Source organism: Collinsella aerofaciens (assembly GCF_902501475.1).
Taxonomy (GTDB): domain Bacteria; phylum Actinomycetota; class Coriobacteriia; order Coriobacteriales; family Coriobacteriaceae; genus Collinsella; species Collinsella aerofaciens_AL.
Genome location: NZ_CABWIF010000033.1, coordinates 1 through 56,335, shown reverse-complemented (window position 1 = coordinate 56,335; position 56,335 = coordinate 1). Strand labels below are relative to the sequence as shown.

Genomic DNA, 56,335 nt, shown 5'->3' with positions numbered 1-56,335 from the left:
ACCTGGGTGCCTACGATGGCAAGAGCGCGACCGACGAGCACGTCGAAATCGATGAGCTGCTCGAGGCCATCATGGAGCGCACGTCTATTCCGCATGTGCGCATTTCCTCGGTCGAGCCCATGGATATTTCTGAGCGCCTGCTTAAGGTTATGGCGCGCTACCCGCAGCGTATCGCCCCGTTTTTGCACCTGCCCGTGCAGTCCGGCTGCACGGCGACCCTGCATCGCATGGGCCGTCCCTATAGCGCCGAGGCCTTTGAGGACACGGTGCGTATGATTCGCGCCAACTTGCCCCAGGCGTCCCTTTCGTGCGATGTCATCGTCGGTTTTCCTGGCGAGACTGACGAGGAGTTCGAGGAGTCGCTGGCGCTGTGCCGCCGTGTGGGTTTCTCGCGTATGCACGTGTTCCGCTACAGCAAGCGTCCCGGTACCCTTGCTGCCGACATGCCCGACCAGGTGCCACCCGAGGTTATGGCCGAGCGCGGCCGCCGTATGCGGGCCGCCGCACAGGAGCTCGCTATTGCCGACGCTCGCCGTCGCGTGGGCACGGTCGAGCGTGCCGTGCTCGAGTATGGCGACAACCTGACGCTCGGCTCGTTCCATCATGCCCGTCTTGACGATACCTGTGGACTTACAGCCCCGTGCCTGCTCGATGTTGCTATCATCGGAGTCGATGATTCCGGCTTGGTCCATGCACGCAGGGAGGTTCATGGAAGCCTCGAAGATTAGACTTACCGTTCCCGAGGGAATTGCTCCCTCGCGCGTTTTGGGCGTCGGCGACGGCGTTCTTCGTGCGCTTGAGAGTTTGGTTCGCGCTCACGTGGTCGCCCGTGGCGATAGCATCGCCGTGAGCGGTGACCCGGATGAGGTCGAACTCGTGGCGCGCTTTTTCGACCATGCTTTTCGCGAGGCGGCCGCCGGGCGCACGCTGTCTGTCGACGATGTCTCTCGCTGCCTGGCCGTCTTGCGCGACGGTGAGCACGAGGCTACGTCGCTTCGCGATGACGTGCTGCTTTCGTATCGCGGCCGCGTCATTCGCCCCAAGACGCTCGGGCAAAAGCGCTATGTGGATGCCATCCGCTCGCATACCATCACGTTTGGCTTGGGTCCTGCCGGTACCGGTAAGACCTATCTGGCTATGGCGCTCGCCGTTGCCGCGCTCAAGCGTCACGAGGTGGGCCGTCTGATCTTGACGCGTCCGGTTGTCGAGGCGGGGGAGAACCTGGGCTTTTTGCCCGGTACCCTCGAGGAAAAGATCGATCCCTACATGCGTCCGCTTTACGACGCCCTTTTTGACATGATGGATCGCGAGCGCACCGATGAGCTTATGGAGCGCGGCGTGATCGAGATCGCCCCGCTTGCCTACATGCGCGGCCGCACGCTGAGTGATGACTTCGTGGTGCTCGACGAGGCGCAAAATACCACGCCCGAGCAGATGAAGATGTTCCTGACGCGCCTGGGATTCAACTCCAAGTTCGTGATTACCGGCGACCTGAGCCAGCGTGACCTGGTGGGTCGTCGTGGTGGCTTGGCGGATGTCGAGAAGATTTTGGGCCGTGTCGATGATGTCGCATTTTCGCACCTCGAGCGTGCCGACGTGGTGCGCCATGCCCTGGTGGGTCGTATCGTCGAGGCATACGATACTTATGATGATGTGCGCGAGCAGCGCGTACGTGACCGAAAGGAGTCCCGTTGAGTGTATTGATCAGCAACGATGCCGAGCTCGATACGCTGCTCGACGCGCAGGAGGTGGAGCACATCTGCGAGGTCGTGCTTGCCGCCGAGGACGTTGAGCGTGAAGTCGAGATTTCCCTTTCGTATGTCGACGAGGACGAGATGCACGAGCTCAACCACGAGTGGCGCGGTATCGACCGCACCACCGATGTGCTCTCGTTTGAGTGCGACTCTGCCTTTGACGAGGACATTCCCGCCGACGAGACGATCGAGCTCGGCGATATTATCTTGGCGCCGCAGGTTATCGCTCGCCAGGCTCCCGGTTTTGGTAACAGTCCCGCCGACGAGTGCCGGCTGATGCTTGTGCACGGTATGCTGCACCTGCTGGGCTATGACCACATCGAGGACGACGAGGCCGAGGTCATGGAGGCCCGTGAGGATGCCATCCTGCGCGATCTGGCGCTCGAGCGCGGCGAGGACCCCAAGTTGGTCCACGTCGGTCCCATCACCAACCATGCCCACGACTAGGAGCCGTCTATGATTCCCGGATCGAACAAGGACCATCCGTCCTTTTTAAAGTCGTTCTCCTACGCCATGGAGGGCTTTGTCACCGCCGTTAAAACCGAGCGTAACATCAAGGTCATGCTCGTGGCGGGCGTGTGTACCGTCATTGCCGGCTGCATCGTCGGCCTCGACATTGCCGAGTGGGCCACGGTTATCATCTGCTGTGGCCTGGTGATTCATGGCGAGCTGTGCAATACCGCCATGGAGGCGATCGTCGACCTGGCGACCCAGGAACTTCATCCGTTGGCGAAGCGCGCCAAGGATATTGCCGCCGCCTCTGTATACATTCTTTCCATCACCGCCGCAATCGTGGGCCTGCTGGTCTTTGCCCACGCGCTTGGCTTTATTTAGAAAGGGATTTCCATGTCCGACAATATGCAGCCTACCGATGAGGTTCTGGACGACGAGGTTCTGGAAGAGGTCGAGGATGCCGATTCGCTTGACGAGGTCGAGGAAATCGACCCGTTTGAGGGTATGAGCGACGAGGAGCTCGATGCCCTATGTGACGAGGACGAGACGGCTCTGGGCTTTGGCGATGTGGAGCCCGGTTTCCGCAGCGGCTTTGTGGCCCTGGTCGGTCGTCCCAACGCCGGTAAGTCCACGCTGCTCAACGCCTGCTATGGCAAAAAGGTCGCCATTACCTCGCCGGTGGCCCAGACGACTCGCCGCCGCATGCGCGCCGTGGTTAACCGTCCCGGCTACCAGCTGGTCTTTGTCGATACCCCGGGTATTCATAAGCCCAAGGACGGTCTGGGCTCCGAGCTCAACAAAAGTGCCCTGTTCGAGCTCAACGACGTTGACGTCGTCGCGTTTTTGATTGATGCCACCAAGCCGATCGGCAGGGGAGACGCCTGGGTTGCCGAGCGCGTCAGATGCGCCCGCTGCAAGAAGGTCTTGGTGCTCACCAAGGCCGACGAGGCCGACCCCGCGCAGGTCATGGAGCAGCTCAAGGCAGCGCATGAGCTTATGGAATACGACGACGAGATCGTGACTTCGTCGGTCAAGAACTTCAACGTCGACGCCTTCATCGAGACCGTTGCGCACTTTTTGCCCGAGGGCCCGCGTTGGTTCCCCGAGGACATGGGTACCGATGCTTCCGACGAGACGCTTGTCGCCGAGTTTGTGCGCGAGAAGGTCTTGCGCCGCACCCGCGACGAGATCCCTCACTCCGTTGGCGTGATCTGCGATGCGCTCGAGCAGACCAAGAAGGTGCTGCGCGTGCACGCCACCATTTACGTCGAGCGTGAGGGTCAAAAGGGCATCATCATCGGCAAGGGCGGCGAAATGATCAAGCATATCGGTATCGACGCCCGTCGCGATCTTGAGCGTATTTTTGGCACGCAGGTCTTTTTGGAGCTGGACGTGAAGGTCAAGGCCGGCTGGCGTGACGACGAGGCCCAGATTCGCCGCTTTGGCTACAACGCCGAGGACTAAGGACGCGCGGCGCGCATGGCAGGCTCCCGGACATATCGCACGAAGGTGCTCGTCCTCGATAAGACGAAGCTCAAAGAGACGGACCTGATCCTGACGATGCTTGACGAGCGGGGTCGGCAGGTTCGTGCCGTGGCAAAGGGCGCCCGCAAACCCGGTGGGCGCCTGGCTGCGCGCTGCGAGCTGTTCTGCACCGTTGATATGCTGCTTGCGCATGGACGGTCGCTCGACGTGGTTTCCCAGGCCGAGCTTATGGAGGCTCCGCTCGGCGCTGCGCCCGATTACGAGACGACCTGCGCTGCAAGCGCGATCGCCGAGGTCGCGCGCGTATGCTCGTTCGAGGACGCCGAGGACCCGTTTACCTTTGCCATAACGCAGCGAGCACTTGCCCTGGTGGGCAGCGGGATCGACACGGCGCATATGGATCTACTTGTGGCGGCATATGTCTTTAAGCTGCTGTCGCATGTTGGCTATCGACCCGATTTTTCGGCCTGCGTGCTGTGCGGAGACCCCATGTTGTCGTATTTTTCACCCCAGGCGGGCGGTCTCATGTGCGGGTCGTGCGCGTCGAGCGTTCCGGGTGCCGAACTGGTGTCGACCGGTGAGGTCGCGTGGCTGCGCGCCCTCATATCCATGACCTTCGATGCACTCATGGTCGAGCGAATCGACCCGCATACGGCGGCGTTCTTGCTCGGGCTTTCGCATGTGTGGGCGGCGACGCACACCGATCAGCGCCTCCGTGCGATGGAATTCATGTTGGGTCGGTGATGATGCGCAGGCGCGGGCTGCTTGTGGTAACATACCGACCTGTTGGTACCTCGACCTTGGATGCTCGCTCCACCGGCGGCTTCCCAGTCCGAGGCGAATCGAGTCGCCCGCGGGCGACGTAAAACGAAAGGTGAAACAATGACTGTTTCCAAAGAGCGCAAGGCGGAGCTGACTGCCCAGTTCGGTAACACCCCGGTCGACACCGGCAACCCCAAGGTTCAGGTCGCTATCCTGACTGAGCGCATCAAGGAGCTGACCGAGCACATGAAGTCCCACCAGAAGGACTTCCACACCCGTCGTGGCCTGCTCATGCTCGTCGGCCGTCGTCGTCGTCTTCTCTCCTACATCAAGAAGAACGACATCGTCGAGTACCGTGAGCTCATCAAGGCTCTGGGCATCCGCGACAACATCCAGTAAGGATTTGTACATGCTAAGAGCGTCCTGCGCAGCGGGGCGCTCTTTTTGTGTAAGGGCGTGAACAATCACGCTCTGAAGCGTGGCGGGGGCAGGGGGCCCGCGTCACATGAGAAGCCCGCAGGCAAGGGGCCTGTGGGGTAAAGGAGAACAATGACACTCGTATCCAAGACCTTTGAGCTGTACGGCAAGACCTACACCTTTGAGTCCGGCGAGCTTGCCAAGCAGGCCACCGGTGCCTGTCTGGTCAAGCAGGGCGACACCACGATGCTCGATACCGTGGTCGTCTCCAAGGAGCGTAAGAACTACGACTTCTTCCCGCTGACCGTCGACTTCAACGAGAAGATGTACGCCGCCGGCCGCATCCCTGGTGGCTACCTCAAGCGTGAGGGCCGTCCCAGCGAGAAGGCCACGCTCACCGCGCGCATGATCGACCGTCCGATTCGCCCGAGCTTCCCGGACGGCTTCCGCAACGAGGTGCACATCGTCGCCACCTCGCTCGTCGCCGACCAGGTCAACCCCTTCGACGTCATCAACGTCATGGGTGCTTCCCTGGCCATGACGCTCGGCGGCGTGCCCTTCGAGGGCCCGCTTGCCTGCGTGCGCATCGGCCGTAACGTGGAGACCGGCGAGTTTATCGTCAACCCCACCTATGAGGAGCGCGAGAACTCCGATCTGGACCTGGAGCTGGGCGGCTCTGCCGACTTCATCTCGATGGTCGAGGCCGGTGCCGTTGAGATCTCCGAGGACGACATGCTTGCCGCCATGAAGTTTGGCCAGGAGGCCCTTGCTGCTTTCTGCCAGGCTCAGGACGAGTTCGTCGCCGAGTGGGAGCAGGTCAACGGCCCCATCGTCAAGAAGGAGTACCCGCTCGATCAGCCCGTCGAGGAGGTCCAGGAGCGCATCTTCGCCCACTACGACGAGATGGCAGCCGCCCTGCGCGACGCCGACAAGCTTTCCCGTATCGGCAAAGTCGAGGCTCTGAAGGAGTCCATCCGTGCCGAGTTCACCGAGGAGGAGCAGGCCGCTTGGGAGCGCGAGATCCCCGTGGCGCTCAAGAAGCTCGAGAAGAAGGCCATGCGCACCATGGTCGTCGAGACCGGCGAGCGCGTCGACGGCCGTGCCGCCGACGAGATCCGTCCCATCATGGTGAAGGACAACTACCTGCCGCTCGTTCACGGCTCCGGTCTGTTCCAGCGTGGCCAGACCCAGGTGCTTTCCGTCCTGTCGCTCGGCATGCTCAACGAGGGCCAGCGTCTGGATACCATCGAGCCCACCGAGGGCAAGCGCTACATGCACCACTACAACTTCCCGCCTTTCTGCACCGGCGAGACCGGCCGCATGGGTAGCCCCAAGCGCCGCGAGATCGGTCACGGCAACCTGGCTGAGCGCGCTCTGCTTCCGGTGCTTCCCGACGAGAACGAGTTCCCCTACGCCATCCGCGTCGTCTCCGAGGTCATGGAGTCCAACGGCTCCTCTTCGATGGCTTCGACCTGCGGCTCCACGCTCGCCCTTATGGACGGCGGCGTGCCCATTAAGCGCCCGGTCTCCGGTATCGCCATGGGCCTGATCCAGGAGGAGGGCAAGACCGTGGTCCTGTCCGACATCCAGGGTCTCGAGGACTTCCTGGGCGACATGGACTTTAAGGTCACCGGCACCACCGAGGGCATCACCGCCCTGCAGATGGACAACAAGGCCACCGGCCTCACCTTCGATATCCTGGCCCGCGCTCTGCAGCAGGCCAAGGAGGGTCGCGCCTTCATCCTGCAGAAGATGCTCGATGTTATCCCCGAGCCGCGCCACACCACGCGCAGCACCGCTCCGCGTATCGTCTCCATCCAGGTTCCGACCGACAAGATCCGCGACGTCATCGGTTCCGGCGGTAAGGTCATTCGCGGCATCCAGGACGAGACCGGCGCTTCGGTTGACATCCAGGAGGACGGCACCGTCTTCGTCGGCGGCACCGGCGAGTCCGTGGACCAGGCTGTCGAGCGCATCAAGCTCATCATCAAGGTTCCCGAGCCGGGCGAGGAGTACACCGGTCGCGTGGTCTCCATCCAGCCCTTCGGCGCCTTCGTCAACCTGCTGCCCGGCAAGGACGGCCTGCTGCACATCTCCCGCGTCGCCAAGGGCCGCGTGGAGAAGGTCGAGGACGTCCTCAACGTCGGCGACGAGGTCAAGGTCGTCGTCATCGAGGTCGACGATCGCGGCAAGATCTCGCTCGATCGTCTTGACAAGCCCGAGGCCCCGGCTCGCGCCGAGGGTGCCTCCGAAGGCGACGGCGAGCACTTCCAGCGCCGTGAGCGTCCGCGTCGCGAGCGCTCCGAGCGCAGCGACCGTCCGCGCCGTCCCGGCGACAACGGAGGCCGCAAGCCCCGCCGCCACCACGACGCCGAGTAACAGCTAAACATAAGCAGCTCAACAAGGGCGACTCCGTACAGGGGTCGCCCTTTTGCTATTCCCGGCGGGGTCCGCGGACAAAGTTTCCTGCTCTACAGTCCTGCTCACGACGGAGGCCACATTAAGTGGCCTCCTGTTCGTGCGGAACTCGCGATAAACTTTATCCGCGGACCCCGCCGGGAATAGCAAAAGGGCTGGTTGGTGCGGGTTTCGATTTTGTCAGACAGTCTATTCAGTTATCTGAATTTAGATCTTTAGATAAACGCATGTGCGGCATTTTCCCAGATAAAACCGACCAAAATAAACCTGTCCCTATTTGTCAGGTCTGGGCCCATCGGGGGCCGGGGCGGGTTAAGTTTGTCGCGAGTTCCGCACGCAAAGGAAAGCACTTAATGTGCTTTCCGTCTTGCGCAGGACTGTAGAGCAGCAAACTTAACCCGCCCCGGCCCCCGATGGGCCCAGACCGGCGGGATGGACCAGTTCAGATGGGGCTTTGATGCATGGGTGGTCTGTTGGTGGGCAAATGGGTATCATACTGTGGTTACTGCGTCGACTCTGTGATGCATGTTGTACGTTCCCGGCGGTCGGTTTGCCAGAAGCGCCCCGCCGGTTGTTCCAGACCCGTTTCGAAGAAAGGAAACCACACTAACCTATGGCAGCTAAAAAATCATCTCCCTTGAAGATCATTCCGCTCGGCGGCCTTGACGGCATCGGCAAGAACATGACGGTCTTCGAGTGCGGCGACGACATGGTGCTCGTCGATGCCGGTCTCATGTTCCCGGATGACTCCCAGCCCGGTATCGACCTGGTGCTTCCTGACTACACCTATGTCCTGGAGAACGAGGAGAAGCTCCGCGGTATCGTCGTCACCCACGGCCACGAGGACCACACTGGTTCGCTTCCGTATCTGCTACAGGACCTCAACAATAAGGTGCCCATCTTCTCGAGCAAGCTGACGCTTGGCTTTATCGAGGGCAAGCTTTCTGAGTTCCGCATCCGCGCACCCAAGTTCCGCGAGGTCAAGGGCGGAAGCCATGTCAACCTCGGCGGCATCTCGCTCGACTTCTTCTCGATGACGCACTCCATCCCCGGCGCTCTGGGCGTGTTCATCCGCACCAACCAGGGCACCGTTATGCACACCGGCGACTTTAAGCTCGACCAGACGCCCATCGACGGCGTCACGCCCGACTATGCCGCTATCAGCCGCTTTGCCAAGCAGGGCATCGACCTGCTGCTTTCCGACTCCACCAATGCCACGGTTCCCGGCTTTACCAAGTCCGAGGCCGAGGTTGGTCCCAACCTGCTGCATGCCATCAAGAACGCCCCGGGTCGCGTGTTCGTCGCTTCGTTCTCGAGCCATATCCATCGTTTGCAGCAGATCTGCGATGCCGCCCGCAAGTGCGGCCGTAAGGTCGTTGTGACCGGTCGCTCCATGCTCACCAACACCCGCGTCGCGCGCGAGCTGGGCTACCTCAACATCGACGATGCCGATATCATCGATGCCTTCGATATCGATAACCTGCCCGACGACAAGATCGTCGTCATGTGCACCGGTTCGCAGGGCGAGCCGCTGTCGGCCCTGTCCCGCATGGCCAATGGCGAGCACAAGACGCTCTCTATCCACGAGGGCGATACCGTCATCCTCTCGGCAACTCCCGTTCCCGGCAACGAGAAAGCCGTCCAGCAGGTCGTCAACAGCCTGGCCAAGCTCGGCTGCGACGTGTGGGATAAGAACCGCGCTCTTGTTCACGTCTCGGGCCACGGCAGCCAGGAGGAGCTTAAGCTCCTGATGGCCATGGCCAAGCCCACGTACTTTATGCCGGTTCACGGTGAGGCCGTGCATCTGCGCGCTCATGCCCAGCTGGCCCGCAAGATGGGCATCAAGGACGATCATATCTTTATCCTCGATAACGGCGACACGCTCGAGATGCGCGGTGGTATCGTCAAGCGTGGTACGCCCGTCGAGTCCGGCGTCGTCTACGTCGACGGCCTGCGTATCGGCGATACCGACCCCATCGTCCTGCGCGATCGTCAGAAGCTCGCCAATGACGGTATGGTTACCGCTGTTGCCATCGTCTCGCTCAAGCACAAGAAGATCGAGGCCATCGAGTTCTCGGGCCGCGGCGTCTCGTTTGCCATCGACGACCAGTTCTCTGAGGATGCCTCCGCGTCCATCATGAAGACGATCGAGAAGGGCAAGTTCAGCTTTACGAGCAGCGGCTCCGATGCCATTCGCAAGGCCGTGCGCGACTCGCTCTCTAACTTTATCTGGAGTCGTACGCGCACCCGTCCGATGATCATCCCGGTCGTCATGGAGGTTTAGTTTGGCGCGCGGATCTGCACAAAACGCCAAAGGTAATAAGGCCAATAACCAACCGGCATCTGCTAAGGGTGCCGGTTCCCATCTTCGTGCCAATAAGGGCCACGAGGCCGACTTCGACGATTTTGAGCCCCTGGTCGAGCCCTCGGCCAACCGCGATATTGCCGGCGTGGTCATCGCCGTTTTGGCGATTGCGTCCTTCATTGCCGTGATTTCTCCGGCGACCGCACCCGTTACGGCTGCGGTTGCCGGTTTCTACCACCTGGGCTTTGGTCTGGGCGCCTACGTGCTGCCGATCGTCATTTTGCTGTTTGCCGCCACGCTCTTTTTAGGCGAGGACTCGCCGCTCAACATTCGCTCGGTCGCGGGCGGAGCCGTGGTCTTTATCGCCGTTGTCTCCATTCTTTCTCTGATGGTGCCGGGTACGAGCGACTCGTGTGACCTTATGTTCACGCCGCAAAATCTGTCCGCCTCGGGTGGCTACATCGGTGCGTTTATTGCGAGTGCGCTACAGAATGCCCTGGGTAAGCCTATCGCGATGGTGGTCCTGTTGGGTCTGGCCGTCGTTGGTTTTGTCATCATCGGCTTTTCGGTGGGTGGCGTGCTGCGCTCTGCTCGCGACCGCGCGGCCGATTTTGCCGAGCGCCGTCGTGCCGATGTTAACGCGAGCCCGTGGGGTGACGACGAAGCCCTGTCGGTGCCCGGCGTTGCCCGTCCGCACCTGAGCATTCTTCGTCAAAAGGGCTCCGATGCTGCCGTGACCACGGTTATGGGCAACGATGTGGACCCGGTTTTGGACGATGACGACGAGGACGAGAATCCGTTTGTCGACGTGTCCGATGCCGTGGAGGCCGAGCGCGCTAAGACGACGCTGCTGCCGCGCCGTCATGTCAAGAAGGGCAAGGCCACACCCAAGTTGAATACAAGCGAGCCCGACCCGTCTTGGTCCGATAGCGAGATTGAGCTCACTGAGGGCGATGACGAGGACGACGAGGCTCCGATTGAGACCGCAAAGACAACTTTGCTGCCGCGTCGCCATGCAAAGCGCGACCAGGTAACCGGTCAGCTTTCGATGGAAGACGACCCCGATAACATTGACGAGTCCGAGCCGCCGTTTGCCGTGAATCCTGTCTCGGCAGCACCTCAGATTCCCGACTTCTTGAAGCATCCCAAGGTTGCCGATACGGCTGTCGCGGGCGCTGCCGAGGCGCCTACTTCTAGCGATGGGGGAGCGGTCAATGCCCCCGCGGATAACGAGGGTGAAGAAGAGGATGGCCTTAAGTTTCCGCCGCTCGAGATCCTGCGCGCCAACCCGCAGTCGGCGTCCTCCGCGTCTTCTGACAAGGAGCTGGAACAGACTGCCGAGTCGCTTCAGTCCACGTTGCTTGAGTTTGGCCGCAGTGCCCGCGTGGTCGGCTGGATCGCCGGCCCCACGGTGACGACCTTTAAACTGCAACCTGGCGAGGGCGAGCGCGTGAGCAAGATCTCGAGCCTCGAGGACGATATCGCGCTTTCGCTCGCTGCCCAGTCGGTGCGTATCTTTGCCCCGATCCCCGGCACCTCGCTCGTGGGCATCGAGATTCCCAATCGCAAGCGCCAAAACGTCAATTTGGGCGACGTGCTGCCCTATGTGAAGGGCGGTCCGCTCGAGCTGGCCATCGGCCGCGATGCCGAGGGCACGCCGGTTGTCGCCGACCTCGCCAAGATGCCCCACCTGCTTATTGCCGGTACGACCGGTTCTGGTAAGTCGGTGATGATAAATTCCATCATCACGACCCTGCTCATGCGCGCCCTTCCCGAGGATGTTCGCCTGATCATGGTCGACCCCAAGCGCGTCGAGCTTGCGGGCTATAACGGTCTGCCGCATCTTTACGTGCCTGTAGTGACCGAGCCCAAGCAGGCCGCGAGCGCTCTGCAATGGGCCGTGTCCGAGATGGAGCGTCGCCTGAAGGTCTTCGAGCGTCTTAACGTGCGTAAGATCTCGACCTACAACGAAAAGCAGGCCGCCGGCGAGTTTGAGCATTACGACAATCCGCCGCAAAAGATGCCCTACCTGGTCATCATCATTGACGAGCTCTCGGACCTGATGATGGTCGCCGGTAAGGATGTCGAGGCCTCGATCGTACGTATCGCCCAGCTGGGCCGTGCCGCCGGTATTCATCTTATCGTGGCCACGCAGCGCCCCAGTTCCAATGTGGTGACGGGCCTTATCAAGGCCAACATCACCAACCGCATCGCCTTTAACGTCGCCACGGGCATCGACTCGCGCGTCATCATCGACCAGATGGGTGCCGAAAAGCTCACCGGTTTGGGCGACATGCTGTTCTCCAAGGTCGACTGGGGCAAGCCCCGCCGTATTCAGGGCTGCTTTGTCTCGGATGACGAAATCAACGAGATTGTCGAGTTCGTCAAGTCGCAGAGCGAGCCCGACTACCACGAGGAGATCCTGTCTGCCGTGGCGCCCGCTTCCATGTCCATGGCGGGTGGCGGCGGCATTGTCCGTACCGGAGTCGCCGAGCCGCAAGACGATGATCCGCTCATCTGGGAAGCCGCCCATATTGTGGTGGATTCGCAGCTTGGCTCCACATCTGGCCTGCAACGCCGCCTGAAGGTTGGCTATGCGCGTGCCGGGCGTATTATGGACATGCTGGAAGAAAAGGGTGTCGTCGGCCCGCCCGACGGTTCCAAGCCGCGCGAGGTCCTGTTGGACGAGGAGGGGCTTGCCGCGCTGGAATCTGTCGACGCCGAGATGGCACGTGAAGATCGTGAGTTTGGAGGATTCTGATGGCTGCACGCTTTGGTGACATGCTGCTCGAGCAGCGTCGCCGAATGGGCCTTTCCATTCAGCAGGTCGCCAACACCATCAAAATCAGGCCGCAGATCATCGAGTTTTTCGAGACCGGTAACTTTGCTTCGATGCCGCCGCGCGGCTATGCGCAGGGCATGATTTCGAGCTATGCTCGCTTTTTGGGCCTCAATCCGCGCGAGGTCGTCAATGCCTACTTTGACGACCTGATGGCATACGAACGCGAGACGTCGCAGCAGGGCGGTCGTTTTCAGGACGCCGCCGGCTACGTCAATTCGCGTTCCTCGGTCGACAACGGGCGCTTCCTGATGGTTCAGGGCGGTCGTTCGACCCGCTATGGACAGCGTCCTCAGCAGGCCGGTTATATTACCGAGACGGGTTCGGGTGAGGAGATTCGCTCACAGCGTGACCGGTTCCGCAGTACGCCGATGCCCGAGGACCGTGCACTTCCCGCTGCCCGCGGCGTGGCGCGTGACCCTCGTGCCGGCTACGGCGACGGCGGCTATTCCGATCGCGGTTACCGTGGTGCCTCCACCGGACGCTCTCGCGGTGGCTATGCGGATGCCGATACCACGCAGGTGACGCCGCGTCTTCGCTCTCAATCACAGCCGTATGGCCAGCGCTCTTCGGCTCCGCGTTCGGGCCAGCGTGGCTATCAAGGCCGCGGTGAACTTGCGCCCCGCTCGGGTCAGCGCAGCCTTCAGGGCCAGGGTGGCTATCGCGGCCGTTCCGATAGCAATCGTGGTCGTATGCCTCAGGGAGGCGGCCGCAGCAGTTCCAGTCGTGGACGCGGCGGATCACGTACTCCTCAAAACAACGGGCTCGATCCGCGTATCGTCTACGCCGGCATCGGTGCCGTTGCGCTGCTGTTGATTGTGCTCATCGTGGTGCTTCTGCGTGGCTGCGCATCTTCGGCGCCCGAGAACACGCCCGAGACGCCCACTGCTACCAAGATGCCGACCAAGAAGTCTTCTAAGAAGACCGAAACGGTCGACGAGGACGATGACACCGATGAGGCGACGGATGAGTCGACTGATTCGGACGCTACCAAGACGACGGCCAAGAAGGAAGAGAACGAGGTCACGAAGGTCAAAGTCTCCGTTGCCAAGGGAAAGACCGCGTGGATTGAGGTCAAGGTTGACGGCAAGTCGGTCTATGGCGCCCAGGCGACTGGCCCCTTTGAGCAGGAGTACACGCCCGAGTCTTCGATCGAGATCACCACGTCCAAGCCTTCCGATGTCACCGTTATCAAGAACGGTGAAAAGGTTCGTTACGATACCAAGACCTCGGGCGTGGCGCGTGTGACGATCACCGTTCCCAAGAAGGAGACGTCTGATTCCGAGAATGGTGAAAGTTCTGATGGTACCGACACCACCGATGGTACCGATACCACCGACGGTACCGATGCCCAGTCCACGGATGGCGCCGATACCGCAACTGACGGTCAGACACCCACCGATTCTACCGACAATTCGTACGATAGCTACTAGGCCGCTCGTACGCGAAAGGAAACATCATGGCTAAAGATTCCAGCTTCGACGTCGTGTCCGAGGTCAACATGCAAGAGGTCGACAACGCCTTCCAGCAGACCACGCGCGAGATTTCCCAGCGCTATGACCTTAAGGATTCCGGCGCCACGATCGAGCTTTCGAAGGGCGACAAGCTCTTTACGATCAACGCCCCGGCCGACTTTGTCTCCAAGCAGATTGTCGACGTGCTGAGCTCCAAGCTCATCAAGCGCGGCATCGACCTCAAGGCTGTCTCGTGGGATGCTCCGCAGGCGGCATCGGGCGGCACCGTGCGCGTGCTCGGCCATATCGTCGAGGGTATCGACCAGGCGACCGCCAAGAAGATCAACAAGGACATCAAGGATCAAAAGCTCAAGGTCAAGGTGACCATCGAGGCCGACAAGCTGCGTGTTTCCTCTGCTTCGAAGGACGCGTTGCAGACCGTGATCCAGTTCCTGCGCGACCAGGACTACGGCCAGCCGCTGCAGTTCACCAACTACCGCTAATATCAATCGAAAGGACTGCTCTCCAACATGGATACACCGTTGGGCTCCGTGCTCTACATCACCCTCGGGTGCGCTAAGAACGAGGTTGACACCGACCGCATGCGTTCTCTTTTGACCGCCGCGGGCTACGAGGAGGCATTCGACCCGCAGGATGCCGATATCGCCATCGTCAATACTTGCTCGTTCCTCGCCTCCGCAACGTCCGAGAGCATCGAGACCACGCTCGAGCTCGCCAACGAGGTTCAGGACGGCGTTCGTTCTTGCCCCATCGTCATGTGCGGCTGTGTGCCGTCGCGCTATGGCGATGACCTGCCTGACGAGCTGCCCGAGGTCGCTGCCTTTGTGAAGGCCGACAAGGAAGACGGCATCGTGGCGGTCATCGATGGCGTGCTGGGTGTCGAGCGTGAGATTGCAGCCTATATCCCGCAGGTCAAACGTACCGTCGAGGGTGCTGTCGCCTACGTCAAGATTTCCGATGGCTGCAACCGCTTCTGCAGCTTCTGCATGATTCCCTACATCCGCGGTCGCTATCATTCGCGCAATGCCGAGAGCATCATCTCCGAGGTGCGCGACCTGGTTGCCGGCGGTGTGCGCGAGATCGTGCTGATCGGCCAGGACACGGGCATCTGGGGTACCGACTTTGCCGACGAGGACGTCGCCGATGGCTCGCCGCGTAATCTGGCGCAGCTGCTGCGTGCCGTCGCCGAGGCCGTGCGCCCGCACAACGTCTGGGTCCGCGTGCTCTATCTGCAGCCCGAGGGCATGACTGACGAACTCATCGAGACGATTCGCGATACGCCCGAGGTGCTGCCCTATATCGATATCCCCGTGCAGCACTGCGACGCGCGCATTCTCAAGGCCATGCGTCGCTCCGGTTCGCGCCAGGAGCTCGAGGATCTGTTCCGCGACCTTCGCGAGCGCATCCCCGGCATCGTGATTCGTTCCACGGCCATGGTCGGCTTCCCGACCGAGACCGACGACGAGTTCCGCGATCTTATCGACTTTATGGACACCGTCGGCTTTGACTACACGAGTGTCTTTGCCTACTCGCAGGAGGAGGGCAGCCTGGCCGCTAAGATGGAGGGTCAGGTCGACGAAGAGGTCAAGCTCGAGCGCGCCCAGGAGGCCATGGACCTGGCCGAGTCGCTCGGTTTTGCCGCCACCGCCGCCCATGTGGGCGAGCGAGCCCAGGTAATCGTCGACGGTATCGAAGAGACCGAGGATGGCGCCGAGCTGATCGGCCATGCCTGGTTCCAGGCGCCCGATTCCGATGGCGCGGTGCATCTGGACGCCAGCGAGGCGTCCGTGGGCGATATTCTGACCGTCGAGTTTACCGATAGCTTCTGCTATGAGCTTATCGGTCATGTTGTGGAGTAGGAGAGCGTCGTGGCTAACGAGAGCAATAAGGAACTGACGAGTGTCTGGACGCCCGCCAACATCGTGACGTGCGTTCGCATCGTCTTTATCCCGGTGTTCATGATCGTCTCGGCCCTGTCTCACACGAGTGTTGCCGGTACGGATTGGAGCACCTTCGACGGCCCGCTCGCCGCCGCTGCCTTCATTCTGTATGTGATCCTGTCGTGCACCGATAAGGTCGACGGTTATCTGGCGCGCTCCCGCAACGAGATCACTGATTTCGGTAAGTTCTTGGACCCCATCGCCGATAAGCTGCTGGTGTTCTCGGCCCTGCTGCTGTTCTTGGATTTTGGCGCGGTGACCGTGTGGTCCGTGTTCATTATCCTGTTCCGCGAGCTGCTGGTGAGCGCCCTACGCATGGTTGCGAGTGCGGCCGGCGTGGTCGTTGCGGCCGATAAGCTCGGCAAGTACAAGACGGCAACCACGATGGTCTCCATCTGCGGTTACCTGTGCGTTTTTGCGATGGCCGGCTTGCACCTTGGCCCGGTGGCGCTGACGCTCGGCATCTACTCGGTGTCGCGTTTCCTGTACGCCGTTGCCGTTGTCCTGACCGTTATCTCGGGCGCCCAGTACTTCTGGAACTGCCGCAAGATCGTCTTTTCGGTCTAGGTCCTGGTGGGTATGACGGACTCTTTTGAGCAGATTTCCGCACACAACGAGGAGCTGGCGCGCGATATTGTCGAGCGCGCGAGCGCTCGGGGCGTGACGGTTTCGACGGCTGAGTCGCTGACGGCGGGTATGATCGCCTCGACGATTGCCGATATCCCGGGCGCCTCGGCGGTGCTGCGTGGCGGTGCGGTGACCTACTGCGATGAGATCAAGCATCGCGTTCTGGGTGTTGAGCGGGAGACGCTCGACCGCTATACCGCGGTGTCGCATCAGACCGCGCGCGAGATGGCGGTGGGTTCGCTGGAGCTGTACCAGAGCGATATTGCAGTGAGCGCAACGGGTTATGCCGGCCCCGGCGGTGGCACTGAGGACGATCCGGCGGGCACTTTCTATATTGCCTGGGCGCATCGTTCCGCCGATGGGGGCGTGCCGGTCGTGGACTCTGTGCGCTGCCACTATGAGGGTGACCGTTCGTGTGTTCGTGCCCATGCGGTCACGGAGGCATTGGGTCGCATTGCCCTTGTGCTCAACTCTATGGAATAGACGTGTTTTAAGGGGCCTCCGAGCCCCTTAATTGTGGAGATAGGGACCTTAGGCTCATTTGGCGTTTGTGCTGGTTGTAGATGTATTTTTGTCTGCCTTGTTCATATTTGGTCCTTTGTGGTCAAGCATTTGGTCAGTGTTTGGTCGGCGTTTGGTTGGGTTTTGGAAAGACCGCCTGCATATGATTGGCCTGAACGGTTGACCACGAACAGCCGTTCGTTTATTATCGATGCAGGTTGTTAAGAGGAGGGCTATTCATGGCCAAGAATTCAGGTCCCGTACGTACCGTTCATGCTCGCACGACGGGTAAAGAGCGCGATGAGATGATCGCCACCACCAAGGCCGAGATCGAGAAGAAATTCGGCCAGGGTTCCATCATGAGGTACGGCGACGGTGGTCCCGAGCTCGAGGTCGAGGCCATTCCCACGGGCGCCCTGGCCCTCGATGCCGCGCTGGGTATCGGCGGCGTGCCGCGCGGCCGTATCGTCGAGATTTACGGTCCTGAGTCCTCCGGTAAGACGACGCTTTCGCTCGAGATCCTGGCCGAGGCCCAGGCAATGGGTGGCGTTGTGGCATTTATCGATGCCGAGCACGCGCTTGATCCCACGTATGCCGCGCGCATCGGCGTGGATATCGACGAGGTGCTCATTTCCCAGCCCGATACGGGCGAGCAGGCGCTCGAGATTGTTGACATGCTCGTGCGTTCCGGCGCCATCGATGCCATCGTCGTCGACTCCGTCGCCGCGCTGACCCCGCGTGCCGAGATCGAGGGAGAAATCGGCGATACTACGGTCGGTCTTCAGGCTCGCCTGATGAGCCAGGCGCTCCGCAAGCTCGCCGGCTCGCTGTCCAAGTCCAACACGACGTGCATCTTCATTAACCAGCTGCGTGAGAAGATCGGCGTCATGTTCGGCAACCCCGAGACTACGACGGGCGGCCGCGCCCTTAAGTTCTTCTCTTCGGTGCGTATCGACATTCGCCGTATCGACAGCATTAAGCTTAAGGACGAGGTTATCGGTAACCGCGTGCGCGCCAAGGTCGTTAAGAACAAGGTGGCAGCTCCGTTCCGTTCTGCTGAGTTCGACATCATGTACGGTACGGGCATCTCTAAGGAGGGCTCGATTCTGGACATGGCTGTCGAGTGCGGCATCTGCAAGAAGATGGGCTCCTGGTTTGCCTATGGCGAGGACAAGCTCGGCAACGGTCGCGAGGCCGCCAAGGCGTTCCTGCGCGAACACCCCGATTGCGCTGACGAGATTGAGCATAAGGTCCGCCTTGCCTGCGGACTTGAGTTTGATGACGATGCTCCGTCCGAGGTCGAGCTGACCGATCAGCCTGCGCCTGAGGAGTTTGACGAGCTTTACGCCATCGATGGTTCCGCCATGCTCGATGATGACGACGAGTAGCGGTTACGCTCATGTCGTATACGGTGACCGAGGCCACGGTCATCTTTCCCGATAAGAAGGCGGCCTCCTCGTTCTCGAGCGGGAATGCGTCCAAAAAGCCTTGCGCACATATCGATTGTGAGCTTGAGGGCGGTTTTGAGCGGTCCATTTGGATTCCCGTGCGGGTCGCGCGCCTGTATGTCAAAAATCGCCCCGATCTGCCCTGCGATTGGGATAACTTTCGTGAGGCGGTGCAGCTCATCGAGCGTAAATGTGCGCTTACCATGGTGACCGAGATGTTATCGCGCCGCGACCATGCGACGGGTGAGGTCCGTGACAAGCTGGCTCGCTACGGCTTTCACCAGCCCGCGATCGATTTCGCCGTCGAGCGCGCCACCGAGTATCACTTTTTAGACGAGAACCGCTTTTGCTCGTACTTTATCGAGGAGCGCAAGCGGCGCGGTTGGGGACAGCGCAAAATCGAGACCGAGCTCAAGCGCCGTCATGTCGTGCTCGATGACATTCCCGGTTATCCCGAGGATTATTTTGCCGTCGAAGACGATTTGGCGCGTGCGTCAGCCCTGCTCGCCAAGCGGCGTGTTCCAGAGACGCGCGGATTCGAAAAACTGGTTCGGTTTTTGATGGGCAAGGGCTTCTCGTATCACATCGCCGCCGATGCCGTTAAGGCACGTCTCGATGTCGAACGCGAGGAATGTGCGGTTTAGGCGTATGCGTTTTGTGGCCCTGCCGTTCACCGCGTTTTAGCCGCCGTGCCGGGGCCATATATTTGACAGTTGTTGTGGTTCAACGTACGATAAACACTGTCATTTGCTTTGTGATATGTGCTCATCTGTGATGAGTTTGTTTATATGTTTATCTGTATCCGACCCGCATAAGCTGCGCCCATATTACTCAAATGTCGCGAGCCGTTCGTAAGGACGGTTCGCTTTGTTGTGTAACGAATCCATAAAAAGGAGTGAGCATGCCTATCATCGCAGCGCTCGTTGGCATCGTTTTGGGTGCCATCGCCGCCATTGCCTACATGCGCACCGCCAAGCAGGGTAGTCTTCACGAGGCCGACGAAAAGATCCAGTCGGCACACGCACAGGCTGAGTCCCTGATCGGTGATGCTAAGCGTCAGGCCGAGACCCTCAAAAAAGAGGCTCTGCTCGAGGCTAAAGAGGAGATCATCAAGAACAAGCAGGCCGCCGAGGCCGAGGACAAGCAGCGTAAGAGCGAGATTCGTACGCTCGAGAACCGTGTGATGCAGCGCGAGGAATCCCTTGATCGCCGCAACGACGCTCTCGACAAGCGTGAGCACCAGCTGTCCAGCCAGGCCGGTCAGGTCGAGAAGCGCTCCCGCGAGCTCGAGGAGCTCTGCGCAAAGCAGACCTCCGAGCTCGAGCGTATCGCCGACCTTACCCGCGAGGACGCCCACAAGGAGCTCCTCGATAAGGTTCGCGGCGAGGTCACCCACGAGGCCGCCACAATCATTCGCGAGTCCGAGCAGCAGGTTCGCGCCGAGTGCCACAAGACCGCCCAGGAGATTCTGTCCCTGGCGATTCAGCGCTGCGCTGCCGACCACACTGCCGAGGTCACCGTTACCTCCGTGCACATTCCCTCTGATGACCTCAAGGGCCGCATCATTGGCCGCGAGGGCCGCAACATCCGCACCTTCGAGCAGGTTTCCGGCGTCAACCTCGTGATCGACGACACGCCCGAGACCGTCGTTCTTTCGAGCTTCGACCCGGTCCGTCGTGAGACCGCCCGTGTCGCCCTCGAGAACCTCATCGCCGACGGCCGCATTCACCCCGCCCGCATCGAGGAGATGTATCACAAGGCTGCCGACTTGGTTCAGCAGCGCGTGCGCGAGGCAGGCGAGCAGGCTGCCTTCGATACCGGAATCCATGACCTGCACCCCGAGATCGTCAAGACCCTTGGTGCCCTGCGCTATCGCACCTCGTTTGGTCAGAATGTGCTTCAGCACTCCCTCGAGGTCTCCGATCTGTGCGGCGTGATGGCTTCCGAGCTTGGCCTTGACGTTGTGACTGCCAAGCGCGCCGGCCTGCTGCACGACCTGGGCAAGGCAATCGACCACGACGTCGAGGGCCCGCATGCCGTCATCGGCGCCGAGCTTGCCCGCCGTTACGGCGAGAAGCCCGTTATCGTCCACGCTATCGAGGCTCACCATGCCGATGTCGACCCCAACACGGTGCTCGATGTCCTGGTACAGGCCGCCGATGCCGTCTCTGCCTCTCGCCCCGGTGCCCGTCGCGAGTCTGCCGAGAACTACATCAAGCGTCTTGAGAAGCTCGAGGAGATCGCCAACTCCCATGATGGCGTCGAGCGTACCTATGCCATGCAGGCTGGTCGCGAGGTCCACGTCATGGTTCAGCCGGACAAGATCTCCGATGCCCAGTCCACGGTCCTGGCTCACGATATCGCCCATCAGATCGAGGAAGAGATGGAGTATCCCGGTCAGGTGCGCGTCGTCGTGATTCGCGAGAGCCGCGCTGTCGATATCGCTAAATAACATGAGCGACGCGAACGAGCTCATCTCATTTATCGCGTCGATGTCGGGGGAGGGCAACCTTCGCGTCGAGGAGAACCTTGGCGAGGGGTATGTCCGCCTCCGCGTTTCGGAGGCCGAGCGGCGCCAGGCAAAGCACGACATTCAGCATGTCGAGGATATCGTCATCGAAATGCTCCGTAATGCTCGCGATGCTGGCGCCGACAAAGTCTATCTCGCTACGACCAAGGAAGATGGCGTCCGCACGCTTGTCTTTCTGGATAACGGTTCGGGCGTTCCGCAGGATATGCAAGAGCGAATCTTCGATGCCCGCGTTACCTCCAAGCTCGAGAGCATGAAGATGGACCGTTGGGGCGTTCACGGTCGTGGCATGGCATTGTTTTCGATCAAGCAGAACACCGACGAGGCCCGTGTGGTCACGTCCGGTGTCGACCTTGGCTCGGCCTTTAAGGTGAGCGTTGCGGCCGACCGCCTCAGTGAGCGTGCCGATCAGTCCAGCTGGCCCCAGGCCGTCAAGGATGAGGACGGACGTTATGTCTGTGCTCGCGGCCCGCATAATATTATTCGCGCTGCTTGTGAGTTTGCGCTCGAGGAGTTGCGTGGTTGCGATGTCTATCTTGGTTCTCCGTCTGAGATTGCCGCGACCCTTTATGCTCAGGCGTCCAGTCGGCTCGATACGTCGCGTCTCCTGTTCATTGATGACGAGAGCGAGCTTCCGGTTGTCGACCGTTTAGGCCTTGCCTCTGATGCCGAGGACTTTATCCGTATCTGTTCGGGTTTGGGTCTTGAGATGTCCGAGCGCACGGCCCATCGTATTTTGGCAGGGCAGATTAAGCCCGTTCGCGGTTTGACCGCGCGTCTGCTGCGCGAGCGTGATTCGTCCTCGCATGCGCCGGCTCCTGTCGATCTTGCGAAGGATCGTCGCGGGCTACATATTGCCAAGGATGACATGGCACAGTTTTCGCGTGCTGTGGAGCGCGACTTTAATGACCTTGCTGCTCGGTACTATCTCAACCTTTGCGGCGATCCAAAGATTCGTGTTTCGCGTGATCGAATCACCGTGACCTTCGATCTTGCCAAAGAGGAATAGTGCCTTTACCGAGTCCACTCGGTACGATAAAGTTATTGCAGTTAAAACGTACTTTTAAACGCAGGAGTTTCTTCATGGATTGCCTGAAGGTATCAAGCAAATCATCGCCCGCGTCCGTTGCCGGCGCCATCGCCGGCATGGTCAAGGATGGTGTACCCGTCAACATCCAGTGTGTCGGCGCCGGCGCGGTCAACCAGGCCATTAAGGCCGTTGCCATCGCGCGCGGTTTTTTGATCCCAACCGGTTTTGATATTTCCTGCGCGCCCGTGTTCTCCGACATCCTCATTAACGGGGAGTCGCGCACGGCCATCCGCCTTTCTATCTACGTTCACCAGATCAATCGAGCTGCTATGGATAACGTCGTCATGGATGATGTTAAGCCTGTGGCATAGCTTCTGCTAGCCTCGTTTCGCTCCCCAACGTTAGGACTTATGCACATGGATCAGCGTTCCGTACGCGATATTCTTGCCGGTAAAACCTACTTTATCCGCACCTTTGGCTGCCAGATGAATCAGCACGACTCCGAGCGTGTGAGCGGTCTGCTCGATTCGTATGGTTGCCTCATGGCGCTCGATCTTGAGCATGCCGATATCGTTGTCTTCATGACATGCTGTGTGCGCGAGGCCGCCGATACTCGCCTGTACGGTCAGTGCAATTCCTGCAAAAGCCTGCCGCCTTCGCCTTCGGGCAAGCGCGTGGTTGCCGTTGGTGGTTGCATCGCGCAGCGCGATGGCGAGGGCCTGCTCACCAACGTCGATAACGTCAATGTCATCTTTGGCACGCATTCCATCGCGCATGTGGCCGAGCTCATTGCCGAGGCGTTCCTTGACGGCAAGCGTCATATCCGCACCAATGAGCATGAGGATACGGATGCCATGAGCATGCCGTGGCATCGCGAGACCCAGTATCACGCCTGGGTGCCCATCATGACGGGCTGCAATAATTTCTGCACCTATTGCATCGTGCCGTACGTGCGCGGTCGCGAAAAGAGCCGCCCCTTCGAGGAGATTGTCGACGAGGTGACCGGTTTGGTGCGCCAGGGCGTGCGTGAGATTACGCTGCTGGGCCAAAACGTTAACTCATATGGTCGCGATCTGTTTGGCAAGCCGCGTTTTGCCGATCTGCTGCGTGCCGTGGGCGACACGGGTGTGGAGCGCATCTTCTTTACGTCTTCGCATCCCAAGGATCTTCTCCCCGAGACCATCGACGCCATGGCCGAGACGCCTGCCGTTATGCCGCAGCTGCACCTGGCCGTCCAGTCAGGTTCGACACGGATCCTCAAAGAGATGAATCGCCGTTATACACGCGAGGACTATCTGGGCCTGGTCGATCGCATCCGCAATCGCATGCCCGATATCGCGCTCTCGACTGACATTATCGTTGGCTTTCCGGGCGAGACTGAAGAAGACTTTGAGCAGACGCTCTCGCTTGCCGAGACGGTCCGCTATGCTCAGGCCTATACCTTCATCTATTCCAAGCGCGCCGGTACCCCGGCCGCCGAGATTGACGATCCTACGCCGCATGAGGTTATTCTCGAGCGTTTCAACCGCCTGGTTAAGGTTATCGAGACCACGGCACATGAGTATAACCAGGGTGAGCTTCATACTGTGGTGCCGGCGCTCATTGAGGGCACGAGCAAGAAGAACGATGCGGTCCTGCTGGGCAAGAGTCCCAAGAATCAGACCGTGCATGCGCCTATCCCCGAGGGTTACAGCATCGATCAGCTTGTTGGCAAGATCGTTGATATTGACGTTGACGTTGCCAAGACCTGGTATTTGTCCGGCTCCGTTGTGGGCGAGCCGCGCTAATGGTTTCTTCCGGGGCAGGTCTTTCCGCCGTTGCGATCGTCGGTCCGACGGCGGTTGGTAAGAGTGATGTTGCCGACCGTTTGGCCGCTCGTCTTTCGTCCGAAGTGCTGTCGTGCGATGCGATGCAAATCTATCGCGGCATGGACATCGGTACCGCAAAGATGACGCCCGATGAGTGTACGGCGCCGCTGCGTCTCGTCGACATTGTGGAGCCGGGTGTGGCATATTCTGCTGCGCTTTATCAGGCTGACGCTCGCGCGCATGTTGAACGTCTCCTTGGTTCGGGTCGCCTGCCGGTTTTTTGCGGAGGTACGGGGCTGTATCTCAAGGCCGCCCTCGATGAGATGGACTTTCCCTCGGGTGAACTTGAGGACGATCGCCGTGTGGGCTATCAGGAGCTTGCCGAGCGTATTGGCGAGGAAGAACTGCATGCCCTGCTTGCCGAGCGTGACCCAGAATCGGCTGCTGTTATTCATCCCCATAACGTGCGCCGTGTGATTCGTGCGCTCGAGATGCATGATGATGGTATCTCCTATGCACAGCAAAAAAGTCAGTTTAGTGTTCCGCGTGAGCATTATCATGCTCTATGGTTTGGTCTGACGCGTAATCGCGAGGTGCTCTACAAGCGCATTAACCTGCGCGTCGATCTGATGTTTGAGCAGGGCCTTGTCGATGAAGTCCGCGGTCTTATGGACCAGGGGCTGGGAGATGCCCTGACGTCGATGCAGGCAATTGGCTATAAAGAGATCATCGATGCTTTCAATGGCGTGATGAGCATGGATGAGGCTCACGAACTCATCAAGATGCGTTCGCGTCGCTATGCCAAACGTCAGCTTTCGTGGTTTAAGCGCGATGACCGCATCGTGTGGTTTGATATGGACCAATTTACGATCGATGAGGTCGTTGAGGATATCCTGCATCGTATTGAGGCTGCCTAATGGCCCGTTTCCCCCTTGTTCCCACGGCACCCGAGCCCGAGCGTGCCATATTAGTTGGTGTTGAGTGGCGCGACAATGCGTGGCCGCTCGATCGTTCGCTTGACGAGCTTGAGCGCCTGGCCCATACGGCTGGCGCCCAGTGCGTGGCGCGTTTGTCACAGCGTCTGGTTAAGCCGTATCCAAAATCGTTTATCGGTTCCGGTAAGGTTGAAGAGCTGTGCGGCCTGGTACATCGTATGGATGCCGATGTCGTTATTTTTGACGACGACCTGACGCCCTCGCAGCAATCCTATTTGGAGAAAGCCGTGGGCGAGCCGGTAAAGATTATCGATCGTACGGCACTGATCTTGGATATCTTTGGCCTTCATGCTCAGACGCGTGAGGGACGCCTACAGGTACAGCTGGCACAGCTTCAATATCTGTTGCCCCGTCTGCGTGGCATGTGGAGTCATCTCGCCAAGGAACAGACGCGCGGCGGCATCGGCTCACGCTTTGGCCAGGGCGAAAGTCAGCTCGAGGTCGACCGTCGCCTCATTCGCAATAAGATTGCCGCGCTTCGTCGTGAGCTTAAGCAGGTTGAACAGCGTCGCGATGTCCAGTCCAAGAGCCGCATTGAGTCACCGGCGTTTCGCGTCGCGTTGGCCGGTTATACTAATGCGGGTAAATCGACGTTGCTCAATCGTCTGACCGGATCTACGGTACTTTCGCAGGACAAGCTGTTTGCTACGCTCGACCCGACGACGCGTTCGTATCGCCTGCCCGGCGGTCGTGGCATGACGATTACCGATACCGTTGGCTTTATTCAAAAGCTACCGCATGGTCTCGTTGATGCCTTTAAGTCCACGCTGTCTGAGGTTCTTGGTGCCGATCTGATCCTTAAAGTTGTGGATGCCTCTGACGAGGACTACGAGCGCCAGCTCGAGGCAGTCGATCGCGTTCTTGACGAGATCGGTGCCGGCGAGCGTTTGACGCTTACGGTGTTCAATAAAATCGATCTTCTCGATAGCGTTGATCGATTGAGCTTCCGTCGTCGCTATCCCGAGGCCGTGTTGTTCTCGGCCCAGACGGGTGAGGGACTCGACGATCTCGTCGACCGTATTGCTCGTGAGGCGGCTGCTACCGATGTGTTGCTCTCTGCTGATATCCCGTATCGTAAGGGCGCCCTCATCACGCTGGTGCATGAGCAGGGAACCCTTTTGCACGAGGAATATCTTGAGGACGGCGTTCGTATTGTGGCGAAGCTACCGGCCCGTATCGCGCCGCGGCTCGAGCGTTATCGCACCGAGTAGACGAGTTCCAAAATGCCCAGAATGATGGGCTGATGCAGTAGATAAAAGGGGAGTGCGTGACGTCCAAGGCTGGCGAGCGCCGGGATGGGATTGGCGTAGGCCCAGCTTGGGACGGTCTTATCGATTCCCTGCGCTATGTGTGCGGCGAAGTATCCTGCAAGATACATAAAGAAAAACGGGATGATGGGGTAGTAATCACCTGATACAAACCCAGGGCTCGGAAATCCCAGCCACGCCAGGTAGGGGACAGGATAGATCGTTTTGGGGATACTCCAAGTGAGGGCGAACAACACAAGGCATAGGGACATGCCCCATCTCGCCGATATCTTCTTAAGGACGGGATCGGTCAACGCCACGATGCCGGTACATGCGGCCATGCAGTAGATGATGCCAAAATTAACCGAATCGTCTACTGAGACAAGTGTTGTTGCCAACCAGACGACGAGTGCTGCTAAGGCGTATTTGGCGGCACGTTTGATATTGTTGCGCGAAAGGGTGCACATCCAACCCGCGATAAACAAAAATACCCAGCTGATGCTGGCACGCCAGATGTCTTGAAAGACGGTCTGTGTAAACCAGGGCATATCCCAACCGTACAGGTAGGCGAAATCGTAGCAAGCGTGAAAACCTGCCATTGAAATCATCGTAAACCCGCGGACGGTATCAAAGATGGTGATGCGTTTTTGCATTACGAGAACCGGCGCATTAAGCCGACGACTTTGCCCAAGATAACGGGATTCGTTGCATAGATAGGCTCCATGGTGTCATTCTCAGGCTGCAGGCGTACGCGTCCCTGCTCCTTGTAGAACGTCTTGACGGTCGCTGAACCATCAATCATGGCCACGACAATTTCGCCGTTCATGGCACTCTTTTGTTCACGGACGATGATGTAATCGCCATTGAAGATGCCGACATTGATCATTGAGCTCCCATGCACCTCAAGGATAAAGGAACCCTGATCAGTGGCGATTTCGGTCGGGATAGTAAAAGTGTCTTCGATATTCTGTTCGGCCAGAATGGGAATCCCAGCCGCGACGCGACCAACGAGCGGTAGCGAGACCGTTCCGCGAGGTGCGGTGGGCTCGTCAGATTTAGAAATTGAGACAGAGGAACCGTCCTCGTTAAAGAGTTCCAGGGCGCGCGGTTTGGTGGCATCGCGCTTGAGTAGCCCGCGCGCCTCCAGGGCAGATAGATGGGCGTGCACGGTGCTGGGGGAGGAAAGGCCCACGGCAGAAGCCATCTCGCGCACGCTGGGCGGATAACCCTTCTCCTGCTGATATTCCTTGATGAAGTCGTAAATTTGCTGCTGACGCTTGGTAATTTTGCGAGCCATCAGGGCATCCTCTCTACCCATGTCAAACAAATGTTCGAATTTTGCTTGACAGGAACAACTGTTCGAAGATAATAATAACCGAACATTCGTTCTCGCGCTAGACATTTTTGTCCGCGCGGCTTGATAAAACTGTTCTCAGCAAAACACGCGAGAGGAGAACATGATGAACGCAACGAATATGGTCCAGGGAAACCTCGCCCTTAAGCTCGAGACGCCTGCAGAACCCACTTTTACGGTTGTTCAGGGTGGCCGCTCCGGCTTTCAGCCTTTGACTGTAAAGCCTGCTCGCAATCAGCAGACTGTAGTCGCGCCGGCCCGCGTTGCCCTGAAGGTTCCGACGATTGTCGCCTTTGCCGTTGCGCTTACGCTCTTCTTTGTCCTCGCTACGTCGGTCTTTAGCGCTCGTCACGCCGCGTATGCCGAGTCCGTTTCCAACGTTACCTACGAGACCATTCGCGTTCAGCCTGGCGACTCTCTTTGGTCGCTTGCCGAGGAATATCCAATCGAAGGCCTTTCCACGCAAGAGACTTCCGACATGATCCGTAACGTCAATCATCTGGAGCATGGTTCGCTCGCCGCCGGTGCGCATCTTAAGGTTCCTGCTCGTTCGTAATCATTATCGCGCTGCGCATGGTACCCTTGTTATCGTTTAAGAGGAGGTACCATGCGCTGTCCCAAATGCGGCAAGGCACATACCCGCGTCGTTGACTCCCGTATGCAGGAGTCAAATAACACCATTAAGCGCCGTCGCGAATGTTGCTCGTGTAATTACCGCTTTACAACGTTCGAGCGATGCGAAGACCCAATCGAGGTCATTAAGTCAGACGGAACTAAGCAGCGGTTCGATCGCAATAAGCTGCTCGTCGGCTTGATGCGCGCCACCATCAAGCGTGATATCGACACTAAGAAGCTCAATGAGATTATCGATGACATCGAGGTCGAGCTGCGCTCTCGCACGCTGACGGCCGTTACGTCCCATGAGTTAGGTGACATGGTACTCAAGCGCTTGGCCAAGATCGACAAGGTGGCGTACATCCGCTTTGCCTCGGTCTACCGCGATTTCAAAGACGTCGATGAGTTTCTGCAAGAGCTCGACAAGCTAAGGTGATTCCATGTCCAACATTACCGTCAACATAAAGCGTCTCGACCCCACCGTCGAGCTTCCCAAATACGCCCATCCCACCGATGCCGGCTTGGATCTGCGCTCCAACGAGGACTGCGTCCTGAAGCCCTTCGAACGCCGTCTGGTCTCTACCGGGCTGGCCATCGCCCTGCCCGATGGCTACGCCGGCTTCGTCCAGCCCCGCAGCGGCTTGGCCATCAAGCAGGGCCTGTCTATAGTCAACACGCCGGGCCTCATCGACGCCCACTACCGAGGAGAACTCAAGGTTATCCTCATCAACCTGGATCCCTCCAACAACATCCAAATCAACAAAGGTGACCGCATAGCCCAACTCGTCATCCAAGAAGTCCCCACGGTCAACCTCGTAGAAGTAGAAGAACTAGACGAAACCGACCGAGGCAAAGGAGGCTTCGGCTCCTCTGGCGTCGCCTAGGGGCGCTCGTATCCCTCCCGCCCGGGGCTTACCTATATCATTCCATGCTCAAACATTCTCGCGTCGCTTCGCTCGCTGCGAAACTGCGCGTGGAACGATATAGGTAAGCCCCGGGCGGGCGGCTACTCGCTTGAAACAATATTTACTTTTCTAGTAAGCCGATGCGATAAAGGGACATCTCCTTTCTCGCATCGGCTTTCTATATCTATATTTTCTGGTTTCGCCTTTGCAGGTTCTATTGGAAGGGAATCTGGTGTAACTGCTAGCACGTAAACGTAGCTGCTCAGCGGGAGCCGCCCATATATCGTTCCACGCGCAGTTTCGCAGCGCAGCGAGAATGTTTGAGCATGGAATGATATATGGGCGGCTCCCGCTGAGCAGCGGACTTTCGTCTACCTGATATGAGCAGGTTTTCCGCCCCAGTAGAAGCGGCAGAAGGCTCGTTTGCGCTTTTGGGGTTTGCCTACGAGCTCCATGGTGGCGATGGCTATGTCTTCGGCTGCGTGGGGGCGGCGTAGTACTTCGCCGTTGATGAGTAGCGCTTTGAGCGACTCAGGGTGGTCGTGCAGGTGACGAAGCGTCACGATGAGTTCTCGTGCGGTGGTGACATGCATGCTGGCGCCCATGCCGGTGAGCATTGTGGTGTTGGCCTTTTCCTGACCGTATGATTTGCCCAGCAGGATCATCGGCAGATGAGCGCACAGGCACTCGGTGACCGTGAGTCCGCCCGATTTGAGGATTGCCAGGTCGCAGCCGTGCATGAGGGCCGCCATGTCGTCCACGTAGTCCAGAACCGTGACGTTGTCGAGCTTCATGGCGTCGAAGAGCGTCTTGAGTCGGGCGGCGTATTCCTTATCCTTGCCCGGTAAAAAGACAAAGTGCATGTCTTCAAAGCTGCGTAAGAAGGGGAGCGTGTGGTCCATCGCGGCGCGGAAACGCACGTATGGTTGGGGCAAACTGGCGCCGGCCATCACCAATACGACGGTTTTGTCTATGGGGAGATTGAACTTGCTGAGCTCATCTTCTCGTTTGTAATCTGAATCGAAACCGGCTCGGATGGGGATGCCCGTTATGCGGATCTTTGACTCGGGAACCTTGCGCGGGCGCAGCGTTTCGGCCATAAACTCGTTGGCTACGCAGAATAGGTCGGTGTCCTTGTGGGGCCAAAAGCCTTCGACTTCATAGTCTGTTGGTACGCAGATGACCGGATAATCGATACCCGTAATTACGCGGGCGCCCACGGCAACATTGGCTGCTGTGATGTGCGTTGCGACCACGGCTATAGGCCTGCGACAACGAATATATTCGTTGAAGGCGGGGAACATAATTCGCGACCATGCCGTGCCGCCACCCCAGAGAAGATGTCCCGTAAGCGTATATCGCCAGGTCAGGTCGTAAATGGGGCGTGTGGCTCCCGTAAAAGAAGCCGCGGTCTTATTGCCGTCGAATTTAATACGTCCAAAATCAAGGATATCGAGCACTTCAATTTCAATATCCTCAGGGATTCCCTTGGTGCCGCGGATAAGGTCAAATGCTTGTGCAATCGCGTTGGCGGCGGCTTTGTGGCCCGATCCAACCGATGCGTGCACAATGGTTACCAGGGGTTTTTGTGTATGTGAAACGGTCATTTGCTCCGGTTGGGGAGTGGCTTGCATGGGCAGGGGAGCGCTATTGCCCGTCTGCGTTTGATCCATCGATAACTCCCCTTCAGCTTTGTTACGCGATTTAACATTGTAGTGCATGAGTGTCATGTTCACGTAAATTTGGGTATGAGCGCAAAGAACGTCAATGTATCGACGAGAGGATATTCCATGACTACCGATCAGCCGATTGATGTTGCGATTATCGGTGGAGGCCCCGCGGGCTATGCTGCCGCCATTTACGCTGCGCGTGCCAACCTGACGACGACCGTGATTGAGCAGGGCATGTCGGGTGGACAGATCGCCACGACCAATGAAGTCGAGAACTATCCGGGCATTCCGCTCTTGAGCGGCGCCGAACTCGGCGAGCGTTTTCAGCAGCATGCAGAGGGCCTGGGAGCACAGGTCGCATGGAGCATGGTTACGGGTATCGATTACGATGCCGATGCAGCGCTGTTTACGGTGCATCACGATATGGGCGATACGCTTGCCTCGAGCGTTATCGCTTGCATGGGTGCCACGCCGCGTCCGGCAGGTTTCGCTGGCGAGGATACCTATCGCGGTCGCGGCGTTTCATATTGCGCAACGTGTGACGGCATGTTCTTCCGCGGCAAACAGGTCTTTGTAATCGGTGGTGGCAATTCGGCATGCGAAGAGGCGCTGTTCTTGTCTGATATTGCCAGCAGTGTGACCATCGTGCTGCGCCGCGACCAGTTCCGTGCGCCCGATGGTGTTGTTCAGAAGGTGCTCGAAAAGGACAATATTACAGTTAGGTACCAAACTAGTATTGTGGAGCTCTCGGGCGAAGCCATGCCAACGACGATCACCTTTAAGAACAATGCATCCGCTGAGACTCATACCGAGTCATTTGAGCCTGGCTCGTTTGGCATTTTTGTCTTTACCGGCACGCAACCCCATACTGAGCTTGTTGAGCATCTAGTCGATCTGGCGCCTGATGGCGGCATTCTGACTGATGAATCCATGGCGACCCGCACGCCAGGTCTATTTGCTGCTGGCGACATCCGTTCCAAGCGTTTACGTCAGGTTGTGACCGCCGTTTCTGACGGAGCCATAGCAGCAACGAGCGCATACGCGTTTCTCCGCGGATAAGTACGATAATATATCTTATGTAAGGTTGTTGTCTTTTAACAAAGTGGTTGGACGGTGCATCAATGTGCTGTCCAACCACTTTTACTTGCCGGCTATATGGTATGCAAAACTAGATAACCTAGAATACAATATAGCTAATGAACGGAGGATCCTTATGAACCACGCCAAACGCGTTATCCCGATGTCCGATTCGTCGGTCAGCATTAAGCCTGAGGATATTCAGCCCACTGTGCTGCCCGATGCATTTATTCAGTCCGATATCGTGCGCAAACTAAATACGCTGAGTCTGCCGCGCTATAACCAGTTGCCCAATGTGACGCTCTATCGCGACCAGGTTATTGAGTATGTTGCGCTGTGGATGGAGCCGCTGTCCATTTGCGTTGAGCAGCCTGTCATTACGCCATCGATGATTAATAACTACGTGAAGGTCGGCCTGGTTCCTGCTCCGGTCAAAAAGCAATATGGCCGCGAGCAGATTGCCCGCCTGATCGCTATCTGCATCTTTAAACAGGTGCTACCTATTGCTGCGGTGCAGGCACTCTTTAACATTCAGCGTTTGAGCTACGATGCCCCGACGGCCTTCGATTATGTTGTCGACCAGCTCGAGGCATCGATTCGTTCGGCGTTTTCCGTCGAGCAGACGCCGGTTCCCGATACCGCGCATCAGGTAACGCGTGAGTCGCTGCTTGTACGCAGTGCGGTATCGTCCTTCGTTTCGAAGGCTTACCTGATGAGCTATCTCAAGTTCAACGGGTTTAATAGCTAGCCGACGTATAAAACGGGCGGGACAAAGAGCCATCTGTCGCTTTGTCCCGCCCGTATTTTGCTTGGTTGGACTTTATTTGCCCGAAGCTACGCCCATGCCGTAGCCGATGATGAGGCCGTGCATCTCGGCGTAATAGGAATCCAGGCCGTTGCAGGGCATGATGATGGTCTTGGAGCCGGGCCAATGCTCGACTATGCGGTCAGTGAGCGCCTGGGCTCCAGCTTCGTTCTCAACGTGATCTATGACGACCTCACCGCCCGTAAAGCCCTCGGCTTCCATAGTGTCGATGATCTTGTTGAGCATCTTCTTTTCGCCACGCGTGTGCCCGACGAGTTCGATTTTACCGGCCTCACTCGCTGTGCCCAAAATACGGATATTGAGCTTGTTGGCAATGACGCCGGCTGCCTTAGGGATACGTCCGGCTTTGGCGAGGTTTTCGTAATTGCACAAACTGAAGAGGATTTTGCTGTTCTGTTCAAGGCTATCGAAGTATGCGCAAGCATCCTCGAATGAGACATTCGGATTGCTTGCAAGATAGCGGTCGAACAGCAAGAAAATGAGGTCCATTTTGCCGCCAGCTGCGCGTGAATTGACTAGATGAATCTGTCGGTCGGGCTCCTCGGCAAGAACCATATCGCGAGCCGTGGCTGCCGCGTTGTAGCTGCCCGACACGCCCTCAGAGATCGGCATGCAGATGGTCTTGTCTGCCAATTTGAAGAGCTCGGCCCACTCCCCTACGCTGGGACAAGCGCTCGAAGAAGCGTTCGTCTCCGCCTGAACAGCGCAGTTGAGCTCATGAACATCGAGCGAAAGGTCATCGACGAATTCATGCTCCCCCACTCGAATTTTGAGGGGCGCAAATGCAAAGGTGGTATGGGGCGCGGTCGGTTGCCAATCGCGGAGGTTGCAGCTTGAATCGGAGATAAGTGCCCAGCTCATAGAGGGTCCTTTCTAATCGTTCCCATTCAATTATAGCCATCTTGCAGACCGATTGGGCCGCTATCTAGTATTCAAAACTAGATAGCGGACTGCACTAAAGGCAAAAGAATGGACCCCATGACTCAAAGCCACGAGGTCCATATCCGTTTGCTTTATCTGAATACTTAGTAGCGCACGAAAATGTAGTTGTTGTTCATGCCGGCGGCAACGGAGCTGATGATAACACCCGTGTTGTAGTCAGAAGCATGAATCATCTGACCACCACCGATGTAAATGCCGGTGTGGTACGAGTTGACTACAACGTCACCGGGCTGCGGATCGGACACACGCGTCCAGCCCATAAAGGTGCCCGTGGTGCCCAGGCGGCAATAGCGACCAGTAAGGCAATAGCTTACAAAACCAGAGCAGTCGAAGCTGTTCGGGCCAATTCCGCCCCAGGAATAGGCGCAACCAAGCTTGCTGTATGCACGCGAGACAACAGAACCGCCGTCGACGGACTGGCTCGGAGCAGAAGGCGTCGGAGCCGGAGCAGGCGTGGAGGGCTGCGGCGTCGGAGCAGGTGCCGGCGTAGGAGCCGGAGTGTTGCCGCCCTGGTTGTTGTTATTGCTGGTCTGGCCACCGTTGTTGGTGTTCTCGGTCGTACCGGCAGTCTCGTTGCTCACCGTGGCCTTCTCGGCGGTGCTGGCGTTGATGCCGGCCTGCAGCGCGGCGTTGGCCTCGGCCTCGGCGGCGAGCTCGGCCTGCAGCTGCGAATCCAGGGAGTTTACGACGTTCTGGGCTTCAGCCTGCTGGGCGTTAAGCTCGTCGACCTTCTTTTGCGTGGCGGCGACGTTCTTCTCCTGCTCGGCCTGCTTATCGGTGAGCTGCTGCTTAAGCTCCTTGACCTCTTGAATGGTCTGAGCTTGCTTATCGGAAACTTTGCCGTAGTAGAACAGACGGTTGAGCATATCGCTCAGATCATCGACACCCGTCAGAACCTGAAGCAGGCTCAGACCGCCGGTTTTGTACTCGCCGGCGACATAGGTTGAGAGCTTAGCCTGACCATCGGCGATCTCCTGCTGCTTTTGCGTGATCTCGCCGGCAGTCTGATCGAGCGCCTGCGTCTGCGTGGCGAGCTCATCGTAAATCTGCTGAGTTTGGGTACCGATCTGCTCGAGCTTCGTACGAGCAGCGGCAAGGTCGGATGCGGTATCGGCGTAGGCAGGAGCCGCGAGGCCCAAGCCCAAAACACAAGCGAGGGTTGCCGTAGCAGCGCAGCGTGCCATGTTTTTGTGCGTGTTTGCTGTGCGCATGTAGCTTCCTTTCCAGTAACTAAGGGTAACGGCTAGTCCACCGTCACCAGGCTAAAGAGCTCCACATCGTCATCAGACGGCGTGAGCTTCTCGCGCGGGTTGAGAAACGCAAGCTCAAGGATACAACCGTAACCGATAAGCTTTGCGCCCATATCTCGCACCAGTTTACCTGTTGCCTCGACGGTTCCGCCCGTCGCGACCAAGTCATCCAGAATCAACACGGTATCTTTAGAGCTGATAGCGTCGGCATGGATCTCAATGGAATCCGTTCCGTACTCGAGCTCGTAGCTCTGGCTCACGGTCTCGCGCGGTAGCTTGCCCGGTTTACGTGCGGGAACAAAGCCGGCGCCAAGGGCTACAGCCACCGGTACGCCAACCATAAAGCCGCGAGCCTCGGGGCCCACGACCTTGGTGATTCCCATGCCGGCAAAGTGCTCGGCGAGGGCATCGGTCATGGCTTTGAGCGCCTCGGGATTGCCAAAGAGCGGCGTGATGTCTTTAAAGATGACTCCGGGCTCGGGATAGTCGGGGATGTCGACGATTTGAGATTCGAAGTCGTACATTGCATGGCCTTTCAATGGGTTGCCGGATAAGCGGCAGCTGTTATTTGCCCGCGGTGGCGGTGCCGGATTGCGAAGGGGTGACGACCTTGAGCGGCTTTACGAGGGAATCCTCGTGCGAAGCCGGCGCGCCTATCTCTTCGTTTTTGGCCTTGGTTGACTCGGAGCGAGTGATTTCCTCATCGAGTGCATCGATGTCGGCGTCCTCGACCACGGCGTTGAGCGACTCAAAAACGCGGTTCTTGAGCAGCGCGGTGTGCACGCCCTCCGTCAGGTCGTGAAGCTTCTTAAACGCACGCTCGAGCTTGGCGTCGCGCTCGTCATCGGAGGTATCCATGCCGAGCATGCTCACAAGCACCTGCTCAAACATCGAGGACTCGCGGTTGGCGGAAGACACGTACTGACGCAGGTTGCGCGGCTCGATATGGAAGCGCGACAGCTCGGAGCAGTAGCGGATGATCGGAAAATCGCGACCATCGACAAGCTCGCGATTCTGCGGACTCTTGATGATGCGAATGAGGTCGTTCTCGGCGAGCGAGCGGATAAACGAAATTTCGACGCCCAACATATCGGGAATGGTCTCGATGGGATGCAGCTTTTGCTTAGTCTCCTTGGGCTCCGTCTTGAGCGGAACATCGGATAGCAAGCCCACCTCGTAGGCGAGCGTTGACAGGTCCGTGGCGTTTTCCAAGCGCTGCTTAATCACGTTGAGCGGCATGTAGCGGGTCTTCTGCAAGTGCAGGATGACCTCCAGACGATCAACGTCCTCCTTAGAGTACTGACGGTATCCCTTAGGCGTACGATGAGGGGTAATGAGCCCCTCATCCTCTAGAAATCTAATTTTTGAGTTCGAAAGATCGGGGTATGCGCCTCGAAGTAGGTTGACGACTTGGCCGATACTCAGATAGTTGCGTTCGGCCATGCCCTACTCACCGGTTTCGATGCGCTCCGGCGTGCTCTCGTGGTAGATGAGCGTAAACGTACCGATCTGAACGGAAGAACCGTCGTGCAGCGGGGCTGCATTGACAATGGCACCGTCGACCCAGGTACCATTGAGCGAGCCCAGGTCCTCGATGCGAGCGCCGAGGCCCTCGCGAATAATGCGCGCGTGGCTGCGCGAAACGGTCATGTCATTAAGGAAGATGCCGTTCGCGGGATCGCGGCCGATGGTGGTCACGTCGTCCTCGAGCTCAAAGGCGGCACCAGTCTGCGGACCCTTGACGATGGACAGGACGGGGGCGGTGATGCGCACGTTGGCCATGAGGTCGGGAACGGTGACGTCGCTTGAAGGCACGCGGAATACGCAGGTAGCGTCAGCAGTCTTATCATTCTGAGGCATATTGTTAACCATGTTGTCCATGACAACCCCTAACTTATCGCGGACGTGCCGCAAATAATGAACCGTACGTAATCATACCCCAACGAATCAGTCTTCGATTTCAGGGTTCAGAAAGTCGATGTCCTCGTCCTCGGGATGCGCGAGAGCCTGTTTAATGGCCACTCCGCCCTTAATGGAGTAGATGACAGCCGTGAGCATGGAGAAGATCACGCCGCCGTACACAAAGAAGATGCCGAGGGGCACCGAGCTTCCGTTGAGGCCCGGGAAGGCCGTAAGGGTTGAAGATAAAAGGTGCAGGCCGTCAATAACGGGGAAACCGAGCAGCATGAGTGAGAAGCCGGTCATGAGCAGCGCCGTGGCAATCTTTCCGGGAAAGACCACATCGATGGGGCGACGGTGATAATGACGCACGATAAGCGTGCCGATGCCCAGATAGATGTCGCGGCCAATAATGAGTACGCAGACCCAGATGGGCAGCTCTCCGCGGACCACCAGTCCAAGTACGCCGGTGAACAGCAGCGCACGGTCGCAAATGGGATCCATGACCTTGCCGAGCCACGAGACCGTCTTAGTCATGCGGGCGATCTGACCGTCCATCCAGTCGGTGGAGGCGGCAACGGCGTAGATAACGATGGCGATGACGCGGTTGTTGTCCGTCACAAACAGGTACAGAAATACCAGGGTGAGGATCAGGCGCGTAAAGGTGATGAAATTGGAGATCGTAAAGATCATATTCGACGGGTAATCGGAAGTGCCGATAAGCTCCTTTTTGATCTTCTTTTTGATGCCCACAGGACTCCCCCGCTGGTTAACGACAAAACTTTCGATACTATACCCGTTCCGGCGATGTCTATCCAGCGTAAGCATAGAGAGTCCAGACATGAGGAGGGGGCTATTAGGCGGGGGATTTCGCATTCGTGTACATCAGCCTCCAAACATGTCGAAAAATGTCGATTTTGGTGGCTGATGTACACGTTTTGATTCGGTAATCACATCGAGCGGGAACGTTGTTGCTTTAAGCAAAATAATCATGGTGATTAAAACAAAAAAGGTCAGGCACTAGGTGCCCGACCTGCAAACTTCTGGTCGGGACGACTGGATTCGAACCAGCGACCCCTTGACCCCCAGTCAAGTGCGCTACCAAGCTGCGCCACGTCCCGAAGCTTTTGTTTGTTGCTCTGCTCTCGCTCGCAACAGGGAGTATATTAACCCGAAACTTTAGACTTGTGCAAGAACTTTTTTACAAATTTTGAAGCAAGTCCAGAATTGTATCTGCGAGCTGGGGTTTTGTTAGCACGGGAAGTTCTTGCGTACCCGTTGTGCTCACAATCCAGGCCTTGTTGGTGTCGGTCCCAAAGCCCGAATCGGCGCGCGAGACATCGTTGGCGATAATTACATCGCAGCCCTTGCGGGTCAATTTACGCTCGGCGTACTCGACGACGTTATCGGTCTCGGCGGCAAAGCCGATCACGCGGCGATCGCCCTTTTGGCGAGAGAGCTCGGCCAGGATGTCAACGGTCTCGACGAGCTCGATTCGATCCAGGCGTTCGTTGGACTTTTTGAGTTTATGGTCCGCAGGGGTGGCGGGGGTATAGTCGGCAACGGCGGCCGCACAAATTGCCGCATCGGCCGTCTGGAAGGCGCTCAGGGCAGCCTGGAGCATCTCTGCGGCGGTCTGCACGCGTACGCACTCCACGCCGCGGGGAACATCGAGCGATGTCGGTCCCAACACGAGCGTGACTTCGGCACCGCGGTGTGCGGCCTCCCCCGCCAGGGCGATGCCCATCTTGCCCGATGAACGGTTGCCGATAAAACGCACGGGGTCGATCGGCTCGTGCGTGGGGCCGGCGGTAATCACGATGCGCTTACCTGCCAGGTCCTGAGGCGCGGGGTTGAGCACCTCACAGACAGCCTCGACGATGTCCTCGGGCTCGCTCATGCGTCCCGTGTCCACGTCGCCGCAGGCAAGGTAGCCGCTGCCGGGTCCCACCACATGGACACCGCGCTCGCGCAGCGTGGCCATGTTGGCCTGCGTCGCCGGCGCCTTCCACATGCCGTTGTTCATGGCCGGCGCGATCACGACGGGTCGCGGCGTTGCCAGCAGCGTGGTGGAGATGAGGTCGTCGGCGATGCCGTTGGCTATCTTGGCGATGATATTGGCCGTCGCGGGCGCCACGACCACCAGATCGGGCTCCTGCGCCAGCGAAATGTGGTGGATGGGGTCGGAGGGGTCGTCGAATAGGCCCACAGCAACGGGCTCGTTGGTGAGCGCACGAAAGGTGAGCGGGCCCACAAACTCGGTGGCATGCTCGCTCATAACGACCTTGACGCGCGCGCCGCGCTTTTGCAGCAGGCGCACGATATTGCACGACTTATAGGCGGCGATCCCGCCGGTAATGCCCAGCAGGATCGTTTTTCCCTCAAGTTGCATTGAATTGTTGGATGCTGCCATCGTTTAAGCTTCCTTGCTCGGGAGCACCAGGAGACGGTGGCAGTACGGGCAGTGCGTAATCTCGCTACCGTCGTGGTTAAGGTCGCTCATGGACGATGCCTGCAGCGCGGTGTGGCAAACCGTGGGGATATTGCCCTGGATGGTCTCAACGGCCAGGCCGCGGAACTGCTTGAGCAGACGCTCGTAGTCGGTGAGAACGTCGGCCGGCAGCGTGGCAGCAAGCGCGGTGCGCTCCTTAGCGGCGGCGTCAATCTGAGCCTGCAGGTCGGCAGCCTTGGCGCGGGCGGCCTTGGTATCGGCCTTCACGCCCTCCTCGAACTTGGCGATGATTGCCTGCGCGCGGGCCTCGCGGTCGAGCGCCTCCTTATGGGCGATAACGACATCCTTGCGGGTGTGCTCAATCTTGTCCAGACGCTTGGCCAGGGTAGCGAGTTCATTCTCCAGATCCTGAACCTCGCGGTAGTCGGAGCCGTCGACGTGGCGCTTCTTAGCAGCCTCGATGGCGTTGTTGGTCTGAATCTCGGTGGTATTGAGATCGTCGAGCTCAATGTCCAGATCCTTGCGCTGGGCGTAGAGCTTGGTCATCTCGGACTTGAGCTTCACATAGGTCTTGCGCTTGGAAGCGAGCTCCTTGAGCTCCGGCATATTGGCAAGTTCACTCTTGTTGCGGGCGAGCTCCAAATCGATCTGTTGCAGCTTGAGTAGCGTAGCGCCGGCGCTCATAAGTTCTCTCCTTTTGTCACAGTCCACCATTGGCAAGGGTTCAGTATTTTAATCGCATGACGGGGGTCGACCCCGGCGTCAACTGCAGAGTTCATCAATATATCAACGAACGGCTCCTCGGAGCGGTCGTGGCCGAGCAAGATCACCGGTAGCCCACGCAAGGCAAGGTCCTGCGCCACGTGATAGCCTGCCTCGCCCGTCACGACAACATCCGCACCGGCGGCGATGGCAAGTTCGCCAAAGTCACCGAGGGAGCCGCCCAGAATGGCGACGGTGCGGCACGAGCGCTCGGCATCGCCCCATACACGCGGGTCGCTTCCGAAGGCCGTGGCAGCACGGGCGGCAAGATCGCGCAACGTGCACGGGTCGTTGAGCGTCGCAAGCGCGCCAAGGCCGGTCGACTCGGGGTCGTCTACGTGCTCCAGCGAGCTCACGGGCACGGCGTCCAGCAGCTCACTTAGGCAGGCACGCGCCTCGTGCGAGCGGTCCAGATTGGTGTGGAGCGAAATAATGCTCACGCCGCAGCGGGCAGCCTCGTAGAGGGCCGCGCTGCACTGGGGTCGTGTGGCATCCGCCGGACAAAAGGCCTCGGGTGCCTTGATGTATATGGGATGATGCGTCAGCAGCACGTTGGCGCCGGCTTCTTGGGCGCGGCGAACGTTAGCCACGGTCGCATCGAGTGCGCAGGCAACGCCGGTGATCTCCGCGGCCGGATCGCCAACGGAGAGTCCTACGTGATCCCAGCCCTCGGCGTCCGCCTTGGGATAGCGTGCCAGCAGCGCGCGCTCAAGCTCGGCGACGATCATGCGGCACCCACGATCGAGAGCAGCGTCCGGGCGAACTCGTCCAGATCGCTCGGATTCACGCGGTCATCAAAGGAAATGCGCAGTGCTCCCAATGCCTGCTCGCGACCGATGCCCATCGCGCTCAAAACGTGGCTCGGGTCCATGCTGCCGCTCGAGCAGGCAGAGCCGGCCGAAACCTCAAAGCCGGCGGCGTCGAGCTTGACGATGAGCTCCTCGGAGTCCATGCCGTCGACGTAGATCGAAACCATACCCGGCAGACGGTCTACCTGCTCGTAGTCGCCCATGGTGGCATGAATGCGTGGATGGGCCGTAAGCGTGGCGTAGAGTTTGTCGGAAAGGGCTTGCAGCTTTTCGCGCTCCTGAGCCACTTGGGGCACCAGCGTGCGGGCAGCAGCGGCAAAGGCTAGCTGCGTGCGCAGGTCCTGCGTGCCGGCGCGACGTCCGGCTTCCTGTCCGCCGCCAAAGATGCGGGGGCGCAGTGGCGTGCGGGTCTTAACGTAGAGCGCGCCGGATGCCACAGGACCGCCAATTTTGTGGGCCGCGACGGACATAGCATCGACGCCCAGCTCGGTGACATCGAGTGGAATGTGCAGATAGCCCTGGATGGCATCGGTGTGGAACAGGGCGCCAACGGTATGCGCGGCCGCGGCAAGCTCGCGGATTGGCTGCACCACGCCGGTCTCGTTGTTGGCAACCATGATGCTCACGAGCGCCACATCGTCGCCGAGCAGCTCGACAAGCGTGGCAGGCTCAATGTAGCCCGCGCGGCAGGGCTGCACCAGGTCGACGGTAAAGCCGGCGGCACGCAGCAGCGGCAGGTTGTCCAGAATCGAATCGTGCTCGATGGCCGAAACGATTACACGATCACGCTTGCGATCGCGCTGACGAGCGCCCTCGGCAAGACCGAGCAGCGCCAGCTGGTTGGCTTCGGTGCCGCCGTTGGTCAGAACAATCTCGGACGGGCGGACGCGTGCGCCAAAGCTATGGGCGATCTCGCGACGGGCAACCTCCAGGCGCGCGGCGGCCTTGCGGCCGAGCGAGTGCAGCGAGTTGGGGTTGACGCCGGCAAGCTCGCTGTCGTCATATTCGCGCTGCGCAAGGAGCGCCTCGGCGCGCATGGGCGTCGAGGCGGCGTAGTCAAGATTCACGGGTATGCGGTTTTGACCTGCGGTCATAAGGGTTTATGCCTCCTGTGCGGCCTCATTGCCCAGCTTCTGCAGCAGCGCAACCTCGGCGGCGGGATCTTCGGACTTAAATACGGCGGAGCCGGCCACGAGAACGTTGGCACCAGCCTTGACGACCTCGGCAATGTTCTTGGAAGAAATGCCGCCGTCGACCTCGATGAGGGGCGACACGCCGTGGCGCTCGCACATGGCCTTGAGCTCGTGCAGTTTGGCGATAGTGCCCGGGATAAAGCTCTGGCCGCCAAAGCCGGGGTTCACGCTCATCAGCAGCACCATATCGACGACGTCGATGATGCTCTCAAGTACGCACACGGGGGTGGCGGGGTTGAGCACCACGCCGGCCTTGACGCCGCGCTGCTGCAGGTGCGTGAGCGTGCGATGCAGGTGCGTGGAGGCCTCGTAGTGCACGGTGATCATGTCGGCACCGGCATCGGCGTACCAATCGACGGTCTCGTCGGGGTTCGACACCATCAGGTGCGCATCGACCGGCACGTTGGTGGAGCGCTTGACGGCCTTAAGGATGTCAACGCCAAAGGTCAGGTTGCCGGTAAAGTGGCCGTCCATAACGTCAAAGTGAACGTAGTCGGCGCCGGCGATCTTGTCGAGCTCTCCCTTGAGGTTGGCCATGTCGGCCGAAAGGACGGACGGAGCGATTTTGATGGGACCCATGGTAGTAGCCTTTCTACGCTAGTCGGTGAGTCCGTAGAACTCTTGAGAAGGGACGCGGTCGGTAAGAATCTCGAGCGCCCTATCCAAAGTAACACCGTTGTAGAGCGTTTGCTCCACGGCAAAGGTGAGCGGAATGTCTACGCCCAGTGAACGGGCAAGTTCGCTGACGCTGCGGGCCGCGACGGCGCCCTCGACAACCATATGCGTGCGCGTCTGGTACTCGTCGAGCGACACGCCGTGGGCAAACTCGTAGCCAAAGGTGCGGTTACGCGAATGCTCCGAGGTACAGGTGGCAATGAGGTCGCCCATGCCGGCAAGCCCCATGCAGGTCATAGCTTGACCGCCGCGGGCGTGCACCAGACGGCTGATCTCTGCCAGGCCGCGTGTCATGATAAGGGCGAGCGTGTTGTCGCCCGCACCGGTGCCGGCGGAGATGCCGCACACGATGGCGATTACGTTTTTCATGGCGCCGCAGACCTCGACACCGGTCATGTCCTGCGACAGGTAGATGCGGAAGGCCGTTGACAGAAGCAGGTCCTTAAAGGTCTCCCCTATCTGTGGATCTTCGCTGGCGATGACGGCGGCAGAAAGACCTCCGCGGCAGATTTCCTCGGCATGGTTGGGGCCAGAAAGAGCCGCGACACGTGCCTCGTTGCCGATCTCGCTGGCGATGACCTCGCTCATGAGCAGGCCGGACTCGGGCTCAATGCCCTTGGTGAGGCAGAGCACCGGGGTATTGGCTGCGATAAAGGGCGCGGCCTGGTGGCACACGCTGCGAAGGTGCGTCGAAGGAACGGCGAAGATGATGGCCTCGGCGCCGTCGAGCGCCTGTACCAGGTCCGTGGTGGCGACGACGTTGCCGGGCAGCTCGTAGCCCACCAAATACCGGGGGTTGCGGTGCTCGCCATTGATGCCGGCGGCCGTCTGCTCGCTGTGGGCCCACATGGTCACGCGCTCGGCTCGCGCGGCGGCAAGGCCGGCGACGGCGGTTCCCCAGGAGCCGGAGCCAATCAGCGCAACATTCATGACTCTCTCCTACTTATCGTCGGGCTCGGTGACGCGCTTGGTAAACGAGAGCTTGGACTCCTTACCGGTCATGAGCTTTTTGATGTTCGCACGATGGGCCCACACCACGGTGATGCCGATCATCGCCATGCAAAACTTAAGTCCCAGGCTGCTGTACGGAAAGACCGCGCAGGCAGCGATGGGAAGACCGATGGCAGCGGCAAGCGAGCCCGCCGACACAAACTTGGTGATGGCGACGGCCACGATAAACATGCCGAGCAGCGACAGGCCAATAGGCCAGTACCAGGCGAGGATGACGCCCAGACCAACCGCGATACCCTTGCCGCCATGGAAATTGAGGTAGGGCGAGAAGATATGGCCCCACACAGCTGCCAGGCAGATGACGCCGAGCATCCAGTCGCCGGCGGCGCCGGGGGCCATAATGCTCACGGGGAAGCCATAGCCCAAGTCGGCGATAAGCGGACGCGCGATAAGGACGCAGATGGCACCCTTAAGGCAGTCGAGCAGCAGCGTGAGCGCGGCCACCTTGGGGCCGGCCACGCGCAGCGCGTTGGTGGTGCCGATGTTGCCGGAGCCCGCCTTGCGAATGTCGGTGTGGTTGAACACGCGGCCCAGGATCAGGCCAAACGGAATCGCCCCGATAAAGAACGAGACCACGGCGCAGATGGCGGTCAGCAGAAACGGATTATGCATCCTTTTGCTCCTTCTTCCTAAAGAAGAGTCGAATGGGTGTGCCGGCAAAGTCGAAGGTCGAGCGCATGCGGTTCTCGATGTAGCGCTGATAGGTGTCGTTGACCAAGTCGCTGTGGTTGACGAAGAACGTGAACGTTGGCGGGTTGACGCCCGTCTGGGTCACGTAGTGCATGCGCAGGCGGCGCTTGCCTTCCACCACGGTATGACCGAACTCGCGCAGGTCGGTGAGGAACGTGTTGAGGCGCGAGGTGCTGATCTTTTGCGAGCGCGTCTTCTCGGCGGCGTCGACCATCGCCCAGATCTTCTCGACGCTGCGGCCGGTCAGGGCAGAGATGCGCAGGTACTGGGCCCAGGGAGCCATGACGCCCAGACGGCGGTCGATGGTCTCCATGCAGGCCTCGCGCTTACGGTCGTCGTCGAGCAGATCCCACTTGTTGAGCAGCACAACGATGGCGCAGCCGCGCTCGATGGCAAGACCCATGACCTTCTGGTCCTGCTCGGTGACGCCCACGGAGGCGTCGACGACGAGCAGCGCCACGTCGGCGCGGTCGATGGCGCGCAGGCCGCGGACCATGGAGTAATACTCGATGTTCTCGTACACGGTGCTCTTCTTGCGGATGCCCGCGGTATCGACCATGCGGTAGTGCTTGCCGTTGCGTTCGACGACCGTGTCGATGGCGTCGCGCGTGGTGCCGGCAATGTTGGACACGATGGAGCGGTCGGCGCCCAGGATGCGGTTGAACAGCGAGGACTTACCGGCGTTGGGGCGGCCGATGATGGCGACGTTCAGCGCGTCGGGGAACTCATCGGCGACCTCGTCCTCTTCCTCCGGAAGCAGGGCCACGATATCGTCGAGCAGGTCGCCCGTGCCATGACCATGCAGGGCCGAGAGCGGCGTGGGCTCACCGATGCCGAGCGAATAGAACTCCCAGATGCTGTCGTTCTCGCGATCGGGGTTGTCGAGCTTGTTCACCAGCAAAAAGACCGGCTTGTCGCAGCGCTTGAGCATGCGAGCGACCGACTCGTCCTCCTCGGTGACGCCGGTGCGGCCGTCGACCACAAACAGGATGACGGCGGCTTCCTCGGCGGCGGCGAGCGCCTGATCGCGGATGGACGTGGCAAACACGTCATCGCTCTTGAGCGGTTCGATGCCGCCCGTGTCGACGATGGTGAACTCACGACCGTTCCAATCGGCCGTGTGATACGAGCGGTCGCGCGTGACGCCGCGGGACTCGTGGACGATGGCGTCCGAGGTCTGGGCCAAGCGGTTAACGAGCGTGGACTTGCCCACGTTGGGGCGTCCGACGACGGCGACGATAGGTTTCATCTGCTCTCCTTTAATGGGTAGGGTCAGTGGAAGTGTTAGAGTCTGCGGGCACAATGCCAAGGATGTGCTCCAGGGTATCGAGCAGCTCATGCGGCATGGTCGACACCACATGAACCTCGGCGCCGCGACTGGTAAGGCTTGCGAGTAAATCGTCACGATGATACTCGTCAAGCGTCATGCCGTCAGCGTTGAACATGAGCTTAGGCACAAAGAGCATAACCCCCGAGAGGTCCTGCGGCAGCTGTTCCAGAATGTCGCAGGCGACGATGAGGCCGGTCACGTCCACGTTGCCGCCAAAGTAGCGGTTTTTGATGGCCGTGACGGTGCCGTAGAGGCCATGTGGCGACTCCACAAAGCGCGCCACGGTGTCGCGCGCGCTGGCGCCCGAGAGGCACAGCAGGTGCTGGCTGCGGGCGGCGATGCCAGCGCGGACGCGGGCCAGACGCTCGGCGTCGGCGGCAAGCACGTCGTCGGTCTCGTCCAGATACGAGCGGATCATGCCGATGCCGTCGTAGTACTGCGGGTAGCCGTCGTAAAAGTCCGCCTCGGGAGGATCGATGCCGGCGTCCACATAGAACTCGTCGCTCATCTGGAAGGTGTGGCGGCCAAAGCGTTCGTAGGCACGATCCTGGTAGGGACGGATCATGGCAATGGTCTCGCGCGCCAGCTCGGGCTTGTCGCTGTATGACCAGGTAAAGCGATTCTGGTGCTTGGTAAAGCCCAGCGGCACGATGCCCAGGCTGGTGATCTGCTCGTGCTCCTCGCAATAGCGTAGAGTCTTTTGTAGCTCCTCACCGTCGTTCATGCCGGGACACAGCACAATCTGCGCGTGGATCTCGATGCCGGCGGCCATGATGGTCTCGAGCACGTCCATGCCACGCTGGGCGTTGCGGCCCATCATGCGGCGGCGGACATCAGGGCTCACGGCATGGACCGACACGTTCATGGGACTCATGTTGCGTTGGATGACGTTTTGAACATCTTCGTCGGTGAGGTTCGTGAGCGTGACGAAGTTGCCCTGCAAAAAGCTTAGGCGATAGTCGTCGTCGCGAATATAGAGCGTGGAGCGGCCGCCCTTGGGGAGCATCGTCATAAAGCAGAACACGCAGGCGTTTACGCAGGTGCGCATGCCGTCGAAGATGGGACCATCGAATTCAAGGCCCCAGTCCTCTCCTGGGAAGCGGTCGAGCTCGACGGGGGTGACGCTGTTGTCGCGCGGGTCGAAAACCTCGAGGTCGACCGTGTCGTCGTCTGCCTCCCAGAGCCACACGATCATGTCGGTAAGCTGCTCGCCGTTGACCGCGAGCACGCGCATGCCCGGCTCGATACCCACATCCCACGCGGGCGATTCGGGACGCACGTTCTTTACGAGCGCGCCCTCACCCGGCTCGGGGTCGCGGCTGCGCCCGTAATCGGCCACCTCGGCGGCGTATGCGGGTACGGTCTGGTCCATGATTAGCGGCAAAGCTCCTTGATGCGCTCGACGGCGCGTTCGATGTGTTCTTGCGGAGTGGAGGCTCCGGCGGTGATGCCGATGTGGCGTGCGTCGGTAAACCACGCGGTCTCAAGCTCTGAAGCTTCCTCGATGTGATGCGTATGCTCGCAGGCGTCTGCGCAAATCTGAGCCAGGCGGCGGGTGTTGCCCGAGTTCTTGCCGCCCACGACGACCATGCAATCACAGCGTTTGGCAAGTGTGGCTGCTGCCTGTTGACGCTCGCTCGTGGCGGCGCAGATGGTGTTGATCACGCGCAGCTCCTGCACGCGCGGGGTGATGGCAGCCACGACCTCGGCGAGGTTCTGCGCGGTCTGGGTGGTCTGCACAACCAAGCCCACCTTGCCCTTGAGCGGCAAAGCGTTGGCATCGGCGGCACAGCTCACGACCTGCGCATCATTGCCGGCGTGACCCAGAATGCCCTCGACCTCGGGATGCCCCGGCTCACCCACGACCACCACGTGGTAGCCCTCGCGCACCAGGCGCTCGGCTGCCACGTGAACCTTCTTGACGTAAGGGCAGGTGGCGTCGATGACGTTAAGGCCACGCTCGCGAGCGGCATCGACGACCTGCGGCACCACACCGTGGGCGCGGATGATCACGGTGCCGGTTGCTGCGTCGTCCAGGGTTTCGGCCAGACCGACGCCTGCCTCAGCAAGCTCGCGCACCACGATGGGGTTATGGATGAGCGGCCCCAAGGTGTGAACTTGAGTGCACTCCTCTGCCTGCGGCGCAGCGGCCAGCGCCATATCGAGCGCACGCTGTACGCCGTAGCAAGTGCCGGCGTGGGCGGCGATCTCGATGGTAGGCGCGGTTGCCTGGCCGGACACAGTCGCGGTGGTGTTCGTCACGTTCTCGCTCATGGCTAGAACCTGCCCGGATGCTCGGCGCACAGCTCGTCTCGCATGGCGTAGACGCGGTTCATGGCCTCGGACTCAAACCATTCCAGGCGCTCCGTGCGCTTAAGCCCAGCCGGTGCGTCGGAAAGCGAGACGGCCTTGCCGGCGCGGATCCAGCACTTCTTGGGACGCATGATCTTTTTGCCTGCAGGCGTGATGTCGGACCAACCGCAGATGGCGAGCGGGTTCACAGGTGCCTTGCCCATCTGAGCGATGAGTGCAAAACCGCCGTGGACCTCGGGCTTGATCTCGCGCGAACGGATACGCGTGCCCTCGGGGAAGATCAGAACGTCCTCGCCGCGCTGCAGCGCATGCTGGGCGGCGCGCAGGCACTTCATATCGGCAGTGCCACGCTCCACGGGGATGCCGCCAACGCGGCTAAAGGCCCAGCGCACAATCTTGCTCTTGGCGAACTCGGACTTAAAGATGGGACGAATGCGGCGGCCCCCAAAGAACAGCGCCGTCTCCACGGCCAAGAGCTCGGCCATCGAGGTGTGGTTGCAGATGACCACGCTGCCGCGGCCTTCCTGGCGCTCAAACAGCAGATCGGCGTCCTCGACCTTCCAGCGCCACATGAGCTTGGAGAAGGCCCAGAGGATTGCCATGACCACGAAGACGGTGCCGCGGATGAGCGCGGGGAACTCGGCATAAGGAGCGTTGTAATAATCCTCGGGCGTCTGCTTAAACAGGCGCATGGGCTACCTCCTTTGGTTAATGAGGTCCTCGATTATCGAGACGACCTCGTCGATGGTGTGGGCGGTGGAGTCGACGTGCACGGCGTCCTCGGCGGGCACGAGCGGGGCGACCTCGCGGCTGCTGTCGAGCTTGTCGCGCTGCTTAAGGGCGTCGAGGGTCTCGTCGACCTCGGCTTCGAGCTGCTCGGTCGTGAGCGGCTGGGCGTCGTTTTGGTGACGCTGCAGTACGCGGCGGCGGGCGCGCTCACGCGGGTCGGCCGTCAGGAAGACCTTGACCTGCGCATTGGGGAACACGACGGTGCCGATGTCGCGACCTTCGGCGACGATATCGCGGTCCTCGGCGGCGCGGCGCTGGTGGATGAGCATGGCGGCGCGTACGCCCGGGTAGGCCGAGACCTTGGACACGTTGGCGTCGACCTGCGGGGTACGAATGGCGGCCGAAGCGTCCTGGCCGTCAATGGTCAGGCGCGTATCCTCGCCGGTGCCGTTGGTAAAGCGAATTTCGATCTGCTCGGCGAGGGCGTCGATGGCCGTCTCGTCGTCCAGATCGATGCCGCGATCGAGCGCGGCGAAGGTGACGGCGCGATACATGGCACCCGTGTCGAGCTTGTTAAAGCCCAGCTGGCGGGCGATCTCCTTAGCGATGGTGGACTTGCCGGAACCGGCGGGGCCGTCGATGGCGACGATCATGCAATGCTTCCTTTCGGTGGTTGACGTGCTGGTATGGGACGCGGGCATCGGGGCGCGGCGGGTTGCCTAGCCCGTGTAGCGCTCGCGGTAGGTGTTGCGCTTGGGCGCGGAGCCGTGGCTGCCGTGGTGACGAGTGCGGCTGGCAGGCGTGTCTTGGGGCTTGCCGCCGCGTATGGCGCTGGCCTGCTTGGGAGGGATGCCACCGCTTTTGAGGATCTGCACCTCGCGGTCGGTGAGCTCGCGCCACGAGCCCTTGGCCACGTCCTTGAGCTCCAGGCCGGCAAAGTTGCAGCGATGCAGACGGATCACCGGGTGGTGGATCTTGCTCAGCATGCGCTTGACCTGATTCTTGCGGCCCTCGCGGATGATGACCTCCACGGCGGTGGTACCGGACTTGACGCCTTGCGGAGCCACGGCCTCGGCCTCGCGTGCGGTGATGACGCGGCAGATCGCCGGCTGGCATAGGCCGTCGTCGAGCTCGATGCCACGGCGGAGCGGTTCTAAGTCGCGATCGGTCAGGTGGCCGTCCACGAGCGCCTGATAGGTCTTGTAGACGTGCTTGCTGGGGTGCAGCAGGTCCTGCGACAGATCACCGTCGGTGGTAAAGAGCAAAAGGCCCGTGGTGTCGCGGTCCAGGCGGCCCACCGGGAAGAGCCCCGGAAAGCGGTTGCGCGGTACCAGGTCGGCCACGCAGGGGCGCTCCTGCGGGTCGCTCATGGTGGTGAGGTAGCCGGTCGGCTTGTAGAGCATCAAGTACACGGCGCCCTGGTTGAGCTTGACGGGCATGCCGTCGACCTCGATGTGATCGTGGTCGACATCGACCTTGGTGCCTAGCTCGGTTGCGACCTGGCCGTTGACGGTCACGCGTCCGGCGGTCATCAGGTCCTCCGAGCCGCGTCGGCTCGCCACGCCCGCGCGTGCCAAAAAGCGCTGCAGGCGCATGGTGTGCGGATAGACGGGCTGGGCGTCGGTTGCGGGTACTGCGTTGCCCATGGCGCGCGTCTCCCCTACTTCGTTAGTCCTCGTCATGCAAATCCTCCGAGGTCTCGTCGACGACCGGGGTTTCCAAGTCCTCGACTGCCTCAACATCGGTATCGAGCAGTTCGCGCTCTTCGTCCAGGTCCTCGGCCTGCTCCTCGAGCGTGGACTGAATACTGCGGCCGCTCAGGCGCTCGCGGATAAACTGACGCGACTGCTCATCGGGGGCAAACTGCTCCAGATCGGGCAGGTCGCGGGTGGAGCGCAGACCGAACTTTTCCAAGAAGGCGTTGGTCGTGCCGTAGATGATGGCTTGACCGCGCTGAGGATCGCGGCCGAGCTCGCGCACCAGACCCTTGTCCACGAGCGACGCAATGACGCCGTCGGAATTGACGCCGCGGATGCCCTTAACCACCTCGCGCGTGACGGGCTGGTGGTAGGCGATGACGGCCAGGGTTTCGAGCGCCGCCTGCGACAGCTTTTGCGTGTCCCAGCTCAACACATAGGCTTCGACCACGTCGTGGTAAGCGGGGTGCGTAAACAGGCGCCAGCCGCCGGCGACCTCGCGCAGCTGAAAGCCGCGGTTGGCCTCCTCGTACTCAACCTTGAGCTCGGCGAGCAGCGACGCGCACTCGCCGGGGGCGATATCCAGTGCGCCGGCCAGCGCGGGCGCACTCACCGGGTCGCTCGACACCAGCAGCAGCGCCTCGAGGGCGCCTTTGAGGCTGTTTGCCTCTAGCGTGGAAAGGGTTGACATGGTTGCCGCTCCTATTCGGTGAGCTCGGGGCCCTCGCCGGGCACATAGGCCTCGGCGCCCTCGACGCGGTTGATGCGGATGGTTCCAAAGATCTCGTCCTGGCTCAGCGTGAGCGAGCCGCGCTTGGCGAGCTCAAGCATGGCCAGGAAGGTAACAACGAGCTGCTCGGTGGTGGCGTCGCCGTCCAGCAGCTCACGGAAAGTGCAGGTTTGGTGCGCCATGGTAAAGCGGTCGACCGAGGCCACCGTCAGGTCGAGTGGTACGCGATGCGGTGCCACATGCTCGGCCTCCAGCAGGAAGGTCTGGCGCTTGCCGTCCAGGTCGGCACAGATGACGGCGAGACCGCGTAGGGTAATGCCGGCCAGATAGTCGGGCATTAGGCCCAAGAACTCGGGGTCGGGGCCGGCCACACGCGGGTGCATGCGGCTTTCGGCCTGCATGCGGGCACCGAGGGCCGCAGCCGCGCCTTTAAACTGTTTGTAGGCAATCAGGCGTTGGATCAGGACCTCGCGCAAGGCGTCGCCGTCGAGCGTGCTGAGCTCCTCGAGGTCTTCGTCGAATTCGTCATCGTCGTCATCGACTTTGCGCGGGGCCTCCTGCGGCACCAGAGAGGCGGCCTTGATGTCCAAAAGGGTTGCCGCGACCAGCAAAAAGTCGCTCGCCACGTCCAGGTCCAGCGCCTCGATGCGCTCGGCCTCGGCAAGGTACTGCTCGGCCACCTCGCTGATGGAGATGGCGCCGATATCTACTTTTTGGCGGGTTACCAGCTGCAGCAGCAGGTCGAAAGGTCCGCTGTAGACCTGCGTCGACACGCGATACGACATCTTCGACCTCCTTTGACGGCGCCTTCGCGGCGCGGTTTGGGTGCATGTTACGACCGTTTTGCACGGTCGACCTGTAAGTTTACCTTAGATGCCGGCGATTGCGAAGTTGAGCAGCTGCTCAGCTAGCGGATACACGGTAACGTCGAAATAGCGGCCGATCACATCGATGCCGGTCCACATGGGCAGCAGGTAGAGCACCAGGATGAGGATGGGCATAGCGTATTGTTGTAGACGGTAATAGTTCTTGAGCGCCTTGCCATTGAGGAAGGGCACGATGATCGACGAGCCATCGAGCGGCGGAATCGGGATGAGGTTGAAGAACGCAAGCGACAGGTTGACCACGATGAACGTGGCGCCGAAGTTCATGATCTGTGATGCCACGGCAAAGGACATGCTGGCGTAGAGGTTGCCGTATACCGTGTGTATGAGGGCTGCGGCAAGACATGCGAGCGCGATGTTCGATGCGGGGCCGGCAACGCTCACCAGGACCTCGTCGCGCTTGGGGTGCTTGAGGTTGTTGAGGTAGACGGGCACGGGCTTGGCGAAGGCGAACACCGGGCCGCCGGCGGCGAGCATCAGCAGCGGCAGGAGAATGGTGCCAAACGGGTCGATGTGGTTGAGCGGGTTGAGCGAGACGCGTCCGCGCGAACGGGCTGTCTTATCGCCGAGTGCCCAGGCCGCGGCGGCGTGCGCGCTTTCGTGGATGACGATGCCAATGATGACGGCGACGGCGCTGGCGAGCAGGTTCATGAGGTAGCTGCTGGACATGTCACTCCCCTAGCGGACGCGACGCGAGGCGCGCGTGAGCAGGTAATCGGCCACAAACAGGATCACAGCGACGATGGCGTAATCCAGGCGGAACACGCCGCCAAAGGGCGACGTAATGACGCCGTAGCCGGCGATGGCGCTCGGCAGCGCGCGCGAAAGCTCAACGACAAAGCCCACGATCTGCAGCTTGGCGGTGAGGCCGCTAAAGCACAGCAGCACGGTCATCGCGCTCATAAAGATGCCGCAGATACGGCACGCGATGGCGATGATGCTCATCGCAACGGCGGCGGCCTTACGAGAGTTCACGCGCGGTCTCCTCTTCGATCTGGGTGGAAAGCTCCAGCCATTCGTCCTCGAGCTTGGGCAGCTCCTGCTTAAGGCCGTTATATTCCCCCAGCGCGGCGTTGAACTTGTCCTGATCGGCATAAAGCTCTTCACTTGCCATCAATTCCATAAGCTCGTCATAGCGGGCGCGCTTTTTGTCGAGCTCCGTCTCGATTTTCTTGAGCTGGTTGCGCACGCCCTTAAGCTTTTTGTTGAGCGCAGCACGGGCCTGGGCCTCGGCACGTTTTTGCTCCTTGGTTTTTTTACCCTCGGCAGGTTTGGAAGCGGCGGCGGGCGCATCGGGCTGGGCCGCGGTGACCTTTGCGGACTTGGCCGCGGCAGGCGCGCTCTCCCCTGCCGCCTCGGCGGCGGCGCGGGCTGCGAGGTCCTCGCGCTTGTAGAGGTAGTAGTCGTAGTCGCCGTCGTAGACCGTGACCTTGCCGTCGCGGATGTCAATGATGCGATTGGCCACGGCGCGTACCAGGTGCTCGTCGTGGCTGATCAGCACAATGGTACCGGGGAAGTTTTGCAGGGCGTTCTCGAGCATGTCTACCGAGTCGATGTCCAGGTGGTTAGTGGGCTCGTCCAGGCACAGGAGCGCCTCGGGGGCCACGAGCATCTTGGCGAGCGCTAGCCGCGCCTTTTCGCCACCGGAGAGGACGCGGACCTGCTTCTCGATGGAGTCGTTGTCGCTAAACAGGAAGGCGCCCAGCAGGCTGCGCTGCTGCGGCACGGTCCATTTGGGCGTGACGGTGTCGATCTCTTGCAGGACGGTATTGGACTCGGTCATGCCCTCGAGCGCGTGCTGGGCATAGTAGGCCACACCCACGTTGGTGCCCAGGTCGCGGGTGCCGGTGGTGGGCGGCTCCAGGCCGGCGAGGATCTTCATGAGGGTGGACTTGCCGGCGCCGTTGGGGCCGACGAGCGCCACGTGCTCGCCGCGGTAGAGCTTGAGGTCGATATCGCTGTAGATGTGCTTGTTGCCGTAAGACTTGGACACGCCCTCCAGACCCACGACCATGTCGCCCGAGCGCGGCGGGTCGGGGAACTTAAAGTCGATGTGCTTGTGGCCCTCGGGCAGGATGACGAGCTCCTTTTTGATCTGCTCGATCTTTCGGATGCGCTCCTGAGCCTGGGCGGCCTTGGTGGGCTTGTAGCGGAACTTGTCGACGAAGACCTGCATGTGGGCGATGTCGCGCTCCTGGGCGGCTCGCTTGGCGCGCATCTGCTCCAAGTTGTCCTCGCGCTGCTTGAGGTAGCTGCTGTAGTTGCCGGTGTAGGTGGTCACGCGACGGTTTTCGAGAGCGGCGACGTGGTCGACGCAGGCGTCCATGAAGGCGCGGTCGTGGCTGACGATGAGGACGGCACCGTCGTAGTTGGCAATAAAGCCGCGCAGCCACTGGACGCTCTCGAGGTCCAGGTGGTTGGTGGGCTCGTCCAGAAGCAGTAGGTCGGGATGGCGAAGGAAGAGCTTAGCCAGCGCGATGCGCATCTGCCAGCCGCCCGAGAACTCGGAGCACGGGCGCTCAAAGTCGGTGACCTTAAAGCCCAGGCCGGACAGGATTTTGCGGGCGTTGCTCTCGAGCTCGTAGCCGCCCAGGTGCTCAAAGCGGTCCTGGACCTGGCCATACTCGTTGAGGAGTGCGTCGACGTCCTTGCCCTGCTCGGAGAGCTCGGTGATCTGAGCCTGTAGCTCGTTGGCGCGCTCGCCCATGCGGCGAATTTCCTTGGCGGCCGCCATGACCTCGGCAAGGATGGTGGTGTCCTTTTGCTCCAGGTTGGTTTCTTGCTCTAGATAGCCTACTTGGCAGTCCTTGGCGTACTGGACCTGGCCGGCGTCGGGGCTGTCGATGCCCATGATGATTTTGAGCATGGTGGTTTTGCCGGCGCCGTTGGGTCCCACGAGCGCAAAGCGTTCGCCGGGGTTGATCTGGAAGGACGCGCCGCTAAAGAGGACGCGCGCGCCGAAGCTTTTTTCGATCTTGTCGACCAGGAGGATCATGGTGCCGCCTTTGACCTTGTGTGCCTATATGAAAAAAGGCCCCAACTTGCGTTGGAGCCTCATTCAATGCTCGGGTGGAGACGAGGGGGATCGAACCCCTGACCTCTTGACTGCCAGTCAAGCGCTCTCCCAGCTGAGCTACGCCCCCGTGCGAAAAAGTACTATACGGGAACTCGGACGGCGATGCAAGGACAATTTTGGAAAAACTTTCCGGGGGCGCGCGGGCGCCGGAGTCCCGCGGGGTCGCGACGGCGGAGACCAGCGCCCGTGGGGCCGATGCGGGCGCGCCCAGGGCGTCTGGGCCCCTCGATGCCCGGCTAAGCCCGCGGGGCGCGCCCCGCGGGAGGGCGGCGCTGCCGCCGCCCTCCCATCAGGCTCCACTCCGCCCGCCCCCGGGGCCTCCCGCCACGAAACCGGCCCATCTACTACGTTTGGCCGGCATCCCCCGACCATGGCGTCTCGGGCAAAAATAAAACCGCAGGTAGACGGCCTGCGGTTTTCGCGAAATACGGGGTATGGTCGAGGGGTCGGGGTTAAACGTAGTAGATGGGCCGGTTTCGTGGCGGCGGCATCGCAGGCGGCCGACCGAGGGCGCCCGGAAGTGAGCAAGCAGGCTATTTGCAAGTGAAAACTAATGCCATGAAAAAGAAAACAGGCCAGACATATTGCCGGACCTGTTGAAAACCTGGTGGGCCCTCCGGGATTCGAACCCAGAACCCAGGGATTATGAGTCCCCTGCGCTAACCGTTGCGCCAAGAGCCCTTATAAAGTGACACTTGCAGTTGGGGTGGCAGAACAGCCTCCAACGCTTTGAACCACGATGTGAAATACTACCATGCGCGCGGCACCCGTTCAACGCACGATCTTGTCGACCAGGAGGATCATGGTGCCGCCTTTGACCTTGTGTGCCTATATGAAAAAAGGCCCCAACTTGCGTTGGAGCCTCATTCAATGCTCGGGTGGAGACGAGGGGGATCGAACCCCTGACCTCTTGACTGCCAGTCAAGCGCTCTCCCAGCTGAGCTACGCCCCCGTGCGAAAAAGTACTATACGGGAACTCGGACGGCGATGCAAGGACAATTTTGGAAAAACTTTCCGGGGGCGCGCGGGCGCCGGAGTCCCGCGGGGTCGCGACGGCGGAGACCAGCGCCCGTGGGGCCGATGCGGGCGCGCCCAGGGCGTCTGGGCCCCTCGATGCCCGGCTAAGCCCGCGGGGCGCGCCCCGCGGGAGGGCGGCGCTGCCGCCGCCCTCCCATCAGGCTCCACTCCGCCCGCCCCCGGGGCCTCCCGCCACGAAACCGGCCCATCTACTACGTTTGGCCGGCATCCCCCGACCATGGCGTCTCGGGCAAAAATAAAACCGCAGGTAGACGGCCTGCGGTTTTCGCGAAATACGGGGTATGGTCGAGGGGTCGGGGTTAAACGTAGTAGATGGGCCGGTTTCGTGGCGGCGGCATCGCAGGCGGCCGACCGAGGGCGCCCGGAAGTGAGCA

Annotated in this window: 55 protein-coding genes and 4 tRNA genes (1 of these 59 cut by a window edge); 28 read left to right on the top strand and 31 right to left on the bottom strand. The window is 60.1% G+C overall.

What is annotated here, in order from left to right:
- From GDJ93_RS06700 to hflX, 23 genes are all read left to right on the top strand, one after another.
- Positions 1–728: the 3' portion of a MiaB/RimO family radical SAM methylthiotransferase gene (locus tag GDJ93_RS06700; protein ID WP_152068211.1), read on the top strand. 565 nt of this gene lie to the left of the window's left edge; the window shows 728 of its 1,293 coding nt (coding positions 566–1,293); the start codon falls outside the window, past its left edge; its stop codon occupies positions 726–728.
- Positions 709–1,695 (top strand): PhoH family protein, encoded by a 987-nt coding sequence (locus GDJ93_RS06695; protein WP_152068210.1) that lies wholly within the window; start codon positions 709–711, stop codon positions 1,693–1,695. Before GDJ93_RS06700 ends, GDJ93_RS06695 begins: the two co-directional genes overlap by 20 nt.
- Positions 1,692–2,201, top strand: coding sequence for an rRNA maturation RNase YbeY (ybeY, locus tag GDJ93_RS06690; protein ID WP_152068209.1), 510 nt, complete (start codon positions 1,692–1,694; stop codon positions 2,199–2,201). Before GDJ93_RS06695 ends, ybeY begins: the two co-directional genes overlap by 4 nt.
- A gap of 9 nt (positions 2,202–2,210) precedes the next feature.
- Positions 2,211–2,588 (top strand): diacylglycerol kinase family protein, encoded by a 378-nt coding sequence (locus GDJ93_RS06685; RefSeq protein ID WP_152068208.1) that lies wholly within the window; start codon positions 2,211–2,213, stop codon positions 2,586–2,588.
- Positions 2,589–2,600: 12 nt separating this feature from the next.
- Entirely contained in the window at positions 2,601–3,671 is a 1,071-nt protein-coding gene (gene era, locus GDJ93_RS06680) for a GTPase Era (RefSeq protein WP_193221475.1), read from the top strand.
- A 15-nt stretch (positions 3,672–3,686) separates the two neighbouring features.
- Entirely contained in the window at positions 3,687–4,436 is a 750-nt protein-coding gene (gene recO, locus GDJ93_RS06675) for a DNA repair protein RecO (protein WP_152068207.1), read from the top strand.
- A gap of 138 nt (positions 4,437–4,574) precedes the next feature.
- Positions 4,575–4,853, top strand: a complete 279-nt coding sequence (rpsO, locus tag GDJ93_RS06670) for a 30S ribosomal protein S15 (protein ID WP_099431792.1) — start codon at positions 4,575–4,577, stop codon at positions 4,851–4,853.
- Positions 4,854–5,003: 150 nt separating this feature from the next.
- Complete coding sequence (locus GDJ93_RS06665) at positions 5,004–7,250, top strand: polyribonucleotide nucleotidyltransferase (RefSeq protein ID WP_152068206.1); 2,247 nt, start codon at positions 5,004–5,006, stop codon at positions 7,248–7,250.
- Positions 7,251–7,902: 652 nt separating this feature from the next.
- Complete coding sequence (locus GDJ93_RS06655; protein ID WP_006235967.1) at positions 7,903–9,573, top strand: ribonuclease J; 1,671 nt, start codon at positions 7,903–7,905, stop codon at positions 9,571–9,573.
- Between the two features lies 1 nt (position 9,574).
- The gene (locus GDJ93_RS06650; RefSeq protein ID WP_226812512.1) at positions 9,575–12,355 is read left to right on the top strand and encodes an FtsK/SpoIIIE family DNA translocase; all 2,781 of its coding nucleotides are present in this window, start codon (positions 9,575–9,577) and stop codon (positions 12,353–12,355) included.
- On the top strand, positions 12,355–13,866 hold the full coding sequence (locus tag GDJ93_RS06645; protein ID WP_152068204.1) for a helix-turn-helix domain-containing protein: 1,512 nt from the start codon (positions 12,355–12,357) through the stop codon (positions 13,864–13,866). Before GDJ93_RS06650 ends, GDJ93_RS06645 begins: the two co-directional genes overlap by 1 nt.
- Positions 13,867–13,892: 26 nt before the next feature.
- A complete protein-coding gene (locus GDJ93_RS06640; protein WP_006235971.1) occupies positions 13,893–14,390 on the top strand; it encodes a YajQ family cyclic di-GMP-binding protein in 498 nt (165 codons plus the stop codon).
- Between the two features lie 27 nt (positions 14,391–14,417).
- On the top strand, positions 14,418–15,767 hold the full coding sequence (gene rimO / locus GDJ93_RS06635) for a 30S ribosomal protein S12 methylthiotransferase RimO (RefSeq protein WP_152068203.1): 1,350 nt from the start codon (positions 14,418–14,420) through the stop codon (positions 15,765–15,767).
- A 99-nt stretch (positions 15,768–15,866) separates the two neighbouring features.
- Entirely contained in the window at positions 15,867–16,415 is a 549-nt protein-coding gene (gene pgsA, locus GDJ93_RS06630; RefSeq protein ID WP_006235973.1) for a CDP-diacylglycerol--glycerol-3-phosphate 3-phosphatidyltransferase, read from the top strand.
- A gap of 12 nt (positions 16,416–16,427) precedes the next feature.
- A complete protein-coding gene (locus tag GDJ93_RS06625; RefSeq protein ID WP_152068202.1) occupies positions 16,428–16,958 on the top strand; it encodes a CinA family protein in 531 nt (176 codons plus the stop codon).
- A 257-nt stretch (positions 16,959–17,215) separates the two neighbouring features.
- A complete protein-coding gene (gene recA / locus GDJ93_RS06620; RefSeq protein WP_022094695.1) occupies positions 17,216–18,364 on the top strand; it encodes a recombinase RecA in 1,149 nt (382 codons plus the stop codon).
- Between the two features lie 11 nt (positions 18,365–18,375).
- On the top strand, positions 18,376–19,068 hold the full coding sequence (locus tag GDJ93_RS06615) for a regulatory protein RecX (protein ID WP_152068201.1): 693 nt from the start codon (positions 18,376–18,378) through the stop codon (positions 19,066–19,068).
- A gap of 257 nt (positions 19,069–19,325) precedes the next feature.
- Positions 19,326–20,876, top strand: coding sequence for a ribonuclease Y (gene rny, locus GDJ93_RS06610; RefSeq protein ID WP_115596193.1), 1,551 nt, complete (start codon positions 19,326–19,328; stop codon positions 20,874–20,876).
- Position 20,877: 1 nt separating this feature from the next.
- Entirely contained in the window at positions 20,878–21,963 is a 1,086-nt protein-coding gene (locus GDJ93_RS06605; protein WP_152068200.1) for an ATP-binding protein, read from the top strand.
- Between the two features lie 74 nt (positions 21,964–22,037).
- Positions 22,038–22,355 carry a stage V sporulation protein S gene (locus GDJ93_RS06600; RefSeq protein ID WP_006235982.1) on the top strand — a complete coding sequence of 106 codons (318 nt, stop codon included), beginning with the start codon at positions 22,038–22,040 and terminating at the stop codon, positions 22,353–22,355.
- 45 nt (positions 22,356–22,400) lie between these two features.
- Positions 22,401–23,771, top strand: a complete 1,371-nt coding sequence (miaB, locus tag GDJ93_RS06595; RefSeq protein WP_152068199.1) for a tRNA (N6-isopentenyl adenosine(37)-C2)-methylthiotransferase MiaB — start codon at positions 22,401–22,403, stop codon at positions 23,769–23,771.
- Positions 23,771–24,709 (top strand): tRNA (adenosine(37)-N6)-dimethylallyltransferase MiaA, encoded by a 939-nt coding sequence (gene miaA / locus GDJ93_RS06590; protein WP_152068198.1) that lies wholly within the window; start codon positions 23,771–23,773, stop codon positions 24,707–24,709. The genes miaB and miaA overlap by 1 nt, the downstream gene beginning before the upstream one ends.
- Complete coding sequence (gene hflX / locus GDJ93_RS06585; protein ID WP_152068197.1) at positions 24,709–25,998, top strand: GTPase HflX; 1,290 nt, start codon at positions 24,709–24,711, stop codon at positions 25,996–25,998. The genes miaA and hflX overlap by 1 nt, the downstream gene beginning before the upstream one ends.
- On the opposite strand, the gene GDJ93_RS06580 is transcribed toward hflX, so the two are convergent.
- Together GDJ93_RS06580 and lexA are read right to left on the bottom strand one after the other, a co-directional pair.
- Positions 25,983–26,687 (bottom strand): heparan-alpha-glucosaminide N-acetyltransferase, encoded by a 705-nt coding sequence (locus GDJ93_RS06580; protein WP_152068196.1) that lies wholly within the window; start codon positions 26,685–26,687, stop codon positions 25,983–25,985. The two genes, hflX and GDJ93_RS06580, sit on opposite strands and share 16 nt — an antisense overlap.
- Entirely contained in the window at positions 26,687–27,331 is a 645-nt protein-coding gene (gene lexA, locus GDJ93_RS06575) for a transcriptional repressor LexA (protein WP_040359862.1), read from the bottom strand. Before lexA ends, GDJ93_RS06580 begins: the two co-directional genes overlap by 1 nt.
- A gap of 163 nt (positions 27,332–27,494) precedes the next feature.
- Between lexA and GDJ93_RS06570 the strand changes: the two genes are divergently transcribed.
- Genes GDJ93_RS06570 through dut form a run of 3 tightly spaced genes read left to right on the top strand, consistent with a single transcriptional unit; the run spans position 27,495 to position 28,887 of the window.
- On the top strand, positions 27,495–27,944 hold the full coding sequence (locus GDJ93_RS06570) for a LysM peptidoglycan-binding domain-containing protein (RefSeq protein ID WP_193221474.1): 450 nt from the start codon (positions 27,495–27,497) through the stop codon (positions 27,942–27,944).
- Between the two features lie 51 nt (positions 27,945–27,995).
- A complete protein-coding gene (nrdR, locus tag GDJ93_RS06565; protein WP_022093781.1) occupies positions 27,996–28,439 on the top strand; it encodes a transcriptional regulator NrdR in 444 nt (147 codons plus the stop codon).
- Between the two features lie 4 nt (positions 28,440–28,443).
- Positions 28,444–28,887 carry a dUTP diphosphatase gene (gene dut / locus GDJ93_RS06560; protein ID WP_117770345.1) on the top strand — a complete coding sequence of 148 codons (444 nt, stop codon included), beginning with the start codon at positions 28,444–28,446 and terminating at the stop codon, positions 28,885–28,887.
- 392 nt (positions 28,888–29,279) lie between these two features.
- Here the strand turns inward: dut and GDJ93_RS06555 are convergent, their stop codons facing one another.
- A complete protein-coding gene (locus tag GDJ93_RS06555; RefSeq protein WP_226812510.1) occupies positions 29,280–30,581 on the bottom strand; it encodes an MGDG synthase family glycosyltransferase in 1,302 nt (433 codons plus the stop codon).
- Positions 30,582–30,698: 117 nt separating this feature from the next.
- On the opposite strand from GDJ93_RS06555, the gene GDJ93_RS06550 reads away from it, so the two are divergent.
- Together GDJ93_RS06550 and GDJ93_RS06545 are read left to right on the top strand one after the other, a co-directional pair.
- On the top strand, positions 30,699–31,637 hold the full coding sequence (locus tag GDJ93_RS06550) for an NAD(P)/FAD-dependent oxidoreductase (protein WP_152068193.1): 939 nt from the start codon (positions 30,699–30,701) through the stop codon (positions 31,635–31,637).
- A gap of 154 nt (positions 31,638–31,791) precedes the next feature.
- Positions 31,792–32,403: a DUF1836 domain-containing protein gene (locus GDJ93_RS06545; RefSeq protein WP_193221473.1), complete on the top strand. Its 612-nt coding sequence runs from the start codon at positions 31,792–31,794 to the stop codon at positions 32,401–32,403.
- Positions 32,404–32,475: 72 nt separating this feature from the next.
- On the opposite strand, the gene GDJ93_RS06540 is transcribed toward GDJ93_RS06545, so the two are convergent.
- From GDJ93_RS06540 to GDJ93_RS06405, 28 genes are all read right to left on the bottom strand, one after another.
- On the bottom strand, positions 32,476–33,342 hold the full coding sequence (locus GDJ93_RS06540) for a DegV family protein (RefSeq protein ID WP_117770347.1): 867 nt from the start codon (positions 33,340–33,342) through the stop codon (positions 32,476–32,478).
- Positions 33,343–33,506: 164 nt separating this feature from the next.
- Complete coding sequence (locus GDJ93_RS06535) at positions 33,507–34,634, bottom strand: coiled-coil domain-containing protein (RefSeq protein WP_055285172.1); 1,128 nt, start codon at positions 34,632–34,634, stop codon at positions 33,507–33,509.
- A 32-nt stretch (positions 34,635–34,666) separates the two neighbouring features.
- The gene (locus GDJ93_RS06530) at positions 34,667–35,197 is read right to left on the bottom strand and encodes an adenine phosphoribosyltransferase (protein ID WP_117800106.1); all 531 of its coding nucleotides are present in this window, start codon (positions 35,195–35,197) and stop codon (positions 34,667–34,669) included.
- Positions 35,198–35,237: 40 nt separating this feature from the next.
- A complete protein-coding gene (gene ftsR, locus GDJ93_RS06525; RefSeq protein ID WP_138112611.1) occupies positions 35,238–36,116 on the bottom strand; it encodes a transcriptional regulator FtsR in 879 nt (292 codons plus the stop codon).
- Between the two features lie 3 nt (positions 36,117–36,119).
- Positions 36,120–36,554, bottom strand: a complete 435-nt coding sequence (locus GDJ93_RS06520; RefSeq protein WP_006236002.1) for an FHA domain-containing protein — start codon at positions 36,552–36,554, stop codon at positions 36,120–36,122.
- A gap of 66 nt (positions 36,555–36,620) precedes the next feature.
- Positions 36,621–37,325 carry a CDP-alcohol phosphatidyltransferase family protein gene (locus tag GDJ93_RS06515; protein WP_152068192.1) on the bottom strand — a complete coding sequence of 235 codons (705 nt, stop codon included), beginning with the start codon at positions 37,323–37,325 and terminating at the stop codon, positions 36,621–36,623.
- Between the two features lie 291 nt (positions 37,326–37,616).
- Positions 37,617–37,693, bottom strand: a tRNA-Pro gene (locus GDJ93_RS06510).
- Between the two features lie 80 nt (positions 37,694–37,773).
- Positions 37,774–38,985 (bottom strand): bifunctional phosphopantothenoylcysteine decarboxylase/phosphopantothenate--cysteine ligase CoaBC, encoded by a 1,212-nt coding sequence (gene coaBC, locus GDJ93_RS06505; protein WP_226812508.1) that lies wholly within the window; start codon positions 38,983–38,985, stop codon positions 37,774–37,776.
- Between the two features lie 3 nt (positions 38,986–38,988).
- Positions 38,989–39,708: a zinc ribbon domain-containing protein gene (locus GDJ93_RS06500; protein WP_152068191.1), complete on the bottom strand. Its 720-nt coding sequence runs from the start codon at positions 39,706–39,708 to the stop codon at positions 38,989–38,991.
- On the bottom strand, positions 39,705–40,514 hold the full coding sequence (locus tag GDJ93_RS06495) for a Nif3-like dinuclear metal center hexameric protein (protein ID WP_152068190.1): 810 nt from the start codon (positions 40,512–40,514) through the stop codon (positions 39,705–39,707). The genes GDJ93_RS06500 and GDJ93_RS06495 overlap by 4 nt, the downstream gene beginning before the upstream one ends.
- Positions 40,511–41,689, bottom strand: coding sequence for a cysteine desulfurase family protein (locus tag GDJ93_RS06490; protein ID WP_152068189.1), 1,179 nt, complete (start codon positions 41,687–41,689; stop codon positions 40,511–40,513). The genes GDJ93_RS06495 and GDJ93_RS06490 overlap by 4 nt, the downstream gene beginning before the upstream one ends.
- A gap of 6 nt (positions 41,690–41,695) precedes the next feature.
- Positions 41,696–42,367: a ribulose-phosphate 3-epimerase gene (gene rpe / locus GDJ93_RS06485; RefSeq protein WP_152068188.1), complete on the bottom strand. Its 672-nt coding sequence runs from the start codon at positions 42,365–42,367 to the stop codon at positions 41,696–41,698.
- 18 nt (positions 42,368–42,385) lie between these two features.
- The gene (locus GDJ93_RS06480) at positions 42,386–43,393 is read right to left on the bottom strand and encodes an NAD(P)H-dependent glycerol-3-phosphate dehydrogenase (RefSeq protein WP_152068187.1); all 1,008 of its coding nucleotides are present in this window, start codon (positions 43,391–43,393) and stop codon (positions 42,386–42,388) included.
- 9 nt (positions 43,394–43,402) lie between these two features.
- Positions 43,403–44,086: a glycerol-3-phosphate 1-O-acyltransferase PlsY gene (gene plsY, locus GDJ93_RS06475; RefSeq protein WP_152068186.1), complete on the bottom strand. Its 684-nt coding sequence runs from the start codon at positions 44,084–44,086 to the stop codon at positions 43,403–43,405.
- Positions 44,079–45,413, bottom strand: a complete 1,335-nt coding sequence (der, locus tag GDJ93_RS06470) for a ribosome biogenesis GTPase Der (RefSeq protein WP_152068185.1) — start codon at positions 45,411–45,413, stop codon at positions 44,079–44,081. The genes plsY and der overlap by 8 nt, the downstream gene beginning before the upstream one ends.
- A gap of 10 nt (positions 45,414–45,423) precedes the next feature.
- Positions 45,424–46,866, bottom strand: coding sequence for a DUF512 domain-containing protein (locus GDJ93_RS06465; protein WP_152068184.1), 1,443 nt, complete (start codon positions 46,864–46,866; stop codon positions 45,424–45,426).
- A 2-nt stretch (positions 46,867–46,868) separates the two neighbouring features.
- Positions 46,869–47,768, bottom strand: coding sequence for a 4-hydroxy-3-methylbut-2-enyl diphosphate reductase (locus GDJ93_RS06460; RefSeq protein WP_152068183.1), 900 nt, complete (start codon positions 47,766–47,768; stop codon positions 46,869–46,871).
- 2 nt (positions 47,769–47,770) lie between these two features.
- The gene (locus GDJ93_RS06455; protein WP_152068182.1) at positions 47,771–48,499 is read right to left on the bottom strand and encodes a lysophospholipid acyltransferase family protein; all 729 of its coding nucleotides are present in this window, start codon (positions 48,497–48,499) and stop codon (positions 47,771–47,773) included.
- Positions 48,500–48,502: 3 nt separating this feature from the next.
- Positions 48,503–49,189, bottom strand: a complete 687-nt coding sequence (gene cmk / locus GDJ93_RS06450; RefSeq protein ID WP_152068181.1) for a (d)CMP kinase — start codon at positions 49,187–49,189, stop codon at positions 48,503–48,505.
- 66 nt (positions 49,190–49,255) lie between these two features.
- Positions 49,256–50,182: a pseudouridine synthase gene (locus GDJ93_RS06445; protein ID WP_152068262.1), complete on the bottom strand. Its 927-nt coding sequence runs from the start codon at positions 50,180–50,182 to the stop codon at positions 49,256–49,258.
- Positions 50,183–50,204: 22 nt separating this feature from the next.
- Positions 50,205–50,924, bottom strand: coding sequence for an SMC-Scp complex subunit ScpB (gene scpB / locus GDJ93_RS06440; RefSeq protein WP_152068180.1), 720 nt, complete (start codon positions 50,922–50,924; stop codon positions 50,205–50,207).
- A gap of 11 nt (positions 50,925–50,935) precedes the next feature.
- Positions 50,936–51,748: a segregation and condensation protein A gene (locus GDJ93_RS06435; RefSeq protein WP_152068179.1), complete on the bottom strand. Its 813-nt coding sequence runs from the start codon at positions 51,746–51,748 to the stop codon at positions 50,936–50,938.
- 84 nt (positions 51,749–51,832) lie between these two features.
- A complete protein-coding gene (locus GDJ93_RS06430) occupies positions 51,833–52,516 on the bottom strand; it encodes a site-2 protease family protein (protein ID WP_152068178.1) in 684 nt (227 codons plus the stop codon).
- A gap of 9 nt (positions 52,517–52,525) precedes the next feature.
- Complete coding sequence (locus GDJ93_RS06425) at positions 52,526–52,822, bottom strand: hypothetical protein (protein WP_164473297.1); 297 nt, start codon at positions 52,820–52,822, stop codon at positions 52,526–52,528.
- A complete protein-coding gene (locus GDJ93_RS06420) occupies positions 52,809–54,842 on the bottom strand; it encodes an ABC-F family ATP-binding cassette domain-containing protein (protein WP_152068177.1) in 2,034 nt (677 codons plus the stop codon). Before GDJ93_RS06420 ends, GDJ93_RS06425 begins: the two co-directional genes overlap by 14 nt.
- A 75-nt stretch (positions 54,843–54,917) precedes the next feature.
- Positions 54,918–54,990 (bottom strand) — tRNA-Ala (locus GDJ93_RS06415).
- Between the two features lie 538 nt (positions 54,991–55,528).
- Positions 55,529–55,604: transfer RNA gene (locus tag GDJ93_RS06410), tRNA-Ile, on the bottom strand.
- Positions 55,605–55,802: 198 nt separating this feature from the next.
- Positions 55,803–55,875: transfer RNA gene (locus GDJ93_RS06405), tRNA-Ala, on the bottom strand.
- Positions 55,876–56,335: the final 460 nt, after the last annotated feature.

What these genes read in the sequence shown, in the direction of transcription:
- GDJ93_RS06695 (WP_152068210.1), top strand. Translation starts at nt 709, where the DNA reads ATGGAAGCCTCGAAGATTAGACTTACCGTTCCCGAGGGAATTGCTCCC.
- GDJ93_RS06685 (WP_152068208.1), top strand. Translation starts at nt 2,211, where the DNA reads ATGATTCCCGGATCGAACAAGGACCATCCGTCCTTTTTAAAGTCGTTC.
- era (WP_193221475.1), top strand. Translation starts at nt 2,601, where the DNA reads ATGTCCGACAATATGCAGCCTACCGATGAGGTTCTGGACGACGAGGTT.
- recO (WP_152068207.1), top strand. Translation starts at nt 3,687, where the DNA reads ATGGCAGGCTCCCGGACATATCGCACGAAGGTGCTCGTCCTCGATAAG.
- rpsO (WP_099431792.1), top strand. Translation starts at nt 4,575, where the DNA reads ATGACTGTTTCCAAAGAGCGCAAGGCGGAGCTGACTGCCCAGTTCGGT.
- GDJ93_RS06665 (WP_152068206.1), top strand. Translation starts at nt 5,004, where the DNA reads ATGACACTCGTATCCAAGACCTTTGAGCTGTACGGCAAGACCTACACC.
- GDJ93_RS06655 (WP_006235967.1), top strand. Translation starts at nt 7,903, where the DNA reads ATGGCAGCTAAAAAATCATCTCCCTTGAAGATCATTCCGCTCGGCGGC.
- GDJ93_RS06645 (WP_152068204.1), top strand. Translation starts at nt 12,355, where the DNA reads ATGGCTGCACGCTTTGGTGACATGCTGCTCGAGCAGCGTCGCCGAATG.
- GDJ93_RS06640 (WP_006235971.1), top strand. Translation starts at nt 13,893, where the DNA reads ATGGCTAAAGATTCCAGCTTCGACGTCGTGTCCGAGGTCAACATGCAA.
- rimO (WP_152068203.1), top strand. Translation starts at nt 14,418, where the DNA reads ATGGATACACCGTTGGGCTCCGTGCTCTACATCACCCTCGGGTGCGCT.
- pgsA (WP_006235973.1), top strand. Translation starts at nt 15,867, where the DNA reads ATGATCGTCTCGGCCCTGTCTCACACGAGTGTTGCCGGTACGGATTGG.
- GDJ93_RS06625 (WP_152068202.1), top strand. Translation starts at nt 16,428, where the DNA reads ATGACGGACTCTTTTGAGCAGATTTCCGCACACAACGAGGAGCTGGCG.
- recA (WP_022094695.1), top strand. Translation starts at nt 17,216, where the DNA reads ATGGCCAAGAATTCAGGTCCCGTACGTACCGTTCATGCTCGCACGACG.
- GDJ93_RS06615 (WP_152068201.1), top strand. Translation starts at nt 18,376, where the DNA reads ATGTCGTATACGGTGACCGAGGCCACGGTCATCTTTCCCGATAAGAAG.
- rny (WP_115596193.1), top strand. Translation starts at nt 19,326, where the DNA reads ATGCCTATCATCGCAGCGCTCGTTGGCATCGTTTTGGGTGCCATCGCC.
- GDJ93_RS06605 (WP_152068200.1), top strand. Translation starts at nt 20,878, where the DNA reads ATGAGCGACGCGAACGAGCTCATCTCATTTATCGCGTCGATGTCGGGG.
- GDJ93_RS06600 (WP_006235982.1), top strand. Translation starts at nt 22,038, where the DNA reads ATGGATTGCCTGAAGGTATCAAGCAAATCATCGCCCGCGTCCGTTGCC.
- miaB (WP_152068199.1), top strand. Translation starts at nt 22,401, where the DNA reads ATGGATCAGCGTTCCGTACGCGATATTCTTGCCGGTAAAACCTACTTT.
- miaA (WP_152068198.1), top strand. Translation starts at nt 23,771, where the DNA reads ATGGTTTCTTCCGGGGCAGGTCTTTCCGCCGTTGCGATCGTCGGTCCG.
- hflX (WP_152068197.1), top strand. Translation starts at nt 24,709, where the DNA reads ATGGCCCGTTTCCCCCTTGTTCCCACGGCACCCGAGCCCGAGCGTGCC.
- GDJ93_RS06580 (WP_152068196.1), bottom strand. Translation starts at nt 26,687, where the DNA reads ATGCAAAAACGCATCACCATCTTTGATACCGTCCGCGGGTTTACGATG.
- lexA (WP_040359862.1), bottom strand. Translation starts at nt 27,331, where the DNA reads ATGGCTCGCAAAATTACCAAGCGTCAGCAGCAAATTTACGACTTCATC.
- GDJ93_RS06570 (WP_193221474.1), top strand. Translation starts at nt 27,495, where the DNA reads ATGAACGCAACGAATATGGTCCAGGGAAACCTCGCCCTTAAGCTCGAG.
- nrdR (WP_022093781.1), top strand. Translation starts at nt 27,996, where the DNA reads ATGCGCTGTCCCAAATGCGGCAAGGCACATACCCGCGTCGTTGACTCC.
- dut (WP_117770345.1), top strand. Translation starts at nt 28,444, where the DNA reads ATGTCCAACATTACCGTCAACATAAAGCGTCTCGACCCCACCGTCGAG.
- GDJ93_RS06555 (WP_226812510.1), bottom strand. Translation starts at nt 30,581, where the DNA reads ATGGATCAAACGCAGACGGGCAATAGCGCTCCCCTGCCCATGCAAGCC.
- GDJ93_RS06550 (WP_152068193.1), top strand. Translation starts at nt 30,699, where the DNA reads ATGACTACCGATCAGCCGATTGATGTTGCGATTATCGGTGGAGGCCCC.
- GDJ93_RS06545 (WP_193221473.1), top strand. Translation starts at nt 31,792, where the DNA reads ATGAACCACGCCAAACGCGTTATCCCGATGTCCGATTCGTCGGTCAGC.
- GDJ93_RS06540 (WP_117770347.1), bottom strand. Translation starts at nt 33,342, where the DNA reads ATGAGCTGGGCACTTATCTCCGATTCAAGCTGCAACCTCCGCGATTGG.
- GDJ93_RS06535 (WP_055285172.1), bottom strand. Translation starts at nt 34,634, where the DNA reads ATGCGCACAGCAAACACGCACAAAAACATGGCACGCTGCGCTGCTACG.
- GDJ93_RS06530 (WP_117800106.1), bottom strand. Translation starts at nt 35,197, where the DNA reads ATGTACGACTTCGAATCTCAAATCGTCGACATCCCCGACTATCCCGAG.
- ftsR (WP_138112611.1), bottom strand. Translation starts at nt 36,116, where the DNA reads ATGGCCGAACGCAACTATCTGAGTATCGGCCAAGTCGTCAACCTACTT.
- GDJ93_RS06520 (WP_006236002.1), bottom strand. Translation starts at nt 36,554, where the DNA reads ATGGACAACATGGTTAACAATATGCCTCAGAATGATAAGACTGCTGAC.
- coaBC (WP_226812508.1), bottom strand. Translation starts at nt 38,985, where the DNA reads ATGGCAGCATCCAACAATTCAATGCAACTTGAGGGAAAAACGATCCTG.
- GDJ93_RS06500 (WP_152068191.1), bottom strand. Translation starts at nt 39,708, where the DNA reads ATGAGCGCCGGCGCTACGCTACTCAAGCTGCAACAGATCGATTTGGAG.
- GDJ93_RS06495 (WP_152068190.1), bottom strand. Translation starts at nt 40,514, where the DNA reads ATGATCGTCGCCGAGCTTGAGCGCGCGCTGCTGGCACGCTATCCCAAG.
- GDJ93_RS06490 (WP_152068189.1), bottom strand. Translation starts at nt 41,689, where the DNA reads ATGACCGCAGGTCAAAACCGCATACCCGTGAATCTTGACTACGCCGCC.
- rpe (WP_152068188.1), bottom strand. Translation starts at nt 42,367, where the DNA reads ATGGGTCCCATCAAAATCGCTCCGTCCGTCCTTTCGGCCGACATGGCC.
- GDJ93_RS06480 (WP_152068187.1), bottom strand. Translation starts at nt 43,393, where the DNA reads ATGAATGTTGCGCTGATTGGCTCCGGCTCCTGGGGAACCGCCGTCGCC.
- plsY (WP_152068186.1), bottom strand. Translation starts at nt 44,086, where the DNA reads ATGCATAATCCGTTTCTGCTGACCGCCATCTGCGCCGTGGTCTCGTTC.
- der (WP_152068185.1), bottom strand. Translation starts at nt 45,413, where the DNA reads ATGAAACCTATCGTCGCCGTCGTCGGACGCCCCAACGTGGGCAAGTCC.
- GDJ93_RS06465 (WP_152068184.1), bottom strand. Translation starts at nt 46,866, where the DNA reads ATGGACCAGACCGTACCCGCATACGCCGCCGAGGTGGCCGATTACGGG.
- GDJ93_RS06460 (WP_152068183.1), bottom strand. Translation starts at nt 47,768, where the DNA reads ATGAGCGAGAACGTGACGAACACCACCGCGACTGTGTCCGGCCAGGCA.
- GDJ93_RS06455 (WP_152068182.1), bottom strand. Translation starts at nt 48,499, where the DNA reads ATGCGCCTGTTTAAGCAGACGCCCGAGGATTATTACAACGCTCCTTAT.
- cmk (WP_152068181.1), bottom strand. Translation starts at nt 49,189, where the DNA reads ATGATCGTCGCCATCGACGGCCCCGCCGGTTCCGGCAAGTCCACCATC.
- GDJ93_RS06445 (WP_152068262.1), bottom strand. Translation starts at nt 50,182, where the DNA reads ATGGGCAACGCAGTACCCGCAACCGACGCCCAGCCCGTCTATCCGCAC.
- scpB (WP_152068180.1), bottom strand. Translation starts at nt 50,924, where the DNA reads ATGTCAACCCTTTCCACGCTAGAGGCAAACAGCCTCAAAGGCGCCCTC.
- GDJ93_RS06435 (WP_152068179.1), bottom strand. Translation starts at nt 51,748, where the DNA reads ATGTCGTATCGCGTGTCGACGCAGGTCTACAGCGGACCTTTCGACCTG.
- GDJ93_RS06430 (WP_152068178.1), bottom strand. Translation starts at nt 52,516, where the DNA reads ATGTCCAGCAGCTACCTCATGAACCTGCTCGCCAGCGCCGTCGCCGTC.
- GDJ93_RS06420 (WP_152068177.1), bottom strand. Translation starts at nt 54,842, where the DNA reads ATGATCCTCCTGGTCGACAAGATCGAAAAAAGCTTCGGCGCGCGCGTC.